The organism is Mesorhizobium temperatum, from assembly GCF_002284575.1.
GTDB classification, from domain to species: Bacteria; Pseudomonadota; Alphaproteobacteria; order Rhizobiales; family Rhizobiaceae; genus Mesorhizobium; species Mesorhizobium temperatum.
Genome location: NZ_NPKJ01000050.1, coordinates 1 through 56,339 on the forward strand (window position 1 = coordinate 1; position 56,339 = coordinate 56,339).

Here is a 56,339-nt window from a genome sequence, read left to right on the forward strand (position 1 = left end):
CCGCCACTGCCGCCGCTGCCGCCACTGCCACCGCCGCCGCCGTCGCCGCCACTGCCGCCACTGCCGCCGCTGCCGCCGTCGCCGCCGTCGCTGCCGCCGTCGCCGTCGCCATCACCGTCACCGTCGCCGTCGCCATCACCGTCGCCGTCGCCGTCGCCATCACCGTCGCCGTCGCCGTCACCGCCATCGTTCAGGGCGGCGGCAATAAGGGCCGTGGTAACCGGCGGGCACATGTCGATCTGTTCGGCGGAAAGAATGCTGGTGCGGTTGGATGCAATACAGCAAACCGCGAAATTGGCTTCAGTGAGAGGTTGGCACTGTGCAGCCGCAAGCCGCGGACGTTGACTCTGCTGTGCGGTTGCCGGTGTGATCATTGCCACCGTGAAGGCGGCAGATGAAAGGAGCAGTATATTTCGAATCTTGCTCGAGACGTCAGGGTACAGGTGCATTTTCTTCCTCCTTTTGAGGGAAAAAAGGCGCTCCCGTCCCCTTTGGTTGCGCGGGGTCAATGTTACCGACCATCGGTAACACTTTATTAACTATGCCAAACAATTTGTTCCTGTGCAATCGCGATTCTCAGGGTTGATTTACTAGACCCCTTCAAGATTATGGCGGCCCACCAAAGGGGACACTAGGTGATTCGTTCAGCGGCGCTTCTCGCGGCGGCCATTTCGCTGGCCGGCTGCAGCAATCAAACCACCGGAACGGCAACGAAGATGGCCACGCAAGGCTACGCCTTTGCACCGGCCGCCTTCTACAAATTCTGCGCCAGTGATCCGGCGCTCTGCAGCACCCGCGGCAAGGTCAAAGCGGTCGAACTCACGCCGAGGCTGGAAGCGGAACTTGCGAGCGTAAACAAGTCGGTTAATCGCCGCATCAGGGAGAGAGACGACCGATACTCCGCAGGCCGAGCCGACGTTTGGGGCTTGCCGACCGACGAAGGCGATTGCGAGGATTTCGCCATCCTCAAGAAAGCCGAGTTGTTGAAACTCGGGTGGCCGGCATCCGCCCTGTTGCTGACCGTTGCGACGCTTGGCGGCGAAGGTCATACCGTCCTAACGGTGCGGACGAACAAGGGCGACCTGGTGCTGGATAACAGGACGGGCGCGATCAGGGATTGGTCACGGACGTCTTACCGTTATTTTGCTCGGCAGTCCCAGTCCGAAAATGGCAAGTGGACGCGGATAAGATCCTGACACCCGTGCCCTGATAGCCCCGCCGATTTCGACGCGGCGCAAAACCAGATCTATCTTCGATCTCGCGTCCTCAGCCGACGGTGGGCCGCGACCGTCTCCTGCGCTGCGCGATACCGCGTCCAAGCAGACGTCACGGCGGCCCGGACCCGATCGCGGCTCACGTCACCTCGATGCGTGCCTGGGCCGAGCTCTTCCTTGGACTGGCGCAGTTCGGCAGGGGCCCCTGCCCCCTGGCAGATCGGCACAGTCATGCTCCGGCCGACGCCGGCAGCGTTGGAAGGACTCGCTGAAGCTGCGCGACACGCCGGCTTCGGCGACAATCCGGGGAAGCAACGCGCATTGCACCGACTCGACGATGAAACCCGAGGCGTCGACCAGATGCAGCGTCGCGAGAATGGCGGGATGTTCGATCAGAGACTGTTTCGAAAGTCGCTCCGGCGAGTCATATGGTGGTGGTTTCGAGAACCGGAGCGCAGCGGACATTTGGGTCCGTGAGCACCGCAGGACCCCGAAAATCGGAAAGATTTTCGGAAAGGATCATTCGCAAAATCAAAAGTGCTACAGCGTCCTTTGCGCGTCCAAAGGACGCGCGGCGCTGTAGGTAAGCGCAGAAAACGCCATCAGATGGCCGCCGGAGTAGAGTTTCCAAACAGTCTCTCAGGGCCACCGCGGATGGTCCCGTAATGGAGATCGCTGATCTGTGCGTCACAGGACAAGCAGTTCAATGCGGAAAGGAATTGCTTTCGACGACTCTCCAAATATCCTTGTTGATTGCGCTGATCGCTTGGATGGAGGCGCTTATCCGCTTCATCTCGGAATCGTCGAGTTCCTCAACCTTCCCATATTTGATTGCATCCTTGCTATCGAAGATGCGCATTAGTTGCGTGCTCGCGTGCGTTCCCGTTTCGTCGAACGAATAGATGCAGTGGCTGTATTTGTTGCGCAGCTTTCCCTGCCGGGTAAGCTGACTGGCAATCTCCAGAACCTGGCGTCGGCATTCAACCGGTGTTCCCGCCATCTTCGCCAACCGCTCGACCAACTCGATCCGAGCACGCGTGGTGTTCAGCGTCAGGAAAATGACGATCGCTGTCTCCTTGTCTACTTTCGCCAGACCGGCAATCAAGTAAATCAGCAAGCTTTCCGTGTTGGTCCATGTGTAGTTCAATTGACCAACAAGCAGTAAAACCTCCTGGAAGCGTGGCATCGACCTGCTCACGTGAGAGTTGAGATCACCGGGCGATCCGCACTGGGACTGCCAACCCTTCCAGCGGACGCAACCCGTCGGGCATGAAAAAGGGCTGCGGCTTCAGTCCGGTTGTGGGCGCCCAGCTTGTTGATGATGTTGTGCATGTGAATTTTGACGGTGTGTTCGGAAAGGCGAAGCGTCGCGGCTATGGTCTTATTCTGCAGTCCCTGCGACGCCATCTCCAGGATCTGCCGCTCCCGACACGTCAGTTGGCCCGACTCCTCAAGTGCGGCTTGCCGTTTGATAGCGGGCTTCGATTGCTTCGTGTTGGAATGGGGCATGCCGTTGTTCAGGTAGGACTGAAACATGGCTAAGGGGAAATATTCGCCTCCGCGCAGCATGAGCCTGATCACGGAAAGCCACACATCCAGCTTTAGGTTCATGGGAAGCACGCCGCGCACCACTTGCGACGCAAAGACCTCATCGGGAAAAAGCGGCCTCCTGCTGTCGTCTTGCATCACAGCGGTCATAGCTGCCGGGTGGAAGCGAGCCAACTGGGCGGAACAGGAATCGATCTCGCTTAGAAACACCGTATCGATCAGAATGAGGGAGACTGAAGGTTCGAACGCAGTCCAGGTGGCGGACAGGTCCCGGACGCGCTCAGCCCCGATCCATGGAAATTCCCTTTCGACGGCATGCACCAGGCTCTCAGAGATCGTGTCGTCAGGGGCAATGAAGAGCAAGGTTCGTCGGGCCCAGGATTCTCTATCGGCTATATCAGCTCGACCTCGTCCGCTCGCCTCCACCCCATCCACCCCATTCATGACGCACCTGTCTACTAGCACTCGCTAAAGGCCGGGAACCCTCAACCCGGACGACACCACGTTAACTAGTTCCTAACTCAAAAATATGCGAAAAAATATAGTCCTGACGAGCTAGGCAGTAGCTCGGGCACGCTCGGCGTAACCCTGTGCTGGCAGCGCGCGGCGCGCAACTATCGCCACTCACGATTGCTACCGACTTAGGTTTCCGTCCAGGACTTAACCCTTCAGGGCGAGCAGATCGTCCCAAACGGGCTAGCTCCAACTATCAGCTTACAATTTCCGGCTGACGGTCACAGACTTCCAACGTTCCGTATTGGGAGTTTGGGGAACATCCAGAGATGCACGAGAGCAGCGAGCGACCGCACCGTTGGGCGGCGCAGGCGGTAGCTCGTGCGCAATTTGGCTGCCCCGCTCCCCGTCAAAGGGAGGTGACGCCGTACAAACAGACGATGACCGGATCTCCGGCCTTAGTCCCCTAGGCGCAGGCGATCCAAACCAGCCACATGAAAACTTAACGGCCGCGAGCAGCCCAAGACCACGTCAGAATGAATGTGGTTCGGTTGTCGCGGCCCGTAACCGAGGGAACGACAATGACTACTCGCAATAGCAATAACTCCAACACCGGTTGGCAGTTCATCGGCGATGTCTCCGATGACGACACCGAGATCAACATCGGAGATGGCGATTCCAAGAGCGACGCCAGCGCCGACGCCAAGAGCGACGCCAGCGCCGACGCCAAAGCCGATGCCCAATCCGACGCTGACGCCAAGAGCGACGCTGACGCCACCGGTGTCGGCGTCGGTGTCGGTGTCGGAGCTGGCATCGGCATTGGCGACGCTACGGCCAATTCAACCAGCAACAACACCAACAATAACGGCAACAACAATAGCAATACGAGCAGCAACAACAATAACAGCAACAACAGCAACTCGAACACCAACACTAACACTAACAACGTTAACACCAATGTTAACGCCAGTGTTAGCGCCAGCGCGACGTCCGACGGATATTTGGACGACGATTACGCTGACCTCGACGACGTGAATGTCGGGCTCGGCGGCGTCATGATTTTCAGCCGCGACGGCGACATCAGCTTCGATCCGGGCGATGACATCAGCTTCTCGGACGTCCTGAACGGCGCGTTTGCTGGGGCCGGCAATGGCCACAGCGCCACCATCATTAACCAGACCGGCGACATGAAGGATAACGACTATCTCGGCAGCGCGACGGTCAAGAATGATGGCTACTTCGGCAACAAGGGCGACGCCAAGGGTGGTTACGCCAAGTCCGATGACGGCATTGATGCCGGCGGCGACGGCGGCCATGCCGGCGATTCGCTCGCTTTGGGCGGCTTCGGCGCAAAGGGCGGCGATGCCGATAGCGGCAACGCCAAGGCTGGCGACGCCGACGGCGGCGGTGTGGCCGTGAGCGTGCCGATTGTCCTCGGCTCCGCGGACGCCAAGTCCGACGGCGGCGACGCTAATGGCGGCGACGGCGTACCGATCGCGCTTAGTGGCGACGCCAAGGGCGGCGACGCGTCCGGCGTGGCTGTCGGTGCAGGCCTCGGCGGTGACGGCAAGGGCGGCTACGGCGACAGTGGCGAAGCCAATGGCGGCAACAGCGGCGACGCCTTTGGCGGCGACGGCGGCGACGGCGTCGGGCTCGGCCTGGGCTTCGGCCTGGGCGTCGGCGTTGGCGGCGACTCCAAGGCCGATGGCGGCAATTCCGACGCCAAGGGCGGCGACGCTGGCGCGCTTGGCATCGCCGATGCCGATGGCGGACGCGGCGGCGACGGCGGCAGCGGTGGACGCGGCGGCGACTCGACCGCGCTACCTGTCGCCCTGGCGCTGATGGACGATGCTGAGGCTGGCAGCGACAACGATCCCGCTTGGGGTGGGAACACCAGCAGTGACAACATCGCCGTAGGTATCCCGATCGCCTCGAATGGCGACGCCGATGCCGGTAACACCGGTGGTGGCGGCGGCGGCGGTGGCGGTGGCGGTGGCGGCGGCGCGAATGCCGGCAACTCGGCCGATGTCGATGGCGGCGCTGCAAGCTCGATTGGCGGCGGCGCAACCTCGACCAGCGGCGCTGGCACCGGCTCAGGCTCTGGCACTGGCTCTGGCTCTGGCGTCGGCGGCGCCGGCGGCGGCGCCAACAGCGGCGCGGGTGGGGCTGGCACGAGCGGCGACGCAACCGGCGGAGCCGGCAGCGGCGGAGCAGGCAGTGGCTTGGCGGACAACCTCAGCACCGGTGGCGCAGCCACCAGCGGTGGGGCCACGGCCGGCGATGCGACCGGCGGCGATGCGACCGGCGGCGCGTCGACGGCGACCGGTGGAACGGGCGCGGTTGCTCTCAGCGGCGCTTGGGCTGACGGAGCGGACGGCGGCAATGCCTGGACCGGCGATGCCACGGGCGGCGCTGGCGGCTACGGCGGCGCAGCTGTTGCGACCGGCGGCGCGGCTGGCAATGGCGGCGGCGGCGGCAGCTGGGGGTCCAATATCGGCCACGACCAGCACATCGAAGCCATAAGCCAGGCCAACGCCAATGGCACCATCGACATGAACGGCTTCAACCAGCAGATCGTGATGGGCGCCAATCTGCAAGGCCACTCGGTCGACATGACTGTAGTAGGCGGCAATCTCACCAGCTCGCTGGTTGGCGAAGACGACGCGACATAACCGGCATGGCCGGTCTCGCCGCGGCGAGACCTGCAAAAAAGGGACTGCGCGGGGAAAGCCCCGCGCAGTCCCTACGAACCAGAAGAGAAGCGCGACCCGGCAAGGGCGCGGATGATCTCGAAAGCCGGAGGAAACTTCCGTGTATATGGACAAGATCACCGAGGCGATCAGCCACTTTGTGGGACTGTTTGAAATCACGCTGGAGCAAACCCGTCTCAGGAAAGCCTATGACGAATTCAAGGCGCTCCAAGCGGTTGAGGAAGAAAGGCCGGAGCTTTCCAGTGATACGATCGACGTCGAAGCAGGATACAATCTGGAGGATTTCGTTCCCTCCATCCAGTATTCGCCAGTTCCACCCAAATTTGTCCTGACGACGCCCTGGTTGGAATTCCAATTCCCTCCTCCAGACATCCCCGCGATCCCGCAGCCGGACGTCGCCTATCCAGGTTTGCTGCTCCACCCGGAAGCTCCATTGATGGGGAGTGCGCCCTCACGCCTGATCCTGCCCCATATCGAGCCCCCTGGCTCGGTGGCGGTCCTTATCAATCAGGAGCTTCGGCTCTCCGATAACGACTATGTAGGCGCTGGCGGACATGGCCTGAAATTCTCTCCCGAAGCAGCGAACCATGGTGCCGAAATGGCGGCCTTGCTGGGCGCGGCGGCGGATCTGTCTCCCATCGACGATCTGGAAATGCCGGGATCGTCCGAGGAGATAGTGACTATCATCAAGACAGCCGGCGAACGGCTCAGCGGCCATCCGGAGGAATCGGATGGCGAAGCCGATGTTTTCGTCGTCAAGGCTGACGTCATCGAAGGCACTTACGTCAATGGGCAATCCGTCGACGAGGCGCCCAAGCTCGACGATCACCTCCCGGAGAAGCACCGTCGAGCCGAGGAGGAGGAAGAAGAGGACGAGGAAGAAGAGCCCGAGCAACCCTCCTACACGCCTGGGTCCGGAAGCATCGACATCGATGTTTCGGTCGAGCTGGAGGCCGGCGGCAATCTCCTCGTCAACAGCGTGTCGATGGCCAACAACTGGCTGCAGTCGCCGGTTTGCGCGGTGATGGGCGACCATGTCGAGCTCAACGCGATCATTCAGATCAATGTCTCGTGCGACAGCGACCTCGTCAGTTCCTCCATCAACGGTTGGGGCCTGAATGCAACCGATCCGACCCAAGGCTTCAATATAGCGATGTTCAAGCGCGTCGATCCGTCGGCGGAAGTTGCGGCGTCGCAGGCCAAGCAGGGTGACTTTCCCGAGCACTGGGTTGTCACGGAGGTCGAAGGCGACCTGCTCATCATGAACTGGATCCAGCAATACACATTCATGACGGACCATGACGTTTCGATCCTGTCGTCATCGGGAGTCGAGACGCTGGTGACAGCCGGCGCCAACACGGCGGCTAACGACATTTCGCTGGACGAACTGGGCTTCCATTACGACCTGATCGTCGTCGGCGGAAACATTTATGACGCCAACATCATCCACCAGTTGAACGTGCTCCTGGACAACGACCTGATCGGCGCGGTCGATGGTTTCCAGACAACCGGCGAAGGCGCGGCCTCCACGAGCGACAATCTGCTTTGGAACCAGGCCGACATCGTCAATTACGGCGCCGGCGATCGCTTCGAGGCGATGACTGAAGCTTATCGCAAGGCGGGTGAAAGCCTGCAGAACGGCAACGGTGACCTTTACGACATACTGGACGATGGCCCATTCGCGGGCATCGGGGCGCTTCGGGTGCTCTACATCTCCGGTGACATCCTCAATCTGCAATACGTCAAACAGACCACCATTCTTGGTGACAGCGATCAGGTGGCCCTGGCCATGAATGCGCTGGCGCATCCGGAGGCGGACTGGACAATTTCGACGGGAACCAACTCGCTGGTCAATTATGCCTACATTGCTGACGTGGATTCCACCGGCAAGACCTATGTAGGCGGCGGCATCTATTCGGACGAGATCCTCATCCAGGCGGAGTTGATTTCCACCGGCCCCGATCTTGGCGGCCAGGATCCCGACGTGCTGGTGAATGAAGCGGTCGCTTTCCTCGACGACGACATGCTGGCGCCGGAAGGCTCTCAAAACGTGGCGTATCCCTCGCTCGTGCCTGAGTCGACCTATTCCGATCCGATGCAAAGCGTCCTCGCGTGATTCGAACCCGGGTGGCAGCCATGACCGAAGATCACGATCAAACCGGGCGCGCTTTCGCCCAAGAACCAGAATGGGATCGGCCGGATGACGGCGGCGAAGCAGTCGGGCGAAGCGAGGCGTTTATCGAGGCCGCCCAGCCGATCTCGCAGTCTTTGCTCCGTCATACCAAGGCGGTCGATCGTTCGGTGAAAGAACTGGACGATGTCGTTGCCGAATTGCGGCGCATAGCGGACGCGCGGCCAACCGAAACACCAACGTCGCTTCGCAACGGGACGCCCGCCAAGGTCACCGAAGAAGTGCGTCTTTTCACCGCGCCTTTACCTGGTGATAACCGCGCTCAGCCACGCGAGGTGCAACCACCCTCTCCCCAAGGAAAAGCGCCTTTGGCTCCGCCGCGGGGCACGCCCACTGCTCCAGCCGCAGACAGCGTTAGAAAGCCCGACCCAATCCGGCTACTGACCCCTCGGATGTCCGAGCCGGCGCAGCGCGCCGTATCACCAATGGCGCTTCGCAACGGGACGCCCGCCAAGATCACCGAAGAGGCGCGTCCTTTCACCGCGCCTTTACCTGGTGATAACCACGCTCAGCCACGCGAGGTGCAACCACCCTCTCCCCAAGGAAAAGCGCCTTTGGCTCCGCCGCGGGGCACGCCCACTGCTCCAGCCGCAGACAGCGTTAGAAAGCCCGACCCAATCCGGCTACTGACCCCTCGGATGTCCGAGCCGGCGCAGCGCGCCGTATCACCAATGGCGCTTCGCAACGGGACGCCCGCCAAGATCACCGAAGAGGCGCGTCCTTTCACCGCGCCTTTACCTGGTGATAACCACGCTCAGCCACGCGAGGTGCAACCACCCTCTCCCCAAGGAAAAGCGCCTTTGGCTCCGCCGCGGGGCACGCCCACTGCTCCAGCCGCAGACAGCGTTAGAAAGCCCGACCCAATCCGGCTACTGACCCCTCGGATGTCCGAGCCGGCGCAGCGCGCCGTATCACCAATGGCGCTTCGCAACGGGACGCCCGCCAAGATCACCGAAGAGGCGCGTCCTTTCACCGCGCCTTTACCTGGTGATAACCACGCTCAGCCACGCGAGGTGCAACCACCCTCTCCCCAAGGAAAAGCGCCTTTGGCTCCGCCGCGGGGCACGCCCACTGCTCCAGCCGCAGACAGCGTTAGTAAGCCCGACCCAATCCGGCCACTGACCCCTCGGATCTCCGAGCCGGCGCAGCGCGCCGTATCACCAACGGAAGAACCCGCGCGCAAGCCCGAGTCAGAAATATTGGAACGGAAGACGCCGAACGCGCCGAAGGACGCGCCCGGGAAGCAGGACCAGCCGAGCGCGCGAGTAGTTGAGCCGCCCGCGCAGGAGATGAAGAACAAGCCGGTTCTGCCCGGCGTGACAATCGAGGGCGACCGCGGTCCCTTGCTTGCCCGGGAACTGCCTGGCAGCGGCGGTCCGACCGGAACCCGTAAGGGGGGCGGTGGTGGCGGCGGGAATGGCGGCGGTGGCGGCGTGTTCCACAAGCGTCTCGGCCCAGTCGATCTCTCGGCAAGCCTCACAGCCGGCCTTCGCGCGGTCAAGAAGAACCTCATCGCGGTGATGATCTTCACGATCGCGACCAACGTGCTGGTGCTTGCGATACCAGTTTACCTCTTCCAGATTTCGGATCGCGTCCTGACGAGCCGCTCGGTCGACACCCTGGTGATGCTGACGGTCGTGATCGTCGGCGCGGTCATCCTGCAGTCGGTATTTGACGCCATCCGGCGCTTCATCCTGATGCGCACAGCGGTCGAGGTCGCCGCCCAACTAGGCGGACCAATCCTCAGCGCAGCCGCCAGGGCTTCACTGCACAGCAATGGGCGCGAATATCAGACGCTGGGGGATCTTCAGCAACTGCGTACGTTTCTGGTGTCCGGCACGTTGCTGTCTCTTCTCGATGCGCCGATGGCCCCGTTATTCATGCTGGCGATATTCCTGATCCACCCCGACCTCGGCTTCATCGTCGTGGCAACTGCGTTGCTGCTGCTGGCCATCACGCTCGCCAACCAGCGCGCAACCGCAAAGCCGTTCGGCGAGGCCAACACCAGCCAAACCAAAGCCAACCTCCACGTCGATTCGATGTCGCGAAACTCGCAGATCATCAACGCGCTCGCGATGATCCCGGAAGCCGTGTGGATCTGGGGCAAGGATACGGGCAACTCGCTCAAATGGCAGGTCATCGCTCAGGACCGAAACATAGCCTTTGCTTCTCTTTCCAAGGGCGTCCGGCTGCTGACCCAGGTCATGATGCTCGGCTGGGGCGCCTATCTGGCCATCGAAGGCACGGTCACGGGCGGCATGGTCATCGCCGCGTCTATTATTGCCGGCCGCGCGCTTGGCCCAATCGAGGGTGCGATTGAAGGGTGGAACCAGGTTGTGCAGTCACGCGCCGCCTTTGGCCGCATCAGTGCGCTGCTGAAGGAATCCCCGCTGAACTTCGAACGCCTGAAGCTGCCCCGTCCGGAAGGTCGCCTCGATGTCGAGCGGCTGCTGTTCGTGCCGCAAGGAACCAAACGTGTCGTGCTCAATGGCATCGGCTTTGGGCTGGAGGCCGGAGACTCGCTTGCGATCATCGGCAATTCGGGCGCCGGCAAAACGACCCTAGGCAAGATGCTCGTGGGCTCGATCCTTCCAACTTCGGGAAGCGTGCGGCTCGATCTGATGGACCTGCGAAACTGGGATCAGCGGCAATTTGGTGAAAGCATCGGCTACCTTCCTCAGGACGTGCAGCTTTTCCCGGGGTCGATCAAGGCGAACATCGCCAGAATGCGCGAAGACGTCGACGATGGCGCAATTTACGAAGCCGCCAAGCTGGCCGATGTCCACGAACTGATCGCCTCCCTTCCGCATGGCTACGAGACCTTTGTCGCCGCCGATGGCGCGCCGCTTTCTGGCGGGCAGAAACAGCGGATCGCTTTGGCGCGTGCCTTTTTCGGCGGCCCGAGGTTGGTGGTCCTCGATGAGCCGAACTCAAACCTCGACACCGCTGGCGAGTTGGCTTTGTCGCGCGCTCTACAGCAAGCCAAAGAGCAAAGGATCACGATGGTCACGATCACGCAGCGGCCTGCTTTGCTGCAGACCGTGGATAAGATCCTGGTGCTCGTCAACGGCACCGTGGCTCTTTTCGGGATGCGTCAGGACGTCCTTCAGGCTTTGGCGGCGCGCGGAATGAGCCTCGACGGCGGCCATTTTGCCAATATTCAGGTCAAATGAGAGAGATCGGCCGTGAAGGACATAGCTAAGATCGAAGACGCTCAATGGTATGGCGCCGTTCCGCGTTCCATTTGGAAGCAGACGACCGCTGGATTGCTGCTGATGGCCGTCAGCTTCGGAGGATTTGGCACCTGGGCATTCACAGCACCCCTCGCAGCCGCGATTATCGCGCAAGGAAGCTTCGTGGCCACTGGGCAGAACAAGATCATCCAGCACCTGGAAGGGGGTATCATCAAGGAGCTTCTGGTTAGCGAAGGCGACCATGTCGAAACCAATCAGCCTTTGGTGCTGCTCGACGAAACGGCCGCGCGGGCAAAGGAACGGCAGTTGTTCTTCCGACAGGCGCGACTCGAAGCGATCGTGGCGCGCTTGACCGCCGAAGTGCATGGGGCGGAGACGATTCAGTTCCCGGCCATAATAACTGAAAATCGCGACGACCCGGAAATTGCTTCGATCGTACAAAGCCAGCGTCTCAACTTCGAGGGCTCGCGCACCAAATTAAGCAGTGAGATCCGATTGCTCGACCAGAACATCGGAGCTCTGAAGTTCCGGGCGGGCGGTTATGAGCAGTTGCTGAAAGCGGTTGCGATACAGCTCGGTCTTCTACGGGAGGAATACAACGGCAAGAAGATCCTCCTCGACCAAGGGTTGATCCGCGCGACCGAGATCAAGGCGATTCAGCGCGCGATAGCAGATGCCGAAGGGCAGATGGGGCGGCTCTCAGCCGAGATATCCGAGACCGGCGCCCAGGTCGTCAAGCACGAACAGGAGATGCGGCAGACAGAAAACGCCTACCGCCAGGCGGCGCTCGACGAGCTCGAGGGCGTTGAAGCCGAACTGGACAGCATCCGCGAACAGTCCCGCGAGGCGCAGAACGTGCTGCGCCGAGCGACGATCCATGCGCCGGTTTCAGGCACTGTCGTGCGGATATTCTACCACACGTCCGGCGGCGTGATCGAGAGCGGCAAGAGCATCATGGAGATCTTGCCGGCGAATGTGCCGCTTATCATAGAAGCGCAGGTGCCGCGGACCGAGATCGACAATGTGAAGGTCGGACAAAAGGCGACGGTACGGCTGGTCGCGCTCAACGCGCGCACGACGCCGGTTCTGAACGGCGAAGTTTACTACGTCTCTGCCGACTCGCTCCCCGACGCCTCCGGTCCTACCGCAAAGGAGGTTTATCTGGCGCGCGTCAACCTGCCAGTCAGCGAACTGGCTCGCGCGCCTGGATTTGCTCCGACGCCTGGCATGCCCGCCGAAATTCTCATCCAGACTGCGGAGCGGACCTTTTTCAACTACCTGTCCAAGCCGATCAAGGACAGCATGGCCAGGGCATTTATGGAGCGCTGATCGTATAAGCGGGGGGTAAATATGCAGATCGACGTCATAACACGCCCGGAAGAACTGAGGGGGCTTCGCGACAACTGGGACGACCTCTACGCCAGGGATCCCGACGCGCATTTCTTCGTCTCTTGGGACTTTCTTTCCCACTATCTTCGACGCTTCGACGGTGACTGGTTCATTTTGGCGGCGCGCAAGGGGCCGCCGGGCTCTCCCTATGTCGCGCTCCTGCCGCTCCGGCTGCGCACCAGGATGAGGAGGAATACCGGCGAACTCTACCATGAAGTGTATATGGGGGGAAACCACGCAGCCGACTATACCGGCATCCTCTGCGCGCCGGAATACGCCTACCGGGCAATCGCGGTTTTCGCGAAGCATCTGAAGACGATGCATTGGGCCAGCCTGCATTTGGAAAACCTGCGGATGTCGGAACGCAGGATAAGCTGGCTGACGGAGCACCTTTCCGACAATCGGCTGACAATGCGTCGGATGAGGCGCGTCAATCAGGTTGACAATGTTGACAACTGCATATGCCCGGCGATCGACCTCCCGTCCTCATGGGAAGATTATCTTCTGCAGAATCTCAGCACTAACACCCGCCAAAAGATGCGGAGATTTCTCCGGAAGCTGGAGAACTCTGGCGAGTTTCGCATAACGCATGCCGACGCCTCTACCATCGAGCGCGATATCGAAATCTTGCTCGAGTTCTGGCGCATTAAGTGGACGCCGCGGAAGGGGAATCTCGTTCCCGGCCTGGTCAAGAGCAACCGACTGCTGTTCAGGCAAGCTTTCGAAAGCGGCACGCTGTTTCTGCCTGTGCTTTGGCACGGCGACCGGCCCTTGAGCGCTCTCGCGATCTTCCTCGATCCGGTCAAGAAGAGCATGCTGTTCCACATGGTCGGGCGCGACGAGACGGCCGACATGCTGCCGTCGGGACTGGTCCTGCACGGTTATTGCATCCGCCGCGCGATCGAGAAGGGTTTCCGGACATACGATTTCCTGCGCGGCAACGAACCTTACAAATATTCCTTCGGTACCCACGACACCGTCCTCAACTGCACGCTGGTGCGAACCAAAACCGGCCGGAACCTTGGCGACCGGCTGGACAGGCGATCGTTGGGCGGCGCGTTGCAGGAGGCGGCCCGCTTCCACAAGAAAGGTTGGTTCATCCAGGCTGAGAACGTCTATCGCCAGATCCTGAACACCGAGCCGACGCATGATCAGGCTCTGTACGGACTCGGTCACGTTCTGGGTACGAAGGGCGATCACCGTCAGGCTGCGGAATGCTTCGGCACGCTTGCAGCTATGTCGCCGCAATCTGTAAACGCCTGGCTTTGCCTGGGCATTGCGCAGCAGTCGCTAAACGACCACTCCGCGGCCATCGAGTCGTTTGGACGAGCCACGGACCTCGATCCAGGCCTCACCCTAGCGCGTTATGCGCGGGGCCGCAGCCTTCTCGCCCTTCAGCGGACGGATGAGGCGGCCCAGGCTTTCACGCTGGTGCTTGAGAATGGATCGCCCGCGCCCGCGGAAACTGCCCTGCGCGCCAAGGCCCGGCGACAATTGCAGCAGTTGAGGACAGCCAAGCCGCTCTACATTCTAAAGAAACCTGAGCGCGAGACGCCCGTCATCCAGCCGTCGGTGCCGCTGGGGCTGACAAATCTGCTCAAGGTTGCGCGGCCGGCAACCACGAGCCGCTCCATCTCTTCTGTTGCTTGACGAGGGGCTTGCCTTAGGATCACCACGCGATTGGCCCGTCAGAGCGGCCAAACGCAACGGCAATCAAGTCGGGAGAGGTCCCCTGCCGCTGCAAGCCGCTCAAACGACTCGTGCCGCCTAGTCATGGAGCCGGTTGGGGCCAGCGCTGCAAGGCTGCTTGGCCAGCCTCTGTAAGCGCATAGACGCCGCGCTCGGCCCTGGCGAACCAGCCATAGACGTTGTGAAGCAGGATCTTGGCAGCGCGTGGTGAAATGGTTTTCAAGTCGCGCGGGCGCTTCGGGCCGTCGACCATGGCAGCGGCGCAGGCCAGCGCATCCTGGCGGTAAGCGGTCATTATCGGCATACGCGAGCCGCCGCCGACGACAGGGTCGCCGCGACGGCGACGATGCTCGTCCACCAGGCGCGATCTTCGCCTCGGGTCTCGCCGGGGCGGCAAGGCGGCCGGGCTGAGCAGCAATTCGACGTTGCCGGCGGAACCAACCCCCAGAAGCCCGAAACCAAGCCGCCTGCAGAGTGCGCGGAACCGGCGATCATGCTCACGGCCTTTGCCGCGGGCCGACATCCGCGCCGCGAGCCAGACCTCATCGCATGACGCGGCACGATCGACACCTTGAAGTATGAGCTCGAGGTTGAACTGCAATTTCAATTCGCAGATGACGACCACGGGCGGCTCGCCGTCGCGCAACCCCACGACGTCGCAACCACCAACTTCGCCTTTGACGGTGAATTCCAGGCCCTCAAGAAACCGCTTCACCGGGATGTAAAGAGACGTTTCCTGCATGCCGGAGCCATAGCCGATTCGTGACTGGCTGGCACAGCATCACCGAAGGGCATGCCGTTCTGGGGCAGATTTGCCGCTCGTCGAACGCATGGAAGTCTGGGATGCCAGCTCGGCCGCTAAGCCCTCAGCCGCCTCGCCTCGCCAGAACGCTTGCCCGGAACCATCATATCCCTGGCCAGCAGGCGGCTCACCCGGCAGAACACCATGAACGCCCGGCAAGCCTCCTCGGTCTCGACCAGGTCGACCGTGGCGCCGAAGCAGGCATTGAATGCGGCCTGATAGACCGGGCCTTGCCGGCGAACCGGCCAGCTTTGCAGGAAATCCAGCGCCTGTTCGACGCTGTAGATTTCCTCGACCGGCAGGCCAGGCGCGGTCGTGATGCGCACCGGCACCTCGAATTGCAATCTGTCCATTCCTGTCTCTCCAGAACGCGTTCCCGCAGCAGCGCCGCTCGTCGCAAAAAAGTTGCTTTGACCGGCTTTTCGCTCAGGCCTTTCTTCTTGTTCAGAAATATGTCGTCAGTGCGGACGAACACCCCGGCACGGGCCGGATAGGCACAAGATGAAGCCGCAAGACATGAATATCGTCAGCGTTCGTCCATCCTTGGCAGTTCGTCCTTGAACCTGGCGCCGTCCGGTGCCAAATCTGGGAAGATTTTCGCGCGGGCTCATCAGAAGCCCTTTCTTCCGGCAAGACGGACACAATGGTCACCTATCTCGACGCTGCCACGGCACCACTCAGAAACACCGGCCAGATCCGCCTCTATGGCGAAGAAGGCTTTGCCGGCATGCGCAAGGCCTGTGATCTCACTGCGCGCTGCCTCGACGAACTGGTGTCGATCGTCGCGCCGGGCGTCACCACCGAAACCATCGACCGTTTCGTCTTCGAGTTCGGCATGGATCACGGCGCATTGCCGGCGACGCTCAACTATCGCGGCTACACGAAGTCGTCCTGCACCTCGATCAACCACGTTGTCTGCCATGGCATTCCCGACAACAAGCCGCTGAAGGACGGCGACATCGTCAACATCGACGTCACCTACATTCTCGATGGCTGGCATGGCGATTCCTCGCGCATGTATCCGGTTGGCACGATCAAGCGCGCCGCAGAGCGCCTGCTCGAGGTCACGCATGAATGCCTGAGGCGCGGCATCGCGGCGATCAAGCCCGGCGCCCGCACCGGCGCCATCGGCGCCGCCATCCAGACCTATGCCGAAAGCGAGCGCTGCTCGGTGGTGCGCGATTTCTGCGGCCACGGCGTCGGCCAGCTCTTTCACGATGCGCCGAACATCCTGCACTATGGCAGCGCCAGCGAGGGCGTCGAGATGCGGCCGGGCATGATCTTCACCGTCGAACCGATGATCAATCTCGGCCGGCCGCACGTAAAAGTGCTGTCGGACGGCTGGACGGCGGTGACGCGCGACCGCTCGCTGTCGGCGCAGTACGAGCACACGATCGGCGTCACCGAGACCGGATGCGAGATCTTCACGCTGTCGCCGAAAAACCTCGACCGCCCCGGCCTGCCGGGATAGCTGCGCTCCGTCCATTCGACCCCGCAAGGTCGGCCAAGCGGCGCGTTGGTGCCAGCCTATGGGATCAGCAGCAGACTTCCGGTGGTTCGTCCCGCTTCGAGTTCAATGTGGGCTCTAGCTGCGTCGTTGAGCGCGAATTCCTCGCCAATGGCCGCCGTGATTTTCAGATGAAAGGCGTCGATCAAGGCTGCGGCGGCTTCGGTGTAGAAAGCCTGGTCGCCGGTTGCAGCCATGATACTCGGGTGGGCGAGAGTTCGGTTGGGTCGTAGCTGGTCGAGCGAAACCGGTGGGATCGGCCCGGCCGCCTGGCCGAAACTGACGGCAGTACCGAACGGCCGTATGCATTGGATTGTCTTGGCGAGCATGGCACCACCAATGCCATCATAGCCGACATCCACGCCTCGACCATCCGTGAGGTCCAAGACATGTTGGACAAGATCGGCATCGCGCCCGACAATGATATGGTCGGCGCCATGAGAGCGAGCGAGAGTGGCTTTTTCCTCGGAGCTGACCGTGCCGATCACCGTTGCACCCAGATGCTTTGCCCAACGGACCAAAATAGCCCCAAGACCACCTGCCGCGGCATGGATCAGGATGATTCCGCCCGGCTTCACAGGGTAGGTGCGATTGAGCAGCATGTAGGCCGTCATACCCTTCAGCGTCGATGCCGCCGCGGTGTGCGACCCAACCCCGTCTGGCAGCTTGATCGCCCGCTTCGCCGGCAGCAGGCGTGTGGAGCTATAGGCGCCGACCGGAGCGCCTGCATAAGCAACACGGTCACCTGAAACAAGGAGCGTGACCTCGGAGCCAACGGCCTCCACGATTCCAGCTCCCTCGGCACCGAGGACAGCGGGATAGGAGGGCAGCGGGTAGATGCCCTTGCGATGGTAGATATCGAGAAAATTGACGCCGATCGCCTCATGACGGATACGGATTTCCTGCGGGCCGGGAGATTGCGGCGCGCACTCCAATACCCGCAGTTGATCGATGCCCCCCGTAGCGAGTAGCGTGACCGCGATATCCATCCTCATTCTCCAATCTGATGTTCGATGGGTGAATGCCAGATGACAGCCTGATTGAAAATTACCTATAATCTCCCAGCCAATGGGAAAAAATAGTCCGATGCTGGATTGGGAGGATCTCCGCCATTTCCATGCGCTTTCGCGTCTAGGCACGCTCTCGGCAGCTGCTCGGGCACTCGGCGTGGAGCATGCCACAGTGGCGAGACGAGTGGCGCACCTGGAAGAAAGGATCGGCGCGAAGCTCGTTGATCGGCGCGGTCGGCGCCTTTCGCTCACGGCCAAGGGCCAGCAAATAGCCAACATCGCCACGCGAATGAGCGAAGATGCCCAGACGATCGAGCGTGCGGCACTAAATGCCGACAACCGGCATACCGGGACGGTCAGGGTAAGCGCCCCGCCTGCCTTAGCGACAGCGATGCTGGCCGAGCGGTTCGTTCGCCTTCGGCGACGGCATCCCGGCATCAATGTCGTGGTCATCGGCGAGACGCGTTATGCCTCGCTTGGACGGCGGGAGGCAGATATCGCCGTGCGGATGGCGCGACCGGAACAGGGCGACCTAACTGTTACCAAGTTCGGCGAGGTTGGCTTCAGCCTCTATGCCGATCCCGCCTATCTCGCCGCGACATGCGAGACGGACTGGTTCTTCGTTGGTTATGAGGAAACCATGGCGTCGTCGCCGCAGGAAAGGGTGCTTGCGCAGATTGCCGAGAACCGTCCGGTCGCCATCCGCGCCTCGGCGCTGGAGTTTCAACTGGCTGCCGTCAAGGCCGGCGGTGGCGTCGCGTTGCTGCCGGATTTCTTGGCGGCAAATCAGAATTTGACCAGACTGCCTTTGCCGGGCGGTCCTCTTACGCGTGAACTCTGGTTGGTCGTGCACACGGATATCAAGGATGTGCCTCTGATCCGCGCAGTAATGGACGGGCTTGGCGGCAAGGTCGGATGAGTGAGGTCACAAACCGATCGCCCGCGCGATGGTTCACTGCAATCCGAGGCAATCCGAGCGCACATTCGACGGTTGCTACGCTGCCGCGAAAAAAACTCGACCGTCCTGGCTTGTCAGCCTAGTATTTTCCCAAATCGGGCGACAGCTTTGCCCGAGTGATTGGCGGGGGCAGATGGGGAAAGCCGGCGAGGACGACGAACGGAGTTTTTTCTCCGAAGCGCCGATACGGCCAGCGGCGAAGGCCAGGGCGAGCCAGGACAAGCCGCATTATCTTGGTCATCGCGACCGCTTGCGCCAACGGTTCGCGGCCTCGGGCTCCGACGCCCTCCCCGACTACGAACTGCTGGAGCTCTTGCTCTTTCGCCTGATCCCACGCGCCGACACCAAGCCCGTCGCCAAGGCATTGCTGGCGCGCTTCAGCACGCTGGCCGAGGTGCTTGGCGCGCCCGTCGCGCGGCTTGAGGAGGTTAGGGGTATCGGTCCGGCCGTGGCGCTCGATCTGAAGATCGTTGCCGCGACGGCCCAACGCGCGGCACGTAGCGAGATCAAAGGCCGCGAGGTCCTGTCGTCCTGGACGCAGGTTCTCGGATACTGCCGGTCGGTCATGGCCTTCGAAGAGCGCGAGCAGTTCCGTATCCTGTTTCTCGACAAGAAGAACGCATTGATCGCCGACGAGGTGCAGCAGGTCGGCACCGTCGACCACACGCCGGTCTATCCGCGCGAAGTGGTCAAGCGCGCGCTCGAACTCTCCGCCACGGCGATCATTCTGGCCCACAACCATCCGTCAGGGGATCCCACGCCGTCGCGCGCCGACATCGAGATGACCAAGCTGGTCATCGAGACGGCCAAACCGCTTGGCATCGCTGTCCACGATCACATCATCATCGGCAAGAAGGGTCATGCCAGCATGAAGGGCCTGCTGCTGATCTGACGCCCCTGTTTGAACATGCATCGGCCCGAAAGCGTCCCGTCTCGTGTCACGAGACGCCCCCCGGCAGCGACGGGCGTGCCGCGAGAGCGCGGCCCCCAACCGCGATGGCGAGCGCGACGACGATCAGTATCGCCGCGACCGCGAACGTCATCCGCATACCGGCAGCAACGGCCTCGGGGCGCGTCGTTGTGATGTCGATCGCCTCCGAGGCGACCGCGAATACGGCGCCCATGACGGATGCGCCAGTGATGAGCCCGAGATTGCGCGACAAATTGAGCAAGCCGGAAACGACGCCCCGCTGGTCCGGGCGGATATCCGACATGACGGCGGTGTTGTTGGCGGTTTGGAACAGCGCATATCCCGATGTGATGACTGCGATCGGGGCGACGTATGCAGGGAGCGTTGCCGGCATCATGGATAGAATGAAGCAACCGGCGGCTATCGCGATGAGCCCAATAACGGTCATGCGCCCAGCGCCAAAACGGTCGGCTATGCGACCAGCTGGCACACCGGTCAGCGCGGCGACAAGCGGACCGACCGACATGACGATGCCAACAAGAGCCGCGTCGAGCCCGAGCGCACGAGACAGATAGAACGGCCCGACCACCAGCGTCGCCATCATCACCGTCGCAACGAGCGCGCTCATGGCGAGGCTCGCACTCAGCATCGCATTGCGGAACGCGCCCAATCGGATCAAAGGCGACGCCACTCTCGCCTCCACAAGCACAAAGAAGCCGGCTCCGAAGACGGCAGCCACCAACAGAGCCATGTTGAGCGGACCAAAACTGCCACGCCCGATCGTCATCGCGAGCGCATACGCGCCAAGCGTCAAGGCAAGCAGCAGCGTGCCGACAACGTCGAAGCCGGCCCGATCCGTCTTCGGCCCCCGGCGATCAGCCGGCAGATAGCGATAGGCGAGAACTAATGCCAGCAATCCCAGTGGCACGTTGACGAGGAAGATCGCCCGCCAACCGGCTCCGGCAATCAGAAGGCCGCCGAGCGAGGGACCCAGAGCGGTGCCGATCGCCGACATCGTTCCGAGCAGCCCCATGGCGCTGCCGGTCCTTGCCTTGGGAACCGTCTCACCGACAAAAGCCATGGTCAGGGCCATCATGATGGCCGCCCCCAAACCCTGCGCCGTCCGGGCTGCGATCAGCAGCCAGAGCGTCGGCGCGACGCCACATAGGACTGAGGCCGTCGTGAACAGGAAGAGCCCGGTCAGCAGCAGCCGCCGGCGGCCGGTGATGTCACCAAGCCGTCCGACGCTGACGATCAGGGTGGTGATGGCGAGGAGATAAGCCAGCACGATCCACTGGACGTCCTGGAACGAGGCGCTGAACGCCTGCGCCAACGTCGGCAAGGCGACATTGGCGATGCTGATGCCGAGTGAGGACAGCAACATCGACAACGAAAGGCTGGCGAGTGCCCACCGAACCGAAGGTGCCCGTTCTGGATTTCCAGCGACTGCCCGTCCTGCATCGATTGTCTTCAACATGAACTCCGTTTTCTGGCGACTCCCGAAACGGAGCTTGTCAGAGACGTAGTCCTTTGCCTAATATGGCGGAAGATGCATCATTTGCACTTAATCATTGCGTTTGACGCTATGTCAGATCGTGCTGACCGTGCTACGCTCAGCACATGTCGCATCCCGATCTCAATCTCCTTGTCACCCTTGATGTGCTGCTGACGGAAGGCAGCGTTGCGCGCGCCGCCAAGAGGCTGCGGCTGAGCCCGTCGGCAATGAGCCGGGCGCTGGCGCGATTGCGTGAGACGACCGGCGATCCGCTGCTGGTCAGGGCTGGCCGCGGCCTCGTGTCCACACCCCGAGCCATCGAGCTCCGCGAGCGCGTCGGTCAGCTTGTGGAGGACGCCGAATCCGTTCTGCGTCCTGTTGAGACGCTCGACCTGAAACGGCTCGTGCGAACCTTCACGCTTCGAAACAGGGATGGCTTTGTCGAGAATTTCGGACCGGATCTCATTGCGCGCGTCGGCCAACAAGCACCGGGCGTGCGGCTGCGTTTTGTGTTGAAGCCAGACAAGGACAGCACGCCCCTGCGCGACGGCAGCGTAGATCTTGAAACCGGCGTCGTCGGAAAGGCCACGGGACCGGAGGTGCGCGCGCAAGCGCTGTTTCGTGATCGTTTAGTCGGCGTCGTGCGGATGGGGCATCCATTATGCGAGCTGACGATCACCCCTGCCCGTTACGCAGCCTGCCGGCACATCCTCATCTCCCGTCGCGGGCTCGACAGGGGGCCGATCGACGATGCCTTTGAGCCGTTGGGGTTGAAACGAGAAATCGTGACGGTCGTCGGCGGCTTTTCGGAAGCTCTGGCCCTGGCGCGTGCCTTGGACCTGATCGCCAGCGTTCCCGAACGCTATACGGGGAACCTGCGCGACGGGATGTTCTGTTTCCCTCTGCCGGTTCCCTTGCCGGAAATCACGGTGTCGCTTTTGTGGCACCCGCGGCTCGATGCCGATCCGGCGCATCGCTGGCTGCGCGGTTGCGTTCGAGACGTTTGCGCCGGAATAACTCACTGGATTTCTTAGAGTCCGTTTGAGAATGGAGCGTAAGGGTGCTCGGTTAAGCGCGGAGCACCGCGACCAGCTGTTCTTCGCCGTCGCTGAAGGTTCTCAGTTGCGCTGCGACGATGCTGCCGGGAGCGAAGGTCCATTCCTCATCATCCGGCATGGGTCCGAGTATCTGGTAAGTTCCGTCATCGAGGGTTTTGATGGCAACCGGGCGCCACACGTCGGTGCCTTCGTTCAGCAGTGGCATGAGCAGGGAGGTTAATGTCATGGCATTTTCCTGAGCTGCCGTCAGATCGGTACTTCTGGACTGGCGTGATCTGTGATTCAAGCTCGGAATGTGGACCCGAGCAAGCCGTAGCCGGATGGCTGACCTTGAAAAGCGAGCGAAGCGCTACCCGACGGACCTCACGGACGAAGAATGGGCCATTGTGCGCTCGTTTCTGCCACCGCCGCCAAAACGTGGCCGCAAGCCAGCGACCGACCTGCGGGAGGTCCTGAACGCACTGCGCTATCTCGCGCGTTCGGGTGGTGGCTGGCGGATGCTGCCGAAGGATTTCCCGCCCTGGCAGACGGTCTACTGGTGGTTCCGGCGCTTTGTGCGACGGCTGCTGTTCCGCACGATCCATGACGTGGCGCTCATGCTCGACCGTGAACAGGAAGGTCGCGAGCAGGGTCCGAGCGCCGCCGTCATTGACAGCCAGTGCATCAAGGCGCCCGCGGCAGAAGAGCGCGGCTTTGATGCCGCGAAGAAGGTTGTCGGTCGCAAGCGCCACATCGCCGTCGACACCGATGGCCGGCTGCTCATGGTCAATCTCACCACCGCCGACATCTCGGACAGCGCCGGCGCTCAGTCGATCGTCGGAGCCATCCGCAAGCGATGGCCGTGGCTCAAGCACCTGTTCGCCGATGCCGCCTATGACCGCACCAAGCTGATGGACACTGTCGACTACCGCGACTACGTTCTCGAGATCGTCCGTAGGAGCGACGCCGAGCCTGGCTTCAAAGTGCTCCCGAGACGTTGGGTCGTGGAGCGCACCTTCGGCTGGATGACACGATGGCGCCGGCTCGTCGGCGACTATGAACAACGGCTCGACGTCTCCGAAGCCATGATCCACCTCGCCCTGGGCAGCTTGCTCCTACGCCGCATCGCTCACCCCTGACCATTCTCAAACGGACTCTTAGTGGTTGAGGCGAGCGTGGCTGGTCCGATCACGGCAACTCGGTGTTGCAGGTGCCGGCGATCTGGCCGACCGCCTCGCTGAACCGGCAAGATCGAAATCGGCCTCGCCTCGCCCCGACAGCAGCCGGAACCGCCAGGACAACTGGAGCCGGTCTGCGGAACCAATCGCCTGATCCCGTCGACACCATCCCGAACCAGCCTCCTCCCGCGCTTGCCGACCGGCCAGCTTTCGTTGACCTTGCTGGCCTTGTCGACGGTCACCGACACGGTGATGGTCCGGCTGGCGGATACGGCATCGTTCAACTGCAGCCATTCGCTCCAGCGCAAGGAGGAACGCCGTGGCGACCGCGCCTCCAATGCCGACGAATAGCTTCAACGATCCCTCCAACGACCTGCACTTTGCAACTCGCCGCAGATAATGATCAAACCTCGTATCGCCAGCCGCCAACCGCTGCTTGGGCACAAATCTGTCGCCTACCGCATCGGCTCGAATCGGAATCGATTCGCGGACAGCACGATGCGCAGATAGTGAGAGTGCAGAGTGTACTTTGTCCGTCTAAGTGGCCGCACGTCGCTCTAAAGTCAAAACCGCACATGGGGCGGCCTTTCACAATTCGGCGGAAACCCGTGTTGTTCGGCGCTTTTGGCGGGCTTTTTCTTCGCCGCAGCCTTCTTCTTCTTAGGTTTTTCCACATCACCGCCACTGCGGTTTCGGCTGGCCGGAAGACCGCACTAGAATTTCGATCAGAAATCGAGCTATGATGCATTTGGCATTTCCAGGGACGGCTTCGCGCCCTTGGAATGCCGGGAGGAAACGGGATATGGCCATAGCGCTTGTACTCGTTTTGGTAGTTGTGGGCTCAGTGTTGTTCCACTTCCTGAGCCCATGGTGGTGGACGCCGATTGCCTCTAACTGGGATTATATCGACAACACCATCATCATCACCTTCTGGATTACCGGCGTCGTCTTCGCCGCCGTCGTCCTATTCATGGCCTATTGCGTCTTTCGCTTCCGTCACCGGGAAGGCAACCAGGCAGCATACGAACCCGAGAACAAGCGGCTCGAATGGTGGCTGACGATCGTCACCGCAATCGGGGTCACGGCCATGCTGGTTCCCGGCCTGTTTGTCTGGAACCAGTTCGTCAGCGTCCCAAGCGACGCAACAGTGGTCGAAGTCGTCGGCCAGCAATGGCAGTGGAGTTTCCGCTTGCCCGGCAAGGACGGCAAGCTCGGCACATCCGACACCCGCAACGTCAGCCCTGAAAATCCCTTGGGCGTGAACGCCAGTGACGCCAACGGCCAGGACGATGTCGTCGTCGAAGCCGCCGATCTGCATCTGCCGGTCGGCAAGCCGGTCAAGATGCTGCTCCGCTCGATCGACGTGCTGCATGATTTCTACGTCCCTGAATTCCGCGCCAAGATGGACATGATCCCGGGCTCGGTCACCTATTTCTGGTTCACCCCGACCAAGACCGGAACTTTTCAGGTCCTGTGTGCCGAACTTTGTGGCCAAGGGCACCCGTTGATGAATGGCGTGGTCATGGTCGATACGGCGGAAGACTATCTGGCGTGGCTCGGCGAACAGCAGACTTTCGCGCAATTGTCAGCCCCCCAGCAGGTGGGCTCGGCAGAGTAGACGTCGGGAAGACGGCGACGTGGGTTGAAATTGCGGCAGGGCTCGAAACTGTCGAGCCTGGTCGAAAAGGGCACGGAGTGTTCTTATGGTCGATATCACACCTGCAGATACGGTACCGCCGGCCGAAGTCGCGGAGATGGAACTCTACCATCCGCACAGCTGGTGGACGAAATACGTCTTTTCGCAGGACGCCAAGGTCATCGCCATCCAGTATTCGGCGACGGCCACGGCAATCGGCATGGTGGCGCTGGTGCTGTCCTGGATGATGCGGCTGCAGCTCGGCTTCCCCGGCACGTTCGACTTCATCACTCCGGAAGCCTACTACCAGTTCATCACCATGCACGGCATGATCATGGTGATCTACCTGCTCACAGCACTCTTCCTGGGTGGCTTCGGCAACTACCTGATCCCACTGATGGTCGGCGCACGCGACATGGTCTTTCCCTATGTCAACATGCTGAGCTATTGGATTTACCTGCTTGCCGTACTGGTTTTGGTGTCGAGCTTCTTTGCGCCCGGCGGACCGACCGGCGCCGGCTGGACGCTCTACCCGCCGCAGGCGATCATGACCGGCACACCAGGCGGCCAGGACTGGGGCATCATCCTGATGCTCGTCTCGCTGATCCTGTTCATCATCGGCTTCACCATGGGCGGCTTGAACTATGTCGTGACGGTGCTGCAGGCCCGCACACGCGGCATGACGCTGATGCGCCTGCCGCTGACCGTCTGGGGTATCTTCACCGCGACCGTCATGGCGCTGCTCGCCTTCCCGGCGCTGTTTGTCGCCTGCGTGATGATGCTGTTCGACCGGGCGCTCGGTACCAGCTTCTTCATGCCGGCGATCGTCGAGATGGGTGAACAATTGCAGCACGGCGGTGGCAGTCCGATCCTGTTCCAGCATCTGTTCTGGTTCTTCGGCCACCCCGAGGTCTATATCGTGGCGCTCCCGGCCTTCGGCATCGTATCCGACCTGATCAGCACCCATGCGCGCAAGAACATCTTCGGCTACCGGATGATGGTCTGGGCCATCGTCGGCATCGGCGCGCTGAGCTTCGTGGTTTGGGCCCACCACATGTATGTCAGCGGCATGCATCCCTATTTCGGCTTCTTCTTCGCCACCACGACGTTGATCATTGCCGTCCCGACCGCGATCAAGGTCTACAATTGGGTGCTGACGCTGTGGCGCGGCGACATCCACCTCACCATACCGATGCTTTTTGCCCTGGCCTTCATCGTCACCTTCGTCAATGGCGGGCTGACAGGATTGTTTCTCGGCAACGTCGTCGTCGACGTTCCGCTGTCGGACACGATGTTCGTCGTTGCCCATTTCCACATGGTCATGGGCGTCGCGCCGATCCTCGTGATCTTCGGGGCGATCTATCACTGGTACCCGAAGGTCACCGGCCGGATGCTGAACGAGGCAATGGGCCAGTTCCATTTCTGGGTCACCTTCCTCGGCGCCTACCTGATTTTCTTTCCCATGCACTACATCGGCCTGATGGGCGTACCGCGCCGCTACAACGAACTGACCGACATGACGGTGATGACCGAGTCGGCCCACGATCTGAACTCGTTCATCAGCATCATGGCGTTCCTCGTCGGCTTCGCCCAGGTCGTGTTCCTGTTCAATCTGATCTGGAGCATCCGCCATGGCCGGGAGGCCGGCGGCAATCCGTGGCGCGCCACGACGCTCGAATGGCAGACGCCGCAAACACCGCCCGCCCATGGCAATTTCGGCAAGGAACTGCCGATCGTCTATCGCTGGGCCTATGACTACAGCGTGCCGGGCGCCAAGGAGGACTTTATCCCGCAAAACATGCCGGGCTCCTTCGGATCCTCAAGAGAGCCGGCATGAGCGTCATTCTGGTCTTCCTCCTCGTGATCGTCGGCTTTGCCGGATGGTGGCTTTCCCACCAGCGGCTGATGGCCAAGCCATGGCTCGAGCAAGGTGTGATCGGGGATATTATCGGCCCGGAAGGGTCGACGCTGCCGACCGCCAAGATCGGCCTCGGCGTCTTCCTCGCCGTCGTCGGCTGCCTGTTTGCGCTTTTCACCAGCGCCTATTTCATGCGTATGGCGCTGTCGGACTGGCAGGCGCTGCCGCTGCCGCGCGTACTCTGGTTCAACACCAGCGTGCTGGTCCTGAGCAGCATCGCACTGCATTGCGCCTCGGTCGCCGCGCGCCGGGGCCAAATCGACACGGTCAGGCTCGGCCTCGCTACGGCTGGGCTCACCGCGCTTGTCTTCCTGATCGGACAGCTCGTGGCATGGCGGGAACTGACCGCCGACGGCTACTTGCTGACCGCCAATCCGGCCAACAGTTTTTTCTACCTGATAACCGGGATGCATGGCCTGCACATACTCGGAGGGCTGGTCGCCTTGAGCAGAACGACTGCCGGCGCCTGGAACGGAACACCGCCGGAGCGGCTTCGCCTCAGCGTCGAATTATGCGCCATGTACTGGCATTTCCTGCTTTTCGTCTGGCTCGCCATCTTCGCACTTCTGGCCGGCTGGGCCGCTACTTTTATCGAGATTTGCCGACAGTTGCTGACCTAGGAGGGCCTGGCGGATGGCAGACACGACACTGACGCATACTGGCCAAGCACAGCCGCGGCCGGCGGGCTTGCAAGGCGTCGCCGCCGACTGGTCCTCGGATCAGCGCGCGTTCAAGAACGTGTCCTGGGGCAAGGCCATGATGTGGATCTTCCTGCTCAGCGACACCTTCGTCTTCGGCTGCTTCCTGCTCTCCTACATGACCGCGCGCATGTCTACCCGAGTGCCGTGGCCCAATCCGAGCGAGGTCTTTGCCCTTCACATTGGCGGCTCGAATATTCCACTGATCCTTATCGCCATCATGACCTTCGTGCTGATCTCGAGCAGCGGAACGATGGCCATGGCGGTGAATTTCGGCTATCGCCACGACCGCCGCAAGACGGCGATCCTCATGATTTTGACGGCAGCACTCGGCGCGACCTTCGTCGGGATGCAGGCCTTCGAATGGACCAAGCTGATCACCGAAGGGGTACGGCCCTGGGGCAATCCGTGGGGTGCGGCGCAGTTCGGATCATCCTTCTTCATGATCACCGGCTTTCACGGCACCCATGTGACGTTCGGGGTGATCTTCCTGATCATCGTGGCGCGAAAGGTCTGGCGCGGCGATTACGAAACCGGGCGGCCCGGTTTCTTCACCAGCCGCAGGGGCCGCTACGAGCACGTCGAGATCATGGGGCTCTACTGGCATTTCGTCGACCTGGTCTGGGTGTTCATTTTCGCATTCTTCTATCTTTGGTGAGATGCAGACATGGCTTTGGTGAGAGGCAGATATGGCTGAAGCAACCGCAAATGGCCTGGGGCAACATACGCTGCACGGAGCTCAAGCGCATGATCCGGCAGCAACCGGCATCGCCCCTGCGGAGGTTCATCAGGAGCACCCGATCAAGCTCTATCTGGTGGTCTGGGCATGGCTGTTCATCCTCAGCGCCTGCTCCTATCTGGTCGATTATGTCGGCCTCCAGGGCTATCTCAGATGGTCGCTGATCCTCATCTTCATGATGCTCAAGGCCGGGCTGATCGTCGCGGTCTTCATGCACATGGCCTGGGAACGGCTGGCGCTGACATATGCGATCATATTGCCGCCGATACTGGTGCTGGTGTTCGTGGCAATGATGGTCTTCGAATCGGATTACACGCTTCTCACCCGGACGGTGTTTTTTGGGGCCGAGCCCTGACGCGCAATCCGGGTACAGGGTTTGTCGACGGCGTCTCCTGTCAAGAGCAGGAAACGCTATTTGCGGGCCGCTCCTGTGCCTTGAAACAATCGACAGCTGGCCCATTTTTGTTGGTAGCGGAAACGACAGAAGCAAAATGATTGCCCTCGTTTCCACATGCGTCGCGAACTCCAGCGAGGGAGGCTCAAGATGACGATCGCAAACAGACTGAAGGACTTTATCGACGAGAAAGGAATTTCCTACGACACCGTCGAGCACCACCGCACGTCGACAAGCAGGCAGTCCGCCATAGCGGCGCATGTGCCCGGCAGCATAATGGCCAAATCGGTGGTGGTTCATCACGACGGTGGCTATGCGCTGGCCGTGGTCCCCAGCACGCACAGGATCGAGCTCGGCACATTGCAGGACGTCATGGACCAGCGTATCGGACTCGCCTCCGAAGACGAGGTGGTTTCGCTCTTCGAGGATTGCGACACCGGCGCCATCCCGCCGATCGGCGCGGCCTACGATGTGCCGGTGATCCTCGATGAAAGCCTCGGCAATGCCGCCGACATCTATTTCGAGGGCGGTGACCACAGGACGCTCGTGCATGTCAGCGGCAAGGATTTCCGCAACCTGACCAGCGACGCACAGCAAGCCCGCTTTAGCTACCCGGCTTACTGAACGCTCTGGCCAACCTGCCGCACCGTCGCTCTCGCGGTGCGGCAGGGCTTTTTCAGTCCGCCGGTCTGGCGGAGGCCGGCGATTCCACAACTTTGCGATAGACGTGCCAGGTGGCGTGACCGAGGATCGGCAGCACCACCGCCAGTCCGGCGAACACCGGCAGCGAGCCTATGATCAGGGCGACGGCGACAATCAGCCCCCAAACAGCCATCACGATCGGGTTCGCCAGGACCACGCGCACCGAGGTGTGGATGGCTTCATAGGCGCCGACGTCGCGGTCGAGCAACAACGGGAACGCGACGACCGTGGTGCACAACACGACCGCGGCGAAGACGAATCCGATAGCGTGGCCCAGGATGATCAGCGTCCAGCCGCGTCCGGTGGCGAATATTTCACTGATGAAGCTGGACAGCGATTCCGGCGGGGCCGGGCCGAACACCTGCTGGTAAAATATCTGCGCGGTCAAAAGCCAGGCAATGAAGATCGCAAGCAGCATGATCCCGACCGCCGCGATGGCCGGCAGCGCCGGAGAATTCCTGACCCCGAAAGCGTGGCTCCAGGAGGCGTCGAGCCCGGCCTCCCGTCGCCGGCTGATCTCATAGAGGCCGATCGCCGCGAATGGACCAATCAGCGCAAAACCCGACACCAGCGGAAACAACAGCGGCAGCGCATTGTTGCCCGACGTCCAGACAGCGAGCACGACGCCGACAAGCGGATAGATCAGGCAGAGGAAAACGATATGCGACGGTTTGACCATGAAATCATCGACGCCGCGCTTGAGCGCGTCGAAAAGGTCGGAAACGCCGATCTTTCGAATTCTGGTGTGCTCCAGCGTCTCGCTGGCGCCTGCAATCACGTGAAAACTTGCCATGACCATTCCTCCAGAACCAGGTCCGGTAAGGTCGCGATTTCACGGTGCTGTCGTTCAGCGTGACTGGCCACGCAAAACCGCGACCTGCACCACGATCAACATACGCTCTTGCAGGGGATTTGTCGCCGCCCTTTGTCTTGAGAGGACGGCTCCGGTGATCCGGCTAGCTCTAACCGCCTTTCTTCGATATTGTCCAAGCTGGGTTGAAGGGTGAAGGTCATGGATGGAAAGACCGTTCTCATGCTCGGCCTTGGCGTAGTTATTCTGCTGTTGCTGGGGTTCTGCGCAGTGCCAATGTGAGGTTTGAGCAGGTTCGGGGCGCACCTCGTTCAGCAATTCGCCGATTCTCAACCCGGCAAGCAATCCGAGGATTCAATGCAGCCACGAGGCAGGTCATGCCGTCAATTTCCGGCTGACATGACGACACGCATTGCAATGGTATCGGCAAGCAGCACGGCAAAGATCGCGAAAAGATAGAGAATCGAATAGGCAAACAGCGCCTTTGCGAATTTCACCTCCTTGTCGATCAGAAGCTTCCAGGCATGCCAGATGAAACCCGCGCCCAATGCGGCCGAAACAATCCCGTACAATCCGCTTGCGAATCCAAAAGCCCAAGGGAGCACGCCGATTGGTGCCAGGATCAGTGAATAGACGAAGATCTGTTTTCTGGTCGAAGCCTGGCCGGCCACGTTCGGCATCATGGGAATGCCTGCGGCGGCATAGTCGCCGATCTTGAACAGCGCTAGCGCCCAGAAATGCGGCGGCGTCCAGAGGAAGATGATCAGAAACAGGATGAGACTTTCAGCCCCGACGGCGCCGGTGGCCGCGACCCACCCGATCACCGGAGGAAGGGCACCCGCAGCGCCGCCTATGACGATATTCTGCGGCGTCGTGCGTTTCAGCCACATCGTGTAGATGACGACGTAGAAGAAGATGGTGAAGGCCAGCAGCGATGCGGCAAGCCACCCAACCAGCACGCCGAGCGTCATGACCGAAAGTACGGAAAGCACCAGGCCGAAGCCGAGAGCTTCGCCTGGCATGACCCGGCCTGACGGGACCGGCCGCTTTGACGTGCGCGACATCAACGCGTCAATATCGGCATCGTACCACATGTTGAGTGCCCCGGCCGCTCCCGCTCCAACCGCAATTGCACCGATTGCAATCACGGCGATGACCGGATTCATTGCCCCAGGCGCCACCATCAGGCCGACGAAAGCGGTAAAAACAGCAAGCGCCATGACGCGTGGTTTCAGAAGCGCGAAGAAATCACTGACCGTCGCTTCCGAGATCTGGATACCGGTATCCTTGAGGCCGCTTTCCCGAGCCGACATTTCAGGCGACCACCGATGGGGGCAGGCAATCTGGCCGGCCCATCAACCGGCGGAAGAGCCAGGTTACTTCCTGGCGGAAGAACCGGGTTACTTCCTGGCGGAAGAACCGGGTTACTTCCTGGCGGAAGAACCGGGTCATTTGGAAAATTGCTTCAGATAGGCGATGACGTTGGCGAGATCCTCGTCCTTCTTGAGACCGGGAAACGCCATCTTCCCGCCTTTGATCATGGCCTTGGGATCGCGAAGATAATTCGTCAGGGTGGCGTCGTCCCATTTGACGCCGGACTTACCCGCCTCGGTCATGGCCTTAGAATACTTGAACCCCGGATGCGTCCCGGCCGTCCGGCCGATGACGCCGCTCAATGACGGACCGACTTTGTTCTGGTCCTTGTCCACGACGTGACAGACCTTGCACTTGGTGAAGACCTTCTCACCCGCGGCGGCATCCTGTGCCTGGGATGGGCTCGTTACAAAGGTCGCAACGGAGACGACGAAAAACGCGATTGCACGCATGGCATTCCCTCCCCGATCGCCAAATCTGTCTTGGACGATCTGCACCTGCCGACACTTTGGCCGGCATGCGCCCCTTGCACGACAGAGCGGAATATCCGCGTCTCCCGCATGGAATTGCGGCATCTACATACCACAGAATATGGCCGGCAGATAGAAGAAGTCGACCAGCAGGATTGCCGCCGAAGCGACGAGGCCACTCGATCGGCGTCGAGCGCAGTCGGAACGCATAGCGGCTAAAGGCGTTAGACCAGCTACGGTTCAACGTCTGCAAGATCAAAGATCAGAGAAACGTCCATGAACGACAGGAGCGTCCTGGAGGTGCGCCACGGCACCCGCACGATCGACGGTGACACGGTCTTTTACAGAGAAGCAGGTTCTGAAACCGCGCCGGTGCTGTTGCTTCCGCATGGCTATCCCTGCTCATCCTTCCAGTATCGCCGGCTGATGCCGGCGCTCGCCGATCGCTGGCGAACGGTCGCGCCGGATTTCCCCGGCTTTGGCTACAGTGGAACCCCCGATCCGGCACGGTTCGGTTATGATTTTGACGCCTACGCGACTTTTCTGGAGCGGTTCACCGACGCGCTGGGGCTCGGCAGCTACGCGCTATGGCTGCACGACTACGGCTCGCAGATCGGCCTGCGCCACGCTATAGCGCATCCATCGCGGATCAGGGGCCTCGTCATCCAGAATGGCGACATCTACGCGGATGCTCTTGGCCCCAAATACGAAACGATCCAGCGCTTCTGGCGGGATCCGTCACCAGAGAACCGCGCGCCGCTCGAAAAGGCGGTGAGCGAGGACGGCTTTCGCGCCGAGTTCGTCGGCGAAGTCGATGCCCACGTCGCTCGACGTGTCCCGCCCGATATGTGGAAATTGCATTGGCCGCTGATGGATACGCCTGTGCGCCGTGCGCTTTCAGTCGGACTGATGGAGAAGCTCAAGGCTAATCTCGACTGGTTCCCTCGTTACCAGGCATACCTGCGCGAGCAGCGGCCGCCGGCCATGATCCTTTGGGGACCGAAGGACGAATACATGCCTGAGCCGGCAGCGCGCGCCTATCTGCGCGATCTCCCCGAGGCCGAGCTGCATTTGCTGAACGACGCAGGGCACTGGTTGCTGGAGACCCATTTCGAGGTCGCCCTGCCACTGGTACGACGGTTTCTGGGCAAGGTCCTGCATTAATCGCCCGCACAACACCGCAGCGGATCCCGCCATCGCTGCCCCATCCTCATGACAACCCATCGAGAGGAGCACTTCATGAGCGACAACGCCACAATTGCCCGGATCTGGCGGGGAAGGACACGCCGTGATCTGGCAGACGCCTACGAGCCATATCTACGCCGCGAAGGCATTCCGCCGCTTCAGGAGAAGGCACTTGGCGTGCAGTTGTTTCGCGAAGATCGCGAAGAAGAAACAGAGTTCGTGACGATCTCGTACTGGCCTGACGTAGAAGCCATGGCGAGCTTCACCGGCGGCGACCCGCACAAGATCCACCACCTGCCGCGCGACGAAGAGTTTCTCGTTGAACTGCCCAAGCGAGTGACCGTGATGCAAATCCTCGTCAATCAATTGCCTCGCGACTAAGGGCGGCGGCGAGGACTGCAGCGGCCTTGCGACGTCGGCGGCAACGAAAAAGGCCGCCTCGAGGGCGGCCTTTCACATCCAGCACAATGCCGTATTATTCGGCGTCCTTGGCAGCTTTCTTCTTCGGCGCGGCCTTCTTCTTGGGCTCTTCCGCATCGTCTGCCTTCTTGGCGTCGGCCTTCTTCGCTGCGGCTTTCTTCGCCGGCTTCGCCTTGGCCGTCTCGCTGTCCTCGTCGTCGGCCATCAGCTCTTCCTTGCTGACCTTGACGTCGGTGACGGAGATCTGGCCGAGCAGATGGTCGACCACCTTCTCCTCGAACATCGGCGCGCGCAACGTGTTCAGCGCTTCGGGATTGCTGCGGTAGAATTCGAAGGCTTCCTGCTGCTGGTTGGCCGGATAACGGCGCACCTGCTCAAGCAGGCCGCGCTGCAGTTCCTCGTCCGACACGGTGACGCCGGCCTTCTCGCCGATTTCGGCGAGAACCAGGCCGAGACGCACACGGCGCTCGGCAAGCCGCATATATTCGGCGCGCGCCTCTTCTTCCGTCGTCTCCTCGTCTGCGAAGGTGCGGCCGGCGGCTTCCAGATCACGGTTGACCTGGTTCCAGATGTTGTTGAACTCGGCCTCGACGAGCTTCGACGGCGCCTCGAACGAGTAGGCGGCGTCGAGCTGATCGAGCAGCTGGCGCTTGATCTTCTGGCGCGTCATCGAACCGAACTGGTTCTCGATCTGGCCGCGCACCACTTCACGCAGGCGCTCCAGCGACTCCAGGCCGAGATTTTTGGCCGTTTCATCGTTGATCTCCAACGCACCGGGCTTGGACACTTCCTTGACGGTGACGTCGAAGGTTGCTTCCTTGCCGGCCAGATGCGCCGCCTGGTAGTTTTCCGGGAACGTGACCGTGACCTGCGTCTCGTCACCGGCCTTGCTGCCGATGAGCTGATCCTCGAAGCCGGGAATGAATTCCTTGGAGCCGAGCACCAGCGGCTGGTCCGTGCCGGCGCCGCCGCTGAAGGCCTCGCCGTCGATCTTGCCGACATAGTCGATCGTCACGCGGTCGCCTTCGGCGGCCTTGCCGGTCTTCGGCTCGTAGGTACGCGCCGATTCGGCGACACGCCGGACCTGCTCGTCGATTTCGGTGTCAGGCACGTCGAACACCTGACGCGTCACCTTGATGTCGGAGAAATCCTTGATCTCGATCGGCGGGATGATCTCGTAGTTCAGCCGGAACTCGAAGTCGGCGCCGCCGGCCAGGATCTTCTCGGCCTCCTTCTCGTCCTCGGTCATGATTACTTCGGGCTGCATGGCAGCCTTTTCGCCGCGCCCCGTAATGATCGAACGGGTCGAATCGTTGAGGATCTCGTTGACCACTTCGGCCATGAACGACTTGCCATAGACCTTGCGCAGGTGCTGCACCGGCACCTTGCCGGGACGGAAGCCGTTGATGCGGACCTTGCTCCTGGCATCGGAAAGCCGCGCCATCAGCTTGGCTTCCATATCACCGGCCGGCACGGTGATCTTGATCTCGCGCTTGAGACCGGAGTTGAGCGTTTCGGTGACCTGCATCATAGAACCTTTGTTTCCACCAATGAGGCAGCCAAACGGCTCCTGCCGTTTACAGCCTGCCGGTATGATCTTGCCGGGAATGGCTTTTGGTGCGGACTTGGCAATTTGTCCGCCCAACGCGGCTCAAATCCTCCAGAAATACGCTCCAAAATGTGAATAAGTCTTTGTTTTTCCTACTTCTTATCACATTCTGCAGAAGCGGATCGTCGCATCCCGTCACATTCGACACGCCTTTTGTCACAGGCGCGGCTAATTTTCAACCATCTTCGCGTCTACAGCGCCGCGCGTCCTCTTGGACGCGCAAAGGACGCTGTAGCACCTTGATTTTGGCGCATGATCCTTTCCGAAAATCGAAAAATCGATTTTCGGAAAGGATCATGCGCCGGCGAACGGCCCCTATTTTGACCGCGACATTGACAGAATGATGGCTACATGGGATTGCCGGGCGACGCGGATGTGGCGGAATTGGTAGACGCCCTGGATTTAGGTTCCAGTGCCGAAAGGCGTGGGGGTTCGAGTCCCTTCATCCGCACCACTGTGGTGGCCTACCTCTAAGACCTGGCGCGTGAACCATTCGGTCAGATTCGCAAGCTCAGGTCCCAGCACGCGATCGTTGCCGACCGGCGGCACGATGCTTCTGATGTCCGCGACGAACGACTGAAGCGCCGGAGGCGCCACGCGCTCGGTGACATGCAGTGCCTGCGAGGCGATCACCGCCAGCATCGCCATCGCGGCATCGAGGCAGCGGCCGGCGCGTGCTTCCTTCGTCCATGCGAGGAAGACCGTCGTGGCGACGTCGTCCTGGCCGGCGCCGGCCGATTCCGTTCCCGGGATGAAGGTTCGCTGGGCCGCGAGTTTCGCCTGCTCCAGATACCCCGTGATCGCCATCGGCACATAGCCGACATTGCCGTGGCCGTCGCTGTCGCTCCAGTCCCGCCCCGTCAAAAGCAGATCGGGCAGGAGCGAGACCTTGCCGTTCAAAAGCTTCGAGGCGTGGCGGTCGCACAAGAGGCAGATATCGGCCCATGTCGCTGCCAGGTCATCCAGGGCGGGTGTTGCCATGGCATTGTGATAGCCGCCCGTGCTGATGCAGCGCCCGAGCGGATGCTCGTCGTCTGGCGGGATGTAGACCGGGTTGTCCGATACCGAGGCGAGCGACACGGTCGCCGCGCGTTCCGCCGATGCCAGCGCGCGATGCGCGTGCCCCAGGATGCGAGGAATGATGCGATAGCTGACCGGCGCCTGATAATTGCGGCGCCCGGTGCCGGCGCCGGCAAGAAACTCCCTCAATCCGCGCAGCGCCGCTGCTTCGTGTTCATCGCCCCAAAGCGCGTCGAGCGCCGGGTCGTAATGCTCGAGCGGCGCGCGAAACGCCTCGATCGAAAGCGCAAAGACTTTTTCGGCAAGACGAATACGGTGGCGAGCCGCCAAGGCCGCATCGGCCACGAGTGCGGCAGCGCAGGGCGACCCATTGATCAAAGACCCCCGTTCCTTGACTTCCAGGTCGAAGCGCGTCGAAAGCTCTGCAAAGAGCGGATAGAGGGCGAGGATTTCACCGGCACCGCCCTGGCCGGAGGATGGCACCATGGGCATGGGTCCGCCGTCCAGCATCGCGGCGACGGCAATCGCCATGCGTGGTGTGGTCGCGGCATTTCCTTCGAGGAAATTCGCCAGCCGGGCAAGCACGATCGCCCTCACCACGCGATCTGGCAGAGGCTCGCCGAACGATGTGGCGGCTGCGAACGCCTTGATGCGTGCATGGCGATCCCGCTCGCCAGTTTCGAGCCGCCTACTCGCCAGTTCTCCCATGGCGGTGGTGACGCCATAGATGACCGGTACAGGGTCGGTTTCAATGAGACGCAGGAACGACGCGCGACACTCTGCGATGCGTTGCAAGGCCTTGCCGCTGATTTGCACCGTGTCTTTCTTCCAGGCGACGCGGAAAACGGAGCTGAGATTTATGTCTTCTCGTGTCGTCAGGATAATTGTCATGTTTTGATGCTGTCCGAGCCGGCCACGCTCTTCAATTCTAATAAAGCGGTTCCTCGAACAGCGTCTTGTCGCCGTCCATCAGCGCCTTGATCTGCGCCGTGCCATTGGCTGCGATTGCAACGCGGACGCCGAATGGCCGCACCCGCATGTCGTTCTGGATCGCCATCCCCTCGCCTTCGGGCAGATAGAAGCGCTGGATGCCATAGTCCGGCGCGATCGCCGTTGCTTCCGGGCTGAGATCCCAGCCTGCGGATACATGCCCCACGATGTCGGCTTCATCCGATGCTGCCGGCGCCGGTGCCTGCCCGAACCAGGCCGAGGTTGCACCCCAATAGCCGTCGGCGCCCTGCTTCAGCCTGACCACGATCGACGTGTCGTCACTCGTCCGCTTGCCGGCCGGAATGTTGCCGATCAGTTGCGTCGGTATGCGCGAAATCTCGTAGTCGAGCAAAATATAGTCGCCGCGCAGGAGATCGCGTGGATCGATCGGTTCGACCCTCAGCAGCACCGGCTTGCCGTCGCGCAAGATCGCTGCCCGACCGGCGATGATCCAGCTCAGGAAACCGATTTGGACGAGCGCCAGCACCACCGCTGAAATGATCAGTCTTTTACCGGTCATCATGCCGCCGCTCCTTCCACGCTCGAGGCCCTCATGCGCTTTTCCACGCGGAGGATGACAAGGGCAAGCAGGCCAAGAAGCACAGCGGCTGCAAGGAAGAAGCCTGCTGTGTCGAGCATCGACTGCAACATCACCACATAGATGATGGCGAGTGCGAAGGCGAAGCCGGCATAGGCAACCCAGCGCAAGCCCCTGCTCTCGCGCCCTCCCTGCACAATCGCCACGACAATGCCGGCAAGCGCAATGGCCGAGGCAATGCCGAAGCCGCTGTTGTAGTTGCTTAAATCGGCTAATTCGAACTGGATCATCGCCATGCCGGTGAGAAATCCGACCAGCGCGTGCAAGGGCAACCTGCCACCGAGTTGCAAGACCCTGTCGACAGGCTCGGCAGCAAAGATCGCAGCGGCGAAAAGGACCGCCGACGTGACAACGAGCGGGATGGCAACCTGCAGCGTGTCCTGACGCGTCACTAGGAGCACGAGATAGAAGAGGACCGACAGGATGATCAGGTGACGCGCTGCCTGGCTGCGCGTCCAGAATGAAATCGCAAACAGCACCAGCGCCATGACGACGAAGAAATGCGGGAATTCCGTGCGACTGAAATAGTCGAACCCCCTCAGGAACAGCCATGCGTCGGCAATGCCGACAGCAGCGACGGTCAGCGGGTTCGAGCGCAGCGCGACCGCCGCCAAGGCCGTGCCAGCGCCCCAGGTGATCAAGGCCGATGTTTCGTCGCCGGACAAATGATACATCTGGCCGATCAGCGCGATTGATCCGCCGAATGCCGCCGCGGCGATGATCCAGAGTGCCTCTCCGATCGCAGCATGGTCGCGTGTCTTCAGCACCGCGCCGCCGACATAGCCGGCGAGGATGATGGCGAAGAGCGCTGCCACCCGCGCCAGCCGCGGGATGGCTTCCCAATTGGCGGCGACGAAGATAAGGACGGCCGCACCAAAAAGCAGCGCCGCCATCATCGCCAGGATCGAGCCGAAGCTCAGTGATTTGCGCTCATTGGCCTCGACGTCGCGCGTCAGCGCGTCGGCCGTCGAGGCCTCAATCAGCCAGCCTGCAGCCATCGTGCGATATCGGTCCTGACGCGTGACGAATAGCTCGCCATGCCTTTCTCCCCCAGCTTGCTCTTTTTTCAGCCGATCCGGCCAAACCGTTGACGCTACGGCATTTTCCGATTCGGGCCTATCTATGTCGAAGACGTGATTTGGCGGCGATGGTGCATTGCACAATTTGCATTGCTGCCATGCACCAATAGCGCTTTTAAATCGATATGACCCCACCTATCTTCAGGGCGTACACAAAGACGGAATGATCCGGAAGAAAGACGAAACGAGAAATACCATGAACCTGATCCGCAACTACCGCAACTGGCGCCGCTACCGGGACACCGTTTCCGAGCTGAGCCGCCTGAGCACCCGCGAACTGACCGACCTCGGCATCAGCCGCAGCGACATTCACTACGTCGCCCGCAAGGCGGTCTAATCCTCTTCGGACCGCAAATGGTCCGAACCAGTTTGACTTGAAAAGAGAACGACAATGAACCTGATCCGCAACTATCGTAACTGGCGCGTTTATCGCTCGACGGTTACCGAGCTGGGTCGCCTTTCGAACCGCCAGCTGCATGATCTCGGCATCGTCCGCGAAGAGATCAAGAGCATCGCCCGCAAGGCGATCTAGTCAAGGAATTTCGGCAGGGTCGACCTCCTCCCCGACCCTGACGAATACGGTCAGCCTTCACCTCCTCCCGAGGGTTGACCACAAAAACGGCGCCCGCCGCACCTCCTCCCGCGGCGGGCGTTGTTTCCCCAGGGCGAAACAAATTTCGTCCCAGGGGCGAAAGGAATTTCGTCCCAAAAGGGTTTCGCCCCCTTTCACCAGGCGAAAGGAATTTCGTCAAAGCCGACCTCCTCCCCGGCGATGACGAATACGGTCGATCTTCACCTCCTCCCGAGGATCGACCAGCAAAACGACACCCGCCGGACCTCCTCCCCCGGCGGGTGTTGTTGTTTTTCAGGGTCGAAGCAGCCTGAGAGCCGTTTTGGCGGGATGTCCCCGTCGTCAGTCCAGCGCACCGCTTTCCAGAACGCCCCGTTTCTTCCACTGGCTCAACGGAAAAATGTCCGGTGCGCCGCCCATCGGCGCATACCAGGAATCCACCACCCATTCGGTGCCCCCGCGGTCGCTGATCACCGCCGTCCAATGGGGATAGCGTCCGTCGACAAAAAGACCTCGCGAAGCCTTGTCCTCGACCCTGTGAAACCTGAGCAGTTTTCGCTCGGCAAGATAGACCAGCAGCGCATGCGTATTGGTTGATTCGTCGACACAATCCATCTGGCCCCTGATGCGCGATGCACCGAATTCCGATTGCGGCAGATCGCGAATGCCGGTGGCCCGGAAAATGCGCTGCTCGAAATAGCGGACAGCCTTCGAAATAGCGGAGCGCTCGGCTTGGGGCGAACCCGCACCCGCACGCAGGATAGAGCGGAAACGCGCGCCGTCACCGGGGCCAAGCGCCAGCATCGTGCGATAGTTGCAACTGTAGCCGTGGCATATGGGGATCCGCTTGGAAGCCGTCGCGGCCAGTTCGCCGGCGGCCGCTGATCCGCCCATGGCGATCACGACTGTCAGAAAGGTCGCTCTGGCAAAGTTCCCGAGACTCCCGTCCATTCTCCGACAGTAGACGATTGCAGCACTTGGCGCCAACAGTCCGGCGAACTCCTGCAATTGCAATCGCAGCTACAAGAGATTATTTCGGCGCTCATGAACAAGAATCCCATTCACGTCATCGGCGGCGGTCTCGCCGGCTCCGAAGCCGCTTGGCAGGCGGCCGAAGCCGGCGTTCCCGTTGTCCTGCACGAAATGCGTCCTGTCCGCGGAACCGATGCGCACAAGACGGATGGGCTGGCCGAGCTCGTCTGTTCCAATTCCTTCCGTTCCGACGATGCGCAAACCAACGCCGTCGGGCTGCTGCACGCCGAAATGCGGCTGGCCGGTTCGCTGATCATGAGCGCTGGCGATGCCAACCAGGTGCCGGCCGGCGGTGCGCTTGCCGTCGACCGCGACGGATTTTCCGAAGCGGTGACCAGAAAGCTCGAAGCGCACCCGCTCATCACCATCCGGCGCGAGGAAGTACCCGGCCTGCCGCCGGCGGACTGGGACCAGGCGATCATCGCCACGGGCCCGCTGACCTCACCTGGGCTCGCGCATTCGATCGCGGAAGTGACCGGCGCCGACGCGCTCGCCTTCTTCGATGCTATCGCGCCGATCGTCCATTTCGACACAATCGACATGAACTTTTGCTGGTTCCAGTCACGCTACGACAAGGTCGGGCCCGGCGGCACCGGTAAGGACTACATCAACTGCCCGATGGATAAGGAGCAATATCTCGCCTTCGTAGGGGCGCTTGTGGCGGGCCAAAAGACCGAATTCAAGCAATGGGAAGGCACGCCCTATTTCGACGGCTGCCTGCCGATCGAGATCATGGCCGAGCGCGGCGTCGAGACGCTGCGCCATGGGCCGATGAAGCCGATGGGGCTTACCAATGCGCACAATCCATCGGTGAAGGCCTATGCCGTCGTGCAACTTCGACAGGACAATGCGCTGGGCACGCTCTACAACATGGTCGGCTTTCAGACCAAGCTGAAGCACGCCGAGCAGGTGCGCGTCTTCCGCACCATCCCGGGCCTCGAAAGCGCTGAATTCGCCCGCCTCGGCGGCCTGCACCGCAACACCTATATCAATTCGCCGACGCTGCTTGACCAATCGCTGCAGCTGAAGTCGCGGCCCGGCCTGCGCTTCGCCGGTCAGATCACCGGCTGCGAAGGCTATGTCGAAAGTGCCGCCATCGGCCTGCTTGCCGGGCGCTTTGCCGCCGCCGAGCGGTTGGGCCACGCGCCGGCGCTGCCGCCAATGACCACAGCTTTTGGGGCGCTGCTCAACCATATTACCGGCGGTCACATCGTTTCCGACGACGAGCCGGGAAAGCGCTCCTTCCAGCCGATGAACATCAATTTCGGCCTTTTCCCCCCGGTCGAAGCGCCGAAAGCCGAGGGAAAGCGCCTGCGCGGCAAGGACAAGACCATCGCCAAGCGACGTGCGGTAACATCGCGCGCGCTGGCCGACTGCCGCGAATGGCTGGGACTTGCATCACCGGCGACGGAAGCGGCGGAATAGTCCGCCTGTCTGTTCTTGTCGATCGATCGACAGGAGAGTAGGATATTATCCTACTCTCCACCACAGGAGCAATTCCATGGAGCCCGCCGAGAAACTGTCAGTCACCGTCACGCCCGCCATGGCGCGCATGATCCGCGAAAAAGTCGAGGACGGCTCCTTCGGATCGGCAAGCGAGGTCATCCGCGCAGCCCTTCGCGCCTTCCAGCGCGAAGAGGAGGAACATGCCGAGCGGATGGCATCGATCAGGGCGCGCGTGAAGGCGTCGATTGAGGACACAAGGCCAGGCTATTCGGGAGAAGAGGTTCGCGCTCACCTTCGGGGATTCGTCGCCCGACATTCGAGCCGTGCTGATGATTCAGCGGCTTGAAGTCGAGTATCGAGAAACCGCCAGGAATGATCTGGCCGACATTTTCAGAAACATCGTAGACACCGGCGGAAGTGCGGACGTCGCGCTGAAATTCGTCTTGCGCATCGAAGACCGCTGCCAGAGCATCGGCAACGCGCCTCGCGGTGGCCGCCAGCGCGACGACATTGTTCCGGGATTGCGAACGGTTCCGTTCGAGCACTCCGCCATCATCGCCTACATTGTCAGCGACGATCTCGTCCGCATCGTCAACATCTTCTACGGCGGCCGCGATTATGAGACGCTGATGCGCGATGGCGGATCGAACGAACCATCGTGATGGACAGTTACTCGCCCAGTTCAACGAGCGCGGCGGCAGTCCCGGCTTCCCGTTCCTCCCCGGATTCCTTCATACTTGCATACTTGTCAGCTTTCAGGCGTCTGGCCAGCCTCGCGTAGCGCGGCGCAACAGCAGCCAATGCCGGCGCCAGGCCGAGAGCCGCGCAACGCCGTTCAGAGGCGAACGACGAGAACTTTCCATCTTGCCGAGATAGGCGCGCGACAAGGCCAGCGGCAAAAATGCCGGTCGCAGCGAAACCGGCAACGCCGATGCACCGCTTTCGAAAGCTGCAAGATGTTCTTGCGCCAGCGCGATCATCGCCGCGACAGCGCGTTGCGCTCCGGGCCCGCCATTGCCCGCAACGAACTCCTCCGGCGACGACCCTGCCGCGGCCAGAATGTCGGCCGGGACAAAGCACTGCCCGCGCTTGCGGTGCAATGGCAGCAGCAGCAAAAGGCCGGTCATCGCTTGTGCACAACCTGCCCTGCCCGCAAGTTCGGCAAACCGTGGCGCTTCGACGGGATCAAGCACCATCGCTGCAAGCTGGATGAGCGCCGCTGCGGTCTCGCCGCAATAGCCTTCCAGATCGGTACGCGACGGCATAGGGTCGTCATAGAGATCGAAAACACGGGCTTCGAGCATGTTCTCGAAGGCGGGTTTCGGCAGGCGGTAGGCGGAAATCGTGGCCTTCAACGCGTCCGCGACAGGATGGCCAACCCCGTCCCCATTGCCCTCGGTTGCGATGACATCGCGCCACCATTGCAGCCGCACTTCGCCCGGCAGTGCCTCGCGGATACGGTCGCGAATGCCTGATATCTCGGCATTGAAGGCATAGAGCGAAAAAAGTGCGTCACGCTTGTCCTCGGGCGCATAGAGCGCGGAAACATAGCGGTCATGGTCGGCGGCTCGTACCGTTTCCATGACGATTTTGGCGTTTTCGCTCACGTCACTCGACGACAATCAGTGCGGCGGCCACCGCGCGGTTTTCCGCCAGAAGAACATTGTAGGTCCGCACGGCCGCGCCGGTCGACATCGGATCGGCCGCAATGCCCGCCGCCTTCAGCGCAGCACGCAGCGCCGCCGGCAACGGCCTGAGATCCTTGCCGGCGCCGACCAGCAGGATCTCGACCTTGTCAGCCTCGTTGAGCAGCTTGGCGAAATCCGCCGCCGTCAGTGCCAGGGGATCAGCCGGCTCCCAGCCATAGATGCCCGACGGCAGGCACAGGAGCGAGCCGCGATGCGACATGTCGGCGAAACGAAACCCGCCATTGCCGTAGGCCTCGATCGGCGCGCGGCTGGGGAAATGCGCTTCGCGGATGACGATGCCTTTTGCCACTAGTGATCCGATTCTAACATTCGCATCCCATTCCAACAGCGTCGTTTGCGAATGTTAGAACCATAGGGACCACTAGCAAATAGATGTTTCTAGCGCGGCAATCGTCAGGTTGCCAAGGCTTTGCCGCCGCCCACCGGCTTCTCCTCATCGGCCGTCGCGGCCTGTGGCCGCAGCTTGAACAGGATGAGCAGCGGGGCGGCAATGAAGATTGACGAATAGGTTCCGAAGACGACGCCGAACAGCATCGCCAGCGTGAACGAGCGGATCACCTCGCCGCCGAACAGCACCAGCGCCAGCAGCGCGAGCATCGTCGTCACCGAGGTCAGCGTCGTTCGCGACAGCGTCTCGTTGATGGCATTGTTCAACAATTGCGGCAGCGGCATCCTCTTGTATTTTCTCAAGTCTTCGCGAACACGGTCATAGACGACGATTGTATCGTTGAGCGAATAGCCGATGATGGTGAGTATCGCCGCAAGCGACGACTGGTTGAATTCGAGACCGGTGATGACGAAGAAGCCGATCGTCATGACCACATCGTGGACTGTGGCGATGATGGCGCCGACCGCGAACTGCCATTCGAAGCGGAACCAGACATAGATCAGGATTCCGAGCAGTGCGATGAGCATGGCGATAGTGCCTTGCTTGGCGAGTTCACCGGAAACCGTCGGTCCCACCACCTCGACACGGCGGAAATCGTAATGGTCCTGCAACTCGCCGCGCACCTTGTCGATGACGGTCTGTTCGGCGTTCTCGCCGCCCTCCTGCGTGCCGACGCGAATCAAGACGTCGTTCGGGTCACCGAACTGTTGGACCTGCACTTCGCCGATGTTGAGTTCCGAAAGCCTGCCGCGAATGTCGGCAATGTCGGCGGTGCCATCCTTGGCCTGGACCTCGATCAGCGAACCGCCCTTGAAGTCGATGCCGTAATTGATGTCGACGGTCATGAACAGCACGACCGCCAGGATCGACAGCACGCTGGACAGCGCGAAAGTCCAGCGGCGAATCCCCATGAATGGAATTCTCGTACCCGGCGGGACGAAGGTCACCGGCGCGCGCGGCAACTCCTTCGGGCGGGCGCGGCGAAGCCAGATCGACACCAGCAGCCGGGTGAAGGTGAAGGCGGTGAAGACGGTGGTCAGAATGCCGATGGCGAAGGTTACGGCAAAGCCCTTCACCGGTCCGGTCCCGAGCCAGAACAGCACCACGGTCGCGATCAGCGAGGTGACGTTCGAATCGACGATGGTCGCCAGCGCTTTCGAAAAGCCCGTGTCGATCGCCTGGATGACAGAGCGACCGTTTCGCCGCTCCTCGCGGATGCGCTCGTAGATGAGGACGTTTGAATCGACCGCCATGCCGATGGTCAGCACGATGCCGGCAATGCCCGGCAATGTCAGTGTCGCCCCGAGCAACGACAGCAACGCGATGATCATCGCCACATGCACCGCCAGCGCGATGTTGGCAATGAAGCCGAGAAAGCCGTAGGCCACGAACATGAACACGACGACGAGGATGGAGCCGATCACGCCGGCGACCTTGCCGGCGTGAATGGAATCCTCGCCGAGCCCAGGGCCTACTGTGCGCTCTTCGATCACCGTCAGCGTCGCCGGCAGCGCGCCGGCACGCAAAAGCACGGCAAGGTCGTTGGCGCTCTCGGCGGTGAAATTGCCCGAGATCTGGCCGCTGCCGCCAAGGATCGGTTCGCGGATCTGCGGCGCCGAAATCACCTGATTGTCGAGGATAATGGCAAACAGCTTGCCGACATTCTGCGAGGTGGCTTGGCCGAAACGCGCCGCTCCCTTGGAATCGAAGGTGAACGAAACCACCGGCTCATTGGTCTGGGAATTGTACGTCGCCTGCGCATCAACGAGATTTTCGCCCGAAACGATGACGCGGTTCTCGATCAGATATGGAACCGGCGGATCGTCCTGCGAATACAGAACCGAGGATCCCGCCGGCGGACGACCGTTGAGCGCGTCCTGCACCGGCATCGACTGGTCGACCATCTGGAAGGTCAGCTTGGCGGTCTGGCCAAGAATTTCCTTCAGCCTTTGCGGATCCTGCAGGCCCGGCACCTGGACCAGAATGCGGTCGTCGCCTTGGCGTTGCACGATCGGCTCGGTGGTGCCGAGTTCGTTGACGCGGCGCTCGACGACCTCGAGCGACTGCGCCAGCGCCGTCGACGTGCGGTATTTGATGCCGGCGTCGGTAACGGTGAATTTGAGCAGGCCGGGCTCGGAATCATCCAGCGACATCTCCTGGACGGAGCCGCCGCTGAACAGGCCGGCCGCCACCGGGTCGGTCAGTGTCTTCAGCGCCGTTTTGGCGGCATCGACCTGTCCGGGATCGGTGATGCGGACCTGCACGGTCCGGCCTGATCCGGCAAGGCCGGTGTAACCGATCTTGGCGTCGCGCAGCAGTGTCCTGATTTGGTCGCGCGTCGTCTCCAGCCGATCCTTGGTCAGATCGTTCGGATCCATCCTGAGCAGGATATGCGAGCCGCCCTGCAGATCGAGGCCGAGCGTCATCTGGCGCTTCGGCACCCAATCGGGAAGCTTGGCCAGCGTGCTGGCTGAGAAAAGATTGGGCGCAGCGAAGATCACTGTGGCGGCCACGGCCAGCCAGATCAGGATCATCTTGAAGCGCGAGAAATAGAGCATATGGCGTCGTCCGTCAGGGCGTTCTGGCGGATCGTTCCGCCCGGAATTGGGTTATTTGTTGGCGTTCTGCTTCGCCACTGCCTCGCCTTCGGTCCGCACATGGGTGATTGTCGAACACAGGCAGTTCACTTTGGTGCTGCCATCGGGCTTTCTTCAACTATTGTCAATCTTGCCGGCAAGCGACCAGCGCGCAATGGCATCACAAGATCGTTGGCGCCCTGGGGTGGCCGACAGATCAAAACGGTCTTGAAGCGCGAAAATACAGCAAATGGCGTCGTCCGTCAGAGCCCTGCCGCGGATCGTTCCGCCGACATCAGGCTATTTCTTGGCGTTCTGGTTCGCCACTGGCTCGCCCTTGACGCGCACATCGGCAATCGTCGAGCGCAGCGCCGTTACCTTGGTGCCACCGCCGAGATCGATCTCGAGCTCATTGTCGTCGATCACCTTGGTCACCTTGCCGACAAAACCGCCGCCAGTAACGACCGTGTCGCCGCGGCGAACCGCCGCCAGCATCTCACCGCGCTTCTTCAACTGCGTGCGCTGCGGCCGGATGATCAGAAAATACATGATCACGAAAATCAGGACAAACGGCAAAATGCTGATGAACATATCCGGGGAGGCGCCGACGCCTTGGGCATATGCCGGTGTCACGAACATCGAAGTACTCCTGAATTTTGAAAAACAGCCGCCAAACCGTCCTGGGGAAATTTGGCGGCCCCGTGAAATTTGGCCGGAATATAGTCGGTAAAGTTCCCAATGCAACTGCGCAGCCAGGCATTTCAGCTGCTTTTCCGGCTGGTTGAGCCGTGTTAGAGCATGATCCCGAAAAACGAGGTCCGGTTTTCGGAAAAGATCACGCTCCAACAAAAGGTTGGAACCGGCTCCGAAACCGCCGAAATCAAATAGGTTCCGTTGTCACACCCTCCTGAATGCAAAAACAAAAAGACAAGAAATGACCGACAGCACCATCGAAGCCCTGAACAAGAAGCTCGACCGCCTGATCGAGGCGGTCGCCCACCTCGCCCCGCCGCCGGTGCCGGAAACCGACCTCGGCGAGGCCGATTGCTTTGTCTGGCAAGCTGATCCCGGCTATCTGGAGCCGGTGCTCAAGGTCAACCGCGTCGACATCGGCCTGATCCGCGGCGTCGACCGCGTCCGCGACATATTGGTCGACAACACCGAGCGTTTCGCCTCCGGTTACGCAGCCAACAACGTGCTGTTGTGGGGCGCACGCGGCATGGGAAAATCCTCGCTGGTCAAGGCCGTGCATGCAGCGGTCAACGCATCGGCAAAGCTGGACCTGCCGCTCAAGCTCATCGAAATCCACCGCGAGGACATCGACACGCTGCCGAAGCTGATGAATTTACTGAAGGCGGCACCTTACCGTTTCATCCTGTTTTGCGACGATCTGTCCTTCGACCACGACGACACGTCCTACAAGTCGCTAAAGGCGGCGCTCGAAGGCGGCGTCGAGGGCCGCCCGGCCAATGTGATCTTCTACGCTACCTCAAACCGGCGCCACCTTTTGCCGCGTGACATGATCGACAATGAACGCTCGACCGCCATCAACCCGTCAGAGGCGGTCGAGGAAAAAGTCTCGCTGTCCGACCGCTTCGGCCTCTGGCTCGGCTTCCACAAATGCTCGCAAGACGAGTATCTCGACATGATCGACGGTTATATCAGCCATCACGACCTTGCCATCGATCCCGCGACGTTACGCGCCGAGGCACTGGAATGGGCGACGACGCGCGGCAGCCGTTCGGGCCGCGTCGCCTGGCAATTCACCCAGGATCTGGCAGGCCGGCTCGGCAAGCAGCTCAAGGATTAACTGCTGTCGAGAGTATCTGAAAACTGACGGCGTGTTGCCGGCCAGCTTCTCGTGCCGGCGACCGGACGCTGGAACGTTCCCAACCGCCTAGCCTTTCCCATTGTATTTATCGGGGGGATTGGCAAGCCGCCTCGTGCGGCGCTGTTCTTTATTCGTTCCACGCATTGTGCCATGTTTCCGGGTGCCATGTTTCCGGCCAAGTTCGGTGACGCAGCCGCCGAAGGGGAATGCAGATGGAAAGCAAGAGCATAGCGTTTCGCAGGCTCCATGAGGAACCGGGCGCGTTCATCATCCCTAATCCTTGGGATGCCGGCACGGCACGGATTCTCGCAGCCATGGGTTTTCGTGCCCTCGCCACCACCAGCGCCGGTATGGCGTTCGCTCTTGGCGTCGCTGAGGGGCAGGTCTCGCGGGAGGATACCTTGAGCCACTGTCGGGCCATCGTGGCGGCGACACCACTGCCCGTCTCGGCCGATCTCGAAAAGGGATTCGGCGATAACCCGGAGAGCGCCGCAGAGACGATCCAAGCCGCTGCCGACATCGGTCTGGTCGGATGTTCCCTTGAAGATCATACCGGCCAGCGCGATGATCCGATCTACGACTTTACGCTCGCGGTTGAGCGCATTGAGGCGGCCGCGAAAGCGTCCCGCACACTCCCGCATGATTTCGTGTTGACGGCGCGCTGCGAGAACTTCTTGTGGGGTCGTCCCGATCTGGATGACACCATTGGAAGATTGCAAGCTTTCGAGAAGGCCGGAGCCGATGTGCTCTATGCGCCCGGCCTCCATGATCTCGGCATGATCCGCACTGTTTGCGGCGCCGTGACGAAACCGGTCAATGTCGTGATGGGCATGCCCGGCGCTACGTTTGGGGTAGCCGAGCTAGCGGACGCCGGCGTCAAACGGATCAGTGTCGGCTCGGCACTGGCGCGGCTCGCTTTTGGCACGTTCGTCCGCGCCGCGCGGGAGATGAGGTCAGCAGGGACCTTCCGGTTTTCCGAGGAAGCCATGGGCTTTGCGGAACTAGAGGGCTTCTTTACCGGATCAACGAAGGCCTGAGAGCGTCGCAAGAGCCTGTCGCGAAATTCTGACTTTTCGTGAAAAGATCCTGCGTCTAGGTGCCAGCGCTTTGTCGCGAAACTGGCATTTTTTCTCGAGGCGACTCTAGGCCGAGTGACCGAAAAAGCCCGCCCCTTGCGGAGCGGGCTGAGCCGGCGGGCCGGACTGGAGGTCAGGCGGCGCGCAATTGCTTTTCTTGTTCTATTCGAGATAGGTCGAAGGATCGACTTTCTTTTATTCAAGATAGGTCGAAGGATCGACCGGCGCCGAATTCTTGCGGACTTCGAAATGCAGTTTCGGCGAGTCGGTGGTGCCGCTCATGCCGGACTGCGCGATTTCCTGGCCGCGCTTGACCTTCTGGCCGCGCTGGACCTCGATCGAGCGGGCGTGGCCATAGACTGTAACCAACCCGTTCTCGTGGCGCACCAGAACCGTATTGCCGAATTCCTTAAGACCATCGCCGGCATAGATGACGACACCGTTCTCGGCCGCCTTGACCGGGGTTCCTTCCGGCACGGCGATGTCGACACCGTCCTTGCCGCCGCCAAAGCTGGAGATCACGCGGCCGCGTACCGGCCAGCGCATCTTGCCGATACCGGTGGCGTTTGGCGCCACCGCGTCGTCATCCTCTGCCTGCTGGATGACCTTCGCGGCCTTTTGGGGCGGCGTGTAGGCGGCGAGCGTCTCCGACGGCGTGGTCGTTGCCGCAGGCGGGGTGGTGGCAGTCGTTACCGGATCGACCTTTGCCGGCTTGGCGCTGGCAACTGTCGCGGTTCCGCCAGCTGGCACCTTCAGGGTCTGGCCGATCTTGAGCAGACCGTCCTGCATGCCGTTCGCCTGCTTCAACGCAACCACGCCGACGCCGGTCTTCCTGGCGATGGCCGACAACGTATCACCCTGCTGGACGGTGTAGGAGCCACCGGCACCAGTCGTCTTGGATGCGGCTTTTCTGTCCTTCGGCTGGCTTGCCGCGGCCGATGCATCCACCTGCGCGGCGGACTTGCCCTCCTTGAGCTTCGGCTGCTGCGGCAGCACGGCCACCATCTCCGGCGCCTTGGCCGGCAAATCGTGCTTGGTGTCGTTCGCAGGCTTGGCGTCAGCAAGCTTCGGCGCCGGTTTCTTGCCTGAATAGGCATAGGCGGGGATGACGAGCTTCTGGCCGGTCTTCAGCCCGTTGGTCGCGCTTAGCCCATTGACCTTCATAAGGGCGTCTGCGGGCACGCCGTAGCGCCGCGACAGGCCGGAGATGGTCTCGCCATCCCTAACGACGATCTCGGTGGCACGCGGTTCGCCGCCTGCCGTCGCCATGCGCGGAGCATCAGGTTGTGCGTTCTTGAACGGCTTCGCCGCTGTCCCGGTTGCAGTACGGTCAACCTGTGAGGCGGCGGGCGCCGAAGCGGTGCGGGCCGGACTGGCGGCGGGCGCCGGCTGCGACTGGCTGACCGGCGGCAGTTGCTGCGTCGTAACCGGTTCAAGGCTTGAGCGGCTGACCGACTGGGTATGGCTGCCGTCGAGCGGCGCGGCCGACACCGGCGCATCGCCCGGATAAGGCTGGGCGGCGTCCTGCTTGTCGATGATACTGCGCTGGTTGTTGGTCGAGGAGGTGAAGACATCATCGACGCTGTTGAACCGCGAGACCTGGGAACTGCATCCCGCCGCGGTGCCCGCAACCATAAGGACAGCGAAACCACGCGCCAGGTTGCGTCCGTTTGCCTTCAAAATACTGAATTGCATCGCTTTTACCCGCAGATACCCGGTACAGACTGACCGTGATTAAAGCGCGTTAATGTTACCGGTCGGTTAAACCTTTAGAATCAGACGCAAATTTTCTTAAAATATTTAAGGCTGGACCTGGTCGGGTTGAGGTTCAGGTAGGGCCGAGTCACAGACGGGCGCGAAGCGACCAGACAGGTCGGTTGCGCCATCACCTGAATATCGACAGAACCTAGATGACCGCGGCTACGCTGCGCAGGATCGGCTGCAGGCGGACGAGACCGATGTCCTCGCGTTCGAAGCGGCTGCCGACCTTAGTCAGTTTGGCCAGCACCTGCTCGCCCTCCTCGGGTCCGATCGGAGCGATGACGATGCCGCCGCTCGACAATTGGTCGAGCAGAAAGCGCGGCAGGCTGTCGAAGGCCGCCCATACGACGATGCGGTCGAACGGCGCTTCATTGGCCAGTCCGTTGGAGCCGTCCGCCTGGCGCACGATGACATTGCCGATGCCAAGCGCCTCGAAGCGCTGCTTGGCCTGCTCGGCCAGCGTCTTGTAGCGGTCGACGGTGACGACCCGCGCGGCAAGCCGCGACATCACCGCCGCCGTGTAGCCCGACCCGGTGCCGATCTCAAGCACGCGGTTGCCCGGCTCGATGGCAAGTGCTGCGATTACCGCAGCTTGCAGATCGGCGCCCTCGATCGCCTCGCCGCATTCGATCGGCAGCATGCGGTCCGACCAGGCGATCGGATGGAACTGCGCGGAAAGGAAGCCGCGCCTCGGCGTCGCCTCGAAGGCGGCGATCAGCGCCTTCGGCACGACGCCCTTGCCACGCAGGCGGAGCAGGAAAGCGGCGAAGCCTTCGCGGTCGTCGACCGTCGGACCATGGTTCAGGTTCATGCGAGCGCCTTGGTCAGTTGATCGCGGATTTCATGAGCGGTGAGATCGAGCTGCAGCGGCGTCACCGATACCAGCCGGTTGCGCATGGCGTGGAGGTCGGTGCCTTGCTTGCCCTCGACCGGCTCGCGGCCGAAGCGCAGCCAATAATAAGGAAGTCCGCGGCCATCGCGGCGCTCGTCGACCCACAGGCTGTGGACGAGCTTGCCTTGCGAGGTGACCACCGTGCCGGCGACCACTTCTGGCGCGCAATTCGGAAAATTGACGTTGAGCAGCACGCCGTCCGGCAGCGGCATGGCGACAAGCTTCTTGAGCAGCGCCGGCGCCAGCGCCTCGGTGGTCTTATAGGGAACGACGCGATCCTCGCCGAGATAGGAATAGGCCTGGCTGAGCGCGATCGAACGCACGCCGAGCAGCGCGCCTTCCATGGCGCCGGCAACGGTGCCCGAATAGGTGACGTCGTCTGCGATGTTGGCGCCGGAATTGACACCGGACAAGATCAGGTCGGGTGTTGCGGGCAGGATCTTCTTCACGCCCATGATGACGCAGTCGGTCGGCGTGCCGCGCACGGCGAAGTGTTTTTCGCCAATCTTGCGCAGGCGCAGTGGCTCCGAGATCGACAGCGAATGCGCGTAGCCGGACTGGTCCTGCTCCGGCGCCACCACCCAGACGTCGTCCGACAGCGTGCGGGCGATGCGTTCGAGCGATGCAAGGCCCTCGGCATGGATGCCGTCATCGTTGGTCAGGAGGATGCGCATTATCTTGATTCGATCTTTTCCAGACCGCCCATGTAAGGCCGAAGCGCTTCAGGAATGGTTACGCTGCCATCCTCATTCTGGTAGTTTTCGATGACAGCAATCAGAGCGCGGCCGACGGCGGTGCCGGAGCCGTTCAGCGTGTGGACGAAGCGGTTGCCCCTGCCGTCTTTGTCCTTGTAGCGGGCGTCCATGCGCCGCGCCTGGAAATCGCCGCAGACCGAGCATGACGAAATCTCGCGATAGGCGTTCTGGCCCGGCAGCCAGACCTCGATGTCGTAGGTCTTGCGCGCACCAAAGCCCATGTCGCCGGTGCACAGCGTCATGGTGCGGAACGGCAGGCCAAGACGCTTCAGCACTTCCTCGGCGCATTCGGTCATCCGCTCGTGTTCGGCGAGCGAGGAGTCCTGGTCGGTGATCGACACCAGCTCGACCTTGTAGAACTGGTGCTGGCGTAGCATGCCGCGCGTGTCGCGCCCGGCCGAGCCCGCTTCCGAGCGGAAGCACGGCGTCAGCGCCGTATATCGCAGCGGCAGTTTTTCATGCGATGTGATGTCCTCGCGCACAAGGTTTGTGAGTGGGACTTCTGCGGTCGGGATGAGCCACAGCCGAGAGGCCAGCGCTTTTGCCTCGTCATATTGTCGCCGGTAATCGACCATACCCTGTTCCATAGCGGCATTAAACGAGGAGAATGCCTCCTCGGTGGTCATCTCTTTTCCGGTTCGCTCCTTGTATTCTCTTTGAACTTCTGGCAGCGCCGCCCAAGTCTTGGCTTTTACGTTGTCAAAAAACCGTTCAAAAGATGGAAGCTCTTCAACGCGCTTTTGCGTCTGAAATAAATCTTCTTCAAATTTCGGCAATTGTCCGGTACCGAACATTGCCTCATCGCGCACCATCAGAGGCGGCTGGATCTCCTCATAACCATGCTCGGTCGTGTGCAGGTCCAGCATGAACTGGCCGAGTGCGCGCTCCATCCGCGCCAGTCCGCTTTTCAACACCGTGAACCGCGAGCCGGACAGTTTCACCGCCCGCTCGAAATCCATCATGCCGAGCGCTTCGCCGATCTCGAAGTGCTCCTTCACCCAGTTCGGGCGGGTCGGCACCTTGCCGACGATGCGCTTGACGACATTGTCGTGCTCGTCCTTGCCGACCGGTACGTCGTCGAGCGGCACATTGGGCAGCACCGCCAGCGCGTCGTTCAGCGCCTTGTCGAGTTCGCGTTCGCGCGCCTCGCCGTTCTGGATGAAAGCCTTGATCTCGCCGACCTCGGTCTTCAGCCTTTCGGCAAGGGCGGCGTCACCCGAACGCATGGCGTTGCCGATCTCCTTCGAAGCAGCGTTGCGGCGCTCCTGCCTGGTCTGCAGCTCGGTCAGATGTTCGCGCCGCGCCTCGTCCCTGGCGATCAGATCATCGACCGTGGACTGCGCGTCCTCGGCGGACCACGAGCGCTTCCTGAGCGCCTCGACAAGGGCCTTCGGGTTGTCGCGAATCCATTTGATGTCAAGCATGGTCCTGAACGCTCCTGAGCTAGGTCAGAGGGCGTAAACCGCATCCTTGACCGATGCAAGATGTGAAGATCGAGTTCGTTCGGGGAGATGTCCGGCAGGACAGAGGGGGCGCTGTCCCGCAGATTTTGAAGATAGTGCTACCCGCCTGATACAGCCTACGTCGACGACGCGTCCGCTGCCTTTTCGGCCGCCGCTTCCGCAGCTTCCCGCTTCTCGCGTGCGAGACGTTCCCGTTCTTTGCTGCGCTCGATCAGCCGGGCCGACCAGATCGAGACCTCGTAGAGAAGGATCGTGGGAACGGCCAGGCCGATCTGGCTTATCGGGTCGGGCGGTGTCAGAATGGCCGCCACGACGAAGGCGATGACGATCGCCCATTTGCGCTTTTCAACCAGCGCCTCGGACGACAGCATGCCCACCCGTGTCATCAGGCTGGTCACCACCGGCAACTGGAACACCAGGCCGAAGGAAAAGATCAGCGTCATGATCAGGCTGAGATATTCCGACACTTTCGGCAGCAGCGAAATCTGCACCTGGTCGTCGGTGCCGGCCTGCTGCATGGCGAGGAAGAACCACATCACCATCGGCGTGAAGAAGAAATAGACCAGCGACGCGCCCATCAGGAACAGGATCGGCGAAGCGATCAAGAACGGCAGGAAAGCGTTGCGTTCGTTCTTGTAGAGGCCGGGCGCGATGAATTTGTAGATCTGCGTGGCGATCAGCGGAAAGGCAATCACCATGCCGCCGAACATCGCCAGCTTGACCTGGGTGAAGAAGAATTCCTGCGGTGCCGTGTAGATCAGCTCGACCTTGTGCGGGTCGAGCCCTGCCCATTGAGTCGCCCATTTGAACGGGATCACCAACAGGTTGAACAGTTGCTTGGCGAAGAAGAAGCAGAACAGGAAGGCAACGAAGAACCCGCCGATCGACCACATCAGCCGCCGACGCAACTCGATCAGATGCTCCATCAGCGGAGCCGCCGATTTATCAATCTCGTCCTTTTCCGAAATGCTCACTTGGCGGCTCCCGCCGTCTTTTTGGCGGCTGCAGCCTGCTTCTTCGCCGCTGCCGGTGCAGGCTTCGGCTCGGCCTTTTTAGCCGCGGTCTTCGTCGCAGCAGGTTTTGCCGCTGCTGCCGCTGGCTTCGCTGCGGCCTTGGAGGCCGGCATCGCTTTCGCTGGCGCACCCTTCGCCTTCGCTGCCGAGGCCTTTTGCGGTGCAGCCGGCGTCGCCGCCGCGACAGGCGGTGTCACCGACTCATCGGTCATCGCCGGAAAGGTCGGCGCCGCCGGCGCCGCTTCCGGGGCTTTGACGCCCGGCAGCACCGTCGCGCCATTCTTCAGCTCGGTATCCTGCGGGCTCGAAGCAGCCGGCGCGGCAGGGTCGACGGCCGGCTTCGGCTTCATCACCGCGTCGACGCCTGAACGGACGTCGGCTGCTGCCTGCTCGAACGGATTGAGCTGTTTCCTGATCTCGGCGGCCGGGTTGAGGCTTCTGAGTGAATCGACCGACTTCTTGACGTCGTCAAGCTCGGCCTCCTTCAGCGCGTCGTTGAACTGTTTCTGGAAGTCGGCTGCCATGCCGCGCATCTTCGCCGTCGTGCGGCCGAAAGTGCGCAGCATCTTGGGCAAATCCTTAGGCCCGACGACCACGATCATGACGATCGCGATCACCAGCATCTCGGTCCAGCCGATGTCGAACATGGCGATACGTTCCGACTAAAGTTTTGGGCTCAGCTCTTGCTGGCCTTTTCCTTCACTGCCGAAACGGTTTCGTCGGCACGGTGTTCAACGGTGCGCTTGTCCTCGGCAACCTCGTCGTCGGCGATGCCCTTCTTGAAGCTCTTGATACCCTTGGCCATGTCACCCATCAGCTCGGGAATCTTGCCGCGGCCGAACACCAGCAACACGATCACCAGAACGATCAGCCAGTGCCAAATCGAAAATGAACCCA

General features: G+C 61.4%; 51 protein-coding genes, 1 tRNA gene and 3 pseudogenes (1 of these 55 running past the window's edge). 28 read left to right on the forward strand and 27 right to left on the reverse strand.

Annotated features, from left to right (window positions below; translation table 11 throughout):
* Positions 1-449 (reverse strand): annotated as a pseudogene (locus CIT26_RS37100) (hypothetical protein); the annotation flags it as partial.
* 219 nt (positions 450-668) lie between these two features.
* Here CIT26_RS37100 and CIT26_RS17380 point away from each other — a divergent pair.
* Positions 669-1,196, forward strand: coding sequence for a transglutaminase-like cysteine peptidase (locus CIT26_RS17380; RefSeq protein ID WP_245319466.1), 528 nt, complete (start codon positions 669-671; stop codon positions 1,194-1,196).
* Between the two features lie 721 nt (positions 1,197-1,917).
* Here the strand turns inward: CIT26_RS17380 and CIT26_RS17385 are convergent.
* Together CIT26_RS17385 and CIT26_RS17390 are read right to left on the reverse strand one after the other, a co-directional pair.
* Positions 1,918-2,400, reverse strand: coding sequence for a hypothetical protein (locus CIT26_RS17385; protein WP_095493729.1), 483 nt, complete (start codon positions 2,398-2,400; stop codon positions 1,918-1,920).
* Between the two features lie 8 nt (positions 2,401-2,408).
* Positions 2,409-3,083 (reverse strand): response regulator transcription factor, encoded by a 675-nt coding sequence (locus CIT26_RS17390; RefSeq protein ID WP_245319462.1) that lies wholly within the window; start codon positions 3,081-3,083, stop codon positions 2,409-2,411.
* A 713-nt stretch (positions 3,084-3,796) separates the two neighbouring features.
* On the opposite strand from CIT26_RS17390, the gene CIT26_RS17395 reads away from it, so the two are divergent.
* The 5 genes from CIT26_RS17395 to CIT26_RS17415 all read left to right on the forward strand — a co-directional run bounded on the left by CIT26_RS17395 (position 3,797) and on the right by CIT26_RS17415 (position 14,350).
* A complete protein-coding gene (locus CIT26_RS17395) occupies positions 3,797-5,887 on the forward strand; it encodes a hypothetical protein (protein WP_095493730.1) in 2,091 nt (696 codons plus the stop codon).
* A gap of 145 nt (positions 5,888-6,032) precedes the next feature.
* The gene (locus CIT26_RS17400) at positions 6,033-8,042 is read left to right on the forward strand and encodes a type I secretion protein (protein ID WP_095493731.1); all 2,010 of its coding nucleotides are present in this window, start codon (positions 6,033-6,035) and stop codon (positions 8,040-8,042) included.
* 959 nt (positions 8,043-9,001) lie between these two features.
* Positions 9,002-11,290, forward strand: coding sequence for a type I secretion system permease/ATPase (locus tag CIT26_RS17405; RefSeq protein WP_206072779.1), 2,289 nt, complete (start codon positions 9,002-9,004; stop codon positions 11,288-11,290).
* Between the two features lie 12 nt (positions 11,291-11,302).
* Complete coding sequence (locus tag CIT26_RS17410; protein WP_095493733.1) at positions 11,303-12,640, forward strand: HlyD family type I secretion periplasmic adaptor subunit; 1,338 nt, start codon at positions 11,303-11,305, stop codon at positions 12,638-12,640.
* A 21-nt stretch (positions 12,641-12,661) separates the two neighbouring features.
* Positions 12,662-14,350, forward strand: coding sequence for a GNAT family N-acetyltransferase (locus tag CIT26_RS17415; RefSeq protein ID WP_095493734.1), 1,689 nt, complete (start codon positions 12,662-12,664; stop codon positions 14,348-14,350).
* Positions 14,351-14,471: 121 nt separating this feature from the next.
* Here CIT26_RS17415 and CIT26_RS17420 read toward each other — a convergent pair whose 3' ends face one another.
* Positions 14,472-15,131, reverse strand: coding sequence for a DUF2161 domain-containing phosphodiesterase (locus tag CIT26_RS17420; RefSeq protein ID WP_095493735.1), 660 nt, complete (start codon positions 15,129-15,131; stop codon positions 14,472-14,474).
* 116 nt (positions 15,132-15,247) lie between these two features.
* Positions 15,248-15,544, reverse strand: coding sequence for a DUF982 domain-containing protein (locus CIT26_RS17425; protein ID WP_095493736.1), 297 nt, complete (start codon positions 15,542-15,544; stop codon positions 15,248-15,250).
* Between the two features lie 290 nt (positions 15,545-15,834).
* On the opposite strand from CIT26_RS17425, the gene map reads away from it, so the two are divergent.
* Positions 15,835-16,662 carry a type I methionyl aminopeptidase gene (map, locus tag CIT26_RS17430; protein ID WP_095493737.1) on the forward strand — a complete coding sequence of 276 codons (828 nt, stop codon included), beginning with the start codon at positions 15,835-15,837 and terminating at the stop codon, positions 16,660-16,662.
* 56 nt (positions 16,663-16,718) lie between these two features.
* On the opposite strand, the gene CIT26_RS17435 is transcribed toward map, so the two are convergent.
* Complete coding sequence (locus CIT26_RS17435; protein ID WP_095493738.1) at positions 16,719-17,687, reverse strand: quinone oxidoreductase family protein; 969 nt, start codon at positions 17,685-17,687, stop codon at positions 16,719-16,721.
* Positions 17,688-17,784: 97 nt separating this feature from the next.
* On the opposite strand from CIT26_RS17435, the gene CIT26_RS17440 reads away from it, so the two are divergent.
* Both CIT26_RS17440 and radC read left to right on the forward strand, forming a co-directional pair.
* Positions 17,785-18,627 carry a LysR family transcriptional regulator gene (locus tag CIT26_RS17440; protein WP_095493739.1) on the forward strand — a complete coding sequence of 281 codons (843 nt, stop codon included), beginning with the start codon at positions 17,785-17,787 and terminating at the stop codon, positions 18,625-18,627.
* 172 nt (positions 18,628-18,799) lie between these two features.
* Entirely contained in the window at positions 18,800-19,558 is a 759-nt protein-coding gene (gene radC, locus CIT26_RS17445) for a RadC family protein (protein ID WP_095493740.1), read from the forward strand.
* A 46-nt stretch (positions 19,559-19,604) separates the two neighbouring features.
* On the opposite strand, the gene CIT26_RS17450 is transcribed toward radC, so the two are convergent.
* Entirely contained in the window at positions 19,605-21,053 is a 1,449-nt protein-coding gene (locus CIT26_RS17450) for an MFS transporter (RefSeq protein ID WP_095493741.1), read from the reverse strand.
* A gap of 143 nt (positions 21,054-21,196) precedes the next feature.
* On the opposite strand from CIT26_RS17450, the gene CIT26_RS17455 reads away from it, so the two are divergent.
* Complete coding sequence (locus CIT26_RS17455; protein ID WP_095493742.1) at positions 21,197-22,105, forward strand: LysR family transcriptional regulator; 909 nt, start codon at positions 21,197-21,199, stop codon at positions 22,103-22,105.
* A gap of 34 nt (positions 22,106-22,139) precedes the next feature.
* On the opposite strand, the gene CIT26_RS17460 is transcribed toward CIT26_RS17455, so the two are convergent.
* Positions 22,140-22,355 carry a hypothetical protein gene (locus tag CIT26_RS17460; protein ID WP_143747861.1) on the reverse strand — a complete coding sequence of 72 codons (216 nt, stop codon included), beginning with the start codon at positions 22,353-22,355 and terminating at the stop codon, positions 22,140-22,142.
* Positions 22,356-22,422: 67 nt separating this feature from the next.
* Between CIT26_RS17460 and CIT26_RS17465 the strand changes: the two genes are divergently transcribed.
* The 8 genes from CIT26_RS17465 (at position 22,423) to CIT26_RS17500 (ending at position 29,295) form a co-directional block, all read left to right on the forward strand.
* Positions 22,423-23,247: an IS5 family transposase gene (locus CIT26_RS17465; RefSeq protein WP_095493744.1), complete on the forward strand. Its 825-nt coding sequence runs from the start codon at positions 22,423-22,425 to the stop codon at positions 23,245-23,247.
* 252 nt (positions 23,248-23,499) lie between these two features.
* Complete coding sequence (locus tag CIT26_RS36640; RefSeq protein WP_167391436.1) at positions 23,500-23,637, forward strand: hypothetical protein; 138 nt, start codon at positions 23,500-23,502, stop codon at positions 23,635-23,637.
* 451 nt (positions 23,638-24,088) lie between these two features.
* Positions 24,089-24,904: a cytochrome c oxidase subunit II gene (gene coxB / locus CIT26_RS17475; protein WP_095493745.1), complete on the forward strand. Its 816-nt coding sequence runs from the start codon at positions 24,089-24,091 to the stop codon at positions 24,902-24,904.
* A gap of 85 nt (positions 24,905-24,989) precedes the next feature.
* Positions 24,990-26,759, forward strand: coding sequence for a cytochrome c oxidase subunit I (gene ctaD / locus CIT26_RS17480; RefSeq protein ID WP_095493746.1), 1,770 nt, complete (start codon positions 24,990-24,992; stop codon positions 26,757-26,759).
* Entirely contained in the window at positions 26,756-27,460 is a 705-nt protein-coding gene (locus CIT26_RS17485) for a cytochrome c oxidase subunit 3 (RefSeq protein WP_095493747.1), read from the forward strand. Before ctaD ends, CIT26_RS17485 begins: the two co-directional genes overlap by 4 nt.
* 13 nt (positions 27,461-27,473) lie before the next feature.
* Positions 27,474-28,196 carry a heme-copper oxidase subunit III family protein gene (locus CIT26_RS17490; RefSeq protein ID WP_095493748.1) on the forward strand — a complete coding sequence of 241 codons (723 nt, stop codon included), beginning with the start codon at positions 27,474-27,476 and terminating at the stop codon, positions 28,194-28,196.
* A gap of 31 nt (positions 28,197-28,227) precedes the next feature.
* On the forward strand, positions 28,228-28,632 hold the full coding sequence (locus CIT26_RS17495) for a cytochrome C oxidase subunit IV family protein (RefSeq protein ID WP_095493749.1): 405 nt from the start codon (positions 28,228-28,230) through the stop codon (positions 28,630-28,632).
* A 189-nt stretch (positions 28,633-28,821) separates the two neighbouring features.
* A complete protein-coding gene (locus CIT26_RS17500; protein WP_065007814.1) occupies positions 28,822-29,295 on the forward strand; it encodes an aminoacyl-tRNA deacylase in 474 nt (157 codons plus the stop codon).
* A gap of 52 nt (positions 29,296-29,347) precedes the next feature.
* On the opposite strand, the gene CIT26_RS17505 is transcribed toward CIT26_RS17500, so the two are convergent.
* The 3 genes from CIT26_RS17505 to CIT26_RS17515 all read right to left on the reverse strand — a co-directional run bounded on the left by CIT26_RS17505 (position 29,348) and on the right by CIT26_RS17515 (position 32,010).
* Positions 29,348-30,166 carry a DUF2189 domain-containing protein gene (locus CIT26_RS17505; protein WP_095493750.1) on the reverse strand — a complete coding sequence of 273 codons (819 nt, stop codon included), beginning with the start codon at positions 30,164-30,166 and terminating at the stop codon, positions 29,348-29,350.
* Between the two features lie 401 nt (positions 30,167-30,567).
* Positions 30,568-31,497: a heme o synthase gene (locus CIT26_RS17510; protein WP_095493751.1), complete on the reverse strand. Its 930-nt coding sequence runs from the start codon at positions 31,495-31,497 to the stop codon at positions 30,568-30,570.
* A 135-nt stretch (positions 31,498-31,632) separates the two neighbouring features.
* Positions 31,633-32,010 carry a c-type cytochrome gene (locus tag CIT26_RS17515; protein WP_095493752.1) on the reverse strand — a complete coding sequence of 126 codons (378 nt, stop codon included), beginning with the start codon at positions 32,008-32,010 and terminating at the stop codon, positions 31,633-31,635.
* Between the two features lie 294 nt (positions 32,011-32,304).
* Between CIT26_RS17515 and CIT26_RS17520 the strand changes: the two genes are divergently transcribed.
* Positions 32,305-33,192 carry an alpha/beta fold hydrolase gene (locus CIT26_RS17520; RefSeq protein WP_095493753.1) on the forward strand — a complete coding sequence of 296 codons (888 nt, stop codon included), beginning with the start codon at positions 32,305-32,307 and terminating at the stop codon, positions 33,190-33,192.
* Between the two features lie 75 nt (positions 33,193-33,267).
* On the forward strand, positions 33,268-33,594 hold the full coding sequence (locus CIT26_RS17525) for an antibiotic biosynthesis monooxygenase family protein (protein WP_095493754.1): 327 nt from the start codon (positions 33,268-33,270) through the stop codon (positions 33,592-33,594).
* A gap of 94 nt (positions 33,595-33,688) precedes the next feature.
* On the opposite strand, the gene tig is transcribed toward CIT26_RS17525, so the two are convergent.
* Positions 33,689-35,161 (reverse strand): trigger factor, encoded by a 1,473-nt coding sequence (gene tig / locus CIT26_RS17530; RefSeq protein WP_095493794.1) that lies wholly within the window; start codon positions 35,159-35,161, stop codon positions 33,689-33,691.
* Positions 35,162-35,611: 450 nt separating this feature from the next.
* Here tig and CIT26_RS17535 point away from each other — a divergent pair.
* Positions 35,612-35,696: transfer RNA gene (locus CIT26_RS17535), tRNA-Leu, on the forward strand.
* 161 nt (positions 35,697-35,857) lie between these two features.
* On the opposite strand, the pseudogene CIT26_RS17540 reads toward CIT26_RS17535, so the two are convergent.
* The 3 genes and pseudogenes from CIT26_RS17540 to CIT26_RS17550 all read right to left on the reverse strand — a co-directional run.
* A pseudogene (locus tag CIT26_RS17540) lies at positions 35,858-37,153 on the reverse strand (aromatic amino acid lyase); the annotation flags it as partial.
* Between the two features lie 37 nt (positions 37,154-37,190).
* Positions 37,191-37,775, reverse strand: a complete 585-nt coding sequence (locus CIT26_RS17545) for a GDYXXLXY domain-containing protein (protein ID WP_095493755.1) — start codon at positions 37,773-37,775, stop codon at positions 37,191-37,193.
* Positions 37,772-38,889: pseudogene (locus CIT26_RS17550) on the reverse strand (DUF2157 domain-containing protein). The gene CIT26_RS17545 and the pseudogene CIT26_RS17550 overlap by 4 nt, the downstream one beginning before the upstream one ends.
* A gap of 236 nt (positions 38,890-39,125) precedes the next feature.
* Between CIT26_RS17550 and CIT26_RS17555 the strand changes: the two are divergent.
* Together CIT26_RS17555 and CIT26_RS17560 are read left to right on the forward strand one after the other, a co-directional pair.
* Positions 39,126-39,266, forward strand: coding sequence for a DUF1127 domain-containing protein (locus CIT26_RS17555; RefSeq protein WP_091596947.1), 141 nt, complete (start codon positions 39,126-39,128; stop codon positions 39,264-39,266).
* Positions 39,267-39,320: 54 nt separating this feature from the next.
* Positions 39,321-39,461, forward strand: coding sequence for a DUF1127 domain-containing protein (locus CIT26_RS17560; RefSeq protein ID WP_023802557.1), 141 nt, complete (start codon positions 39,321-39,323; stop codon positions 39,459-39,461).
* A gap of 381 nt (positions 39,462-39,842) precedes the next feature.
* On the opposite strand, the gene CIT26_RS17565 is transcribed toward CIT26_RS17560, so the two are convergent.
* A complete protein-coding gene (locus CIT26_RS17565) occupies positions 39,843-40,394 on the reverse strand; it encodes a hypothetical protein (protein ID WP_095493795.1) in 552 nt (183 codons plus the stop codon).
* A 150-nt stretch (positions 40,395-40,544) separates the two neighbouring features.
* Between CIT26_RS17565 and trmFO the strand changes: the two genes are divergently transcribed.
* The 3 genes from trmFO to CIT26_RS17580 all read left to right on the forward strand — a co-directional run bounded on the left by trmFO (position 40,545) and on the right by CIT26_RS17580 (position 42,640).
* Positions 40,545-41,957: a methylenetetrahydrofolate--tRNA-(uracil(54)-C(5))-methyltransferase (FADH(2)-oxidizing) TrmFO gene (trmFO, locus tag CIT26_RS17570; RefSeq protein WP_095493796.1), complete on the forward strand. Its 1,413-nt coding sequence runs from the start codon at positions 40,545-40,547 to the stop codon at positions 41,955-41,957.
* A gap of 76 nt (positions 41,958-42,033) precedes the next feature.
* A complete protein-coding gene (locus CIT26_RS17575; RefSeq protein WP_095493756.1) occupies positions 42,034-42,324 on the forward strand; it encodes a type II toxin-antitoxin system ParD family antitoxin in 291 nt (96 codons plus the stop codon).
* A complete protein-coding gene (locus CIT26_RS17580) occupies positions 42,308-42,640 on the forward strand; it encodes a type II toxin-antitoxin system RelE/ParE family toxin (RefSeq protein WP_095493757.1) in 333 nt (110 codons plus the stop codon). The genes CIT26_RS17575 and CIT26_RS17580 overlap by 17 nt, the downstream gene beginning before the upstream one ends.
* A 93-nt stretch (positions 42,641-42,733) precedes the next feature.
* On the opposite strand, the gene CIT26_RS17585 is transcribed toward CIT26_RS17580, so the two are convergent.
* From CIT26_RS17585 to yajC, 4 genes are all read right to left on the reverse strand, one after another.
* Positions 42,734-43,561 carry a phytoene/squalene synthase family protein gene (locus CIT26_RS17585; protein WP_095493797.1) on the reverse strand — a complete coding sequence of 276 codons (828 nt, stop codon included), beginning with the start codon at positions 43,559-43,561 and terminating at the stop codon, positions 42,734-42,736.
* Between the two features lie 25 nt (positions 43,562-43,586).
* Positions 43,587-43,976, reverse strand: a complete 390-nt coding sequence (locus CIT26_RS17590; protein WP_095493758.1) for an Mth938-like domain-containing protein — start codon at positions 43,974-43,976, stop codon at positions 43,587-43,589.
* Between the two features lie 104 nt (positions 43,977-44,080).
* Positions 44,081-46,633 (reverse strand): protein translocase subunit SecDF, encoded by a 2,553-nt coding sequence (gene secDF, locus CIT26_RS17595; RefSeq protein ID WP_095493759.1) that lies wholly within the window; start codon positions 46,631-46,633, stop codon positions 44,081-44,083.
* 318 nt (positions 46,634-46,951) lie between these two features.
* On the reverse strand, positions 46,952-47,290 hold the full coding sequence (yajC, locus tag CIT26_RS17600) for a preprotein translocase subunit YajC (RefSeq protein ID WP_008876289.1): 339 nt from the start codon (positions 47,288-47,290) through the stop codon (positions 46,952-46,954).
* 295 nt (positions 47,291-47,585) lie between these two features.
* On the opposite strand from yajC, the gene CIT26_RS17605 reads away from it, so the two are divergent.
* Together CIT26_RS17605 and CIT26_RS17610 are read left to right on the forward strand one after the other, a co-directional pair.
* Positions 47,586-48,461, forward strand: a complete 876-nt coding sequence (locus CIT26_RS17605) for an ATP-binding protein (RefSeq protein WP_095493760.1) — start codon at positions 47,586-47,588, stop codon at positions 48,459-48,461.
* 227 nt (positions 48,462-48,688) lie between these two features.
* Positions 48,689-49,519 (forward strand): isocitrate lyase/PEP mutase family protein, encoded by an 831-nt coding sequence (locus tag CIT26_RS17610; RefSeq protein WP_095493761.1) that lies wholly within the window; start codon positions 48,689-48,691, stop codon positions 49,517-49,519.
* Between the two features lie 234 nt (positions 49,520-49,753).
* Here the strand turns inward: CIT26_RS17610 and CIT26_RS17615 are convergent, their stop codons facing one another.
* The 7 genes from CIT26_RS17615 to CIT26_RS17645 all read right to left on the reverse strand — a co-directional run.
* Complete coding sequence (locus CIT26_RS17615; RefSeq protein WP_095493762.1) at positions 49,754-51,253, reverse strand: peptidoglycan DD-metalloendopeptidase family protein; 1,500 nt, start codon at positions 51,251-51,253, stop codon at positions 49,754-49,756.
* Between the two features lie 211 nt (positions 51,254-51,464).
* The gene (locus CIT26_RS17620; protein WP_206072778.1) at positions 51,465-52,130 is read right to left on the reverse strand and encodes a protein-L-isoaspartate(D-aspartate) O-methyltransferase; all 666 of its coding nucleotides are present in this window, start codon (positions 52,128-52,130) and stop codon (positions 51,465-51,467) included.
* A complete protein-coding gene (gene surE / locus CIT26_RS17625; protein WP_095493763.1) occupies positions 52,127-52,885 on the reverse strand; it encodes a 5'/3'-nucleotidase SurE in 759 nt (252 codons plus the stop codon). Before surE ends, CIT26_RS17620 begins: the two co-directional genes overlap by 4 nt.
* On the reverse strand, positions 52,885-54,390 hold the full coding sequence (serS, locus tag CIT26_RS17630; RefSeq protein ID WP_095493764.1) for a serine--tRNA ligase: 1,506 nt from the start codon (positions 54,388-54,390) through the stop codon (positions 52,885-52,887). Before serS ends, surE begins: the two co-directional genes overlap by 1 nt.
* A gap of 155 nt (positions 54,391-54,545) precedes the next feature.
* Positions 54,546-55,355: a twin-arginine translocase subunit TatC gene (gene tatC / locus CIT26_RS17635; protein ID WP_095493799.1), complete on the reverse strand. Its 810-nt coding sequence runs from the start codon at positions 55,353-55,355 to the stop codon at positions 54,546-54,548.
* Positions 55,356-55,399: 44 nt separating this feature from the next.
* Positions 55,400-56,089, reverse strand: a complete 690-nt coding sequence (gene tatB / locus CIT26_RS17640; RefSeq protein WP_095493765.1) for a Sec-independent protein translocase protein TatB — start codon at positions 56,087-56,089, stop codon at positions 55,400-55,402.
* 29 nt (positions 56,090-56,118) lie between these two features.
* Positions 56,119-56,339 carry the 3' portion of a twin-arginine translocase TatA/TatE family subunit gene (locus tag CIT26_RS17645; RefSeq protein ID WP_095493766.1) on the reverse strand. It continues 1 nt past the right edge of the window, so only the last 221 of its 222 coding nucleotides appear in the window; the start codon is cut by the window's right edge — 2 of its three bases fall inside, at positions 56,338-56,339; the stop codon is at positions 56,119-56,121.

What these genes read in the sequence shown, in the direction of transcription:
- CIT26_RS17385 (WP_095493729.1), bottom strand. Translation starts at nt 2,400, where the DNA reads ATGCCACGCTTCCAGGAGGTTTTACTGCTTGTTGGTCAATTGAACTAC.
- CIT26_RS17395 (WP_095493730.1), top strand. Translation starts at nt 3,797, where the DNA reads ATGACTACTCGCAATAGCAATAACTCCAACACCGGTTGGCAGTTCATC.
- CIT26_RS17400 (WP_095493731.1), top strand. Translation starts at nt 6,033, where the DNA reads ATGGACAAGATCACCGAGGCGATCAGCCACTTTGTGGGACTGTTTGAA.
- CIT26_RS17405 (WP_206072779.1), top strand. Translation starts at nt 9,002, where the DNA reads ATGTCCGAGCCGGCGCAGCGCGCCGTATCACCAATGGCGCTTCGCAAC.
- CIT26_RS17415 (WP_095493734.1), top strand. Translation starts at nt 12,662, where the DNA reads ATGCAGATCGACGTCATAACACGCCCGGAAGAACTGAGGGGGCTTCGC.
- CIT26_RS17420 (WP_095493735.1), bottom strand. Translation starts at nt 15,131, where the DNA reads ATGCAGGAAACGTCTCTTTACATCCCGGTGAAGCGGTTTCTTGAGGGC.
- CIT26_RS17425 (WP_095493736.1), bottom strand. Translation starts at nt 15,544, where the DNA reads ATGGACAGATTGCAATTCGAGGTGCCGGTGCGCATCACGACCGCGCCT.
- map (WP_095493737.1), top strand. Translation starts at nt 15,835, where the DNA reads ATGGTCACCTATCTCGACGCTGCCACGGCACCACTCAGAAACACCGGC.
- CIT26_RS17435 (WP_095493738.1), bottom strand. Translation starts at nt 17,687, where the DNA reads ATGGATATCGCGGTCACGCTACTCGCTACGGGGGGCATCGATCAACTG.
- CIT26_RS17440 (WP_095493739.1), top strand. Translation starts at nt 17,785, where the DNA reads ATGCTGGATTGGGAGGATCTCCGCCATTTCCATGCGCTTTCGCGTCTA.
- radC (WP_095493740.1), top strand. Translation starts at nt 18,800, where the DNA reads ATGGGGAAAGCCGGCGAGGACGACGAACGGAGTTTTTTCTCCGAAGCG.
- CIT26_RS17450 (WP_095493741.1), bottom strand. Translation starts at nt 21,053, where the DNA reads ATGTTGAAGACAATCGATGCAGGACGGGCAGTCGCTGGAAATCCAGAA.
- CIT26_RS17455 (WP_095493742.1), top strand. Translation starts at nt 21,197, where the DNA reads ATGTCGCATCCCGATCTCAATCTCCTTGTCACCCTTGATGTGCTGCTG.
- CIT26_RS17460 (WP_143747861.1), bottom strand. Translation starts at nt 22,355, where the DNA reads ATGACATTAACCTCCCTGCTCATGCCACTGCTGAACGAAGGCACCGAC.
- CIT26_RS17465 (WP_095493744.1), top strand. Translation starts at nt 22,423, where the DNA reads ATGTGGACCCGAGCAAGCCGTAGCCGGATGGCTGACCTTGAAAAGCGA.
- coxB (WP_095493745.1), top strand. Translation starts at nt 24,089, where the DNA reads ATGGCCATAGCGCTTGTACTCGTTTTGGTAGTTGTGGGCTCAGTGTTG.
- ctaD (WP_095493746.1), top strand. Translation starts at nt 24,990, where the DNA reads ATGGTCGATATCACACCTGCAGATACGGTACCGCCGGCCGAAGTCGCG.
- CIT26_RS17485 (WP_095493747.1), top strand. Translation starts at nt 26,756, where the DNA reads ATGAGCGTCATTCTGGTCTTCCTCCTCGTGATCGTCGGCTTTGCCGGA.
- CIT26_RS17490 (WP_095493748.1), top strand. Translation starts at nt 27,474, where the DNA reads ATGGCAGACACGACACTGACGCATACTGGCCAAGCACAGCCGCGGCCG.
- CIT26_RS17495 (WP_095493749.1), top strand. Translation starts at nt 28,228, where the DNA reads ATGGCTGAAGCAACCGCAAATGGCCTGGGGCAACATACGCTGCACGGA.
- CIT26_RS17500 (WP_065007814.1), top strand. Translation starts at nt 28,822, where the DNA reads ATGACGATCGCAAACAGACTGAAGGACTTTATCGACGAGAAAGGAATT.
- CIT26_RS17505 (WP_095493750.1), bottom strand. Translation starts at nt 30,166, where the DNA reads ATGGCAAGTTTTCACGTGATTGCAGGCGCCAGCGAGACGCTGGAGCAC.
- CIT26_RS17510 (WP_095493751.1), bottom strand. Translation starts at nt 31,497, where the DNA reads ATGTCGGCTCGGGAAAGCGGCCTCAAGGATACCGGTATCCAGATCTCG.
- CIT26_RS17515 (WP_095493752.1), bottom strand. Translation starts at nt 32,010, where the DNA reads ATGCGTGCAATCGCGTTTTTCGTCGTCTCCGTTGCGACCTTTGTAACG.
- CIT26_RS17520 (WP_095493753.1), top strand. Translation starts at nt 32,305, where the DNA reads ATGAACGACAGGAGCGTCCTGGAGGTGCGCCACGGCACCCGCACGATC.
- CIT26_RS17525 (WP_095493754.1), top strand. Translation starts at nt 33,268, where the DNA reads ATGAGCGACAACGCCACAATTGCCCGGATCTGGCGGGGAAGGACACGC.
- tig (WP_095493794.1), bottom strand. Translation starts at nt 35,161, where the DNA reads ATGCAGGTCACCGAAACGCTCAACTCCGGTCTCAAGCGCGAGATCAAG.
- CIT26_RS17545 (WP_095493755.1), bottom strand. Translation starts at nt 37,775, where the DNA reads ATGATGACCGGTAAAAGACTGATCATTTCAGCGGTGGTGCTGGCGCTC.
- CIT26_RS17555 (WP_091596947.1), top strand. Translation starts at nt 39,126, where the DNA reads ATGAACCTGATCCGCAACTACCGCAACTGGCGCCGCTACCGGGACACC.
- CIT26_RS17560 (WP_023802557.1), top strand. Translation starts at nt 39,321, where the DNA reads ATGAACCTGATCCGCAACTATCGTAACTGGCGCGTTTATCGCTCGACG.
- CIT26_RS17565 (WP_095493795.1), bottom strand. Translation starts at nt 40,394, where the DNA reads ATGGGCGGATCAGCGGCCGCCGGCGAACTGGCCGCGACGGCTTCCAAG.
- trmFO (WP_095493796.1), top strand. Translation starts at nt 40,545, where the DNA reads ATGAACAAGAATCCCATTCACGTCATCGGCGGCGGTCTCGCCGGCTCC.
- CIT26_RS17575 (WP_095493756.1), top strand. Translation starts at nt 42,034, where the DNA reads ATGGAGCCCGCCGAGAAACTGTCAGTCACCGTCACGCCCGCCATGGCG.
- CIT26_RS17580 (WP_095493757.1), top strand. Translation starts at nt 42,308, where the DNA reads ATGATTCAGCGGCTTGAAGTCGAGTATCGAGAAACCGCCAGGAATGAT.
- CIT26_RS17585 (WP_095493797.1), bottom strand. Translation starts at nt 43,561, where the DNA reads ATGGAAACGGTACGAGCCGCCGACCATGACCGCTATGTTTCCGCGCTC.
- secDF (WP_095493759.1), bottom strand. Translation starts at nt 46,633, where the DNA reads ATGCTCTATTTCTCGCGCTTCAAGATGATCCTGATCTGGCTGGCCGTG.
- yajC (WP_008876289.1), bottom strand. Translation starts at nt 47,290, where the DNA reads ATGTTCGTGACACCGGCATATGCCCAAGGCGTCGGCGCCTCCCCGGAT.
- CIT26_RS17605 (WP_095493760.1), top strand. Translation starts at nt 47,586, where the DNA reads ATGACCGACAGCACCATCGAAGCCCTGAACAAGAAGCTCGACCGCCTG.
- CIT26_RS17610 (WP_095493761.1), top strand. Translation starts at nt 48,689, where the DNA reads ATGCAGATGGAAAGCAAGAGCATAGCGTTTCGCAGGCTCCATGAGGAA.
- CIT26_RS17615 (WP_095493762.1), bottom strand. Translation starts at nt 51,253, where the DNA reads ATGCAATTCAGTATTTTGAAGGCAAACGGACGCAACCTGGCGCGTGGT.
- CIT26_RS17620 (WP_206072778.1), bottom strand. Translation starts at nt 52,130, where the DNA reads ATGAACCTGAACCATGGTCCGACGGTCGACGACCGCGAAGGCTTCGCC.
- surE (WP_095493763.1), bottom strand. Translation starts at nt 52,885, where the DNA reads ATGCGCATCCTCCTGACCAACGATGACGGCATCCATGCCGAGGGCCTT.
- serS (WP_095493764.1), bottom strand. Translation starts at nt 54,390, where the DNA reads ATGCTTGACATCAAATGGATTCGCGACAACCCGAAGGCCCTTGTCGAG.
- tatC (WP_095493799.1), bottom strand. Translation starts at nt 55,355, where the DNA reads ATGGAGCATCTGATCGAGTTGCGTCGGCGGCTGATGTGGTCGATCGGC.
- tatB (WP_095493765.1), bottom strand. Translation starts at nt 56,089, where the DNA reads ATGTTCGACATCGGCTGGACCGAGATGCTGGTGATCGCGATCGTCATG.